Below are 57,671 nucleotides of genomic sequence, written 5' to 3'. Positions count from 1 at the left end.
AAACAAGGTCGCCGAAGGTCGCCAGATGCTCGCCGAAGCCAACCATCCACTCGTGACGCTGGAAAAAACAATGGACGGAGCTGCCGCACAAGCTGCGCAGCTCGCCGGAAAGTGAGACCCAATCATGGCAATCTTCCTCAATAAAGACTCCAAGATTATCGTCCAAGGTATGACCGGCTCCGAAGGCCAAAAGCACACCCGCCGCATGCTCGGAGCAGGCACCCAGATCGTCGCCGGAACCAACCCGCGTAAAGCCGGCACTAGCGTCGAGTTCGACGTCGAACCTATCGGTATCGATGCTGACAAACGCACCGCAGGCACAGTTTCTGTGCCTGTCTACGGCACAGTGGCAGAAGCCAAAGAAGCAACCGGTGCGAACGTCTCGGTGATCTTCGTTCCGCCAGCCTTCACCAAGGCAGCAGTTATCGAAGCAGTCGACGCAGATCTTGACCTCGTCGTCGTCATCACCGAAGGCGTACCAGTCAAAGACAGCGCCGAGTTCTTCGGCTACGCACAAGAAAAAGGCGTGCGGTTAATTGGACCAAACTGCCCAGGCATTATTACCCCAGGCCAGTCCAACGTCGGCATCACACCACCAGATATTACTGGCCCAGGCAGAATCGGACTGGTATCAAAGTCCGGTACTTTGACCTACCAGATGATGTTCGAACTCGCAGATATCGGCTTCACCACCTGTATCGGTATCGGTGGCGATCCGATCATCGGCACCACCCACATCGATGCGCTCAAAGCCTTCGAAGCTGATCCCGAAACTGAACTCATCGTCATGATTGGTGAAATCGGTGGCGACGCCGAAGAGCGCGCCGCTGCCTTCATCAAAGAACACGTTACGAAGCCAGTTGTCGGTTACGTTGCCGGATTCACCGCACCAGAAGGAAAGACGATGGGTCACGCCGGTGCAATCGTCTCCGGATCGGCCGGCACTGCGGCTGCGAAGAAAGAAGCTCTGGAAGCAGTTGGCGTCCGCGTCGGCAAGACTCCAACGGAAGCCGCCAACATTGCTCGCGAGATTCTCAAAGGCAAGCAGTAACAGCTAACTCAAGCGGACATCGTATTACCTAAGACACCCTTACTTTCCGCCATGCGGACCCGAGGTATAAGATACCTCGGGTCCGCACTTGATATGTCTGTTCATTGCAACAGTGTCACTGTGGGCGATAGTTGAACTGAAACATCGCGCACAATTAACATGCAGAAAAACATGACAGGAAGGAAGACCAGTGGCTCGGTTACGCAAATATTTTGCCGATACACGACCGCTCCAAAGCCCCGACTTTCGCAGGTTATGGATCGCTAACATTATTACTGTTATTGGTGCTCAACTCACCGTCGTCGCAGTTCCGGCACAAATCTATGATTTAACGACGTCCTCAGCCATGGTTGGGTTGACCGGTATTTTTGGGCTCGTGCCGTTGATAGTCTTCGGATTGTGGGGCGGCACGCTCGCCGATCATATGGACCGGCGAAAACTCCTTGAATTCACTACCTCCGGCCTTATTCTCACCTCGATACTATTCTGGCTCCAAGCAGCCCTAGCTATCAATAACGTCTGGCTCCTGCTCTCAATCTTCTCCCTCCAACAAGCATGCTTTGCCGTTAACCAACCAGCCCGCACCGCAATCTTGCCGAAGATTGTGCCAGCTGAGCATATTCCGGCAGCTTCAGCACTAAATATGACCGTTTTTGCTGGCGGTGCAATCGCGGGGCCGCTCATCGCCGGCGCACTCATCCCACTGCTTGGCTACAGCTATCTATATGCGATCGATGCACTGACACTGTTGGCCACCTATTATGCGGTCTACCGTTTGCCAGCACTCCCGGTAGATAAACCACAAGGCTCACCAGGTCTGCGCTCGGTAATCGACGGTTTGCAGTATCTCGCCGGGCACCCCATCGTACTCGGCAGCTTCGTGATCGATCTGATCGCCATGATTTTCGGAATGCCGCGTGCACTGTTCCCGGAAATAGCGCACATCAACTTCGGCGGTCCGACTCAAGGCGGATACGAGTTCGCGTTCTTGTACGCAGCAATGCCGGTGGGTGTGCTCATCGGAGGATTGTTTAGTGGCTGGATCGGCCGAGTGAAAAAATATGGATTGGCAGTCATCTGGTCGGTTCTTATTTGGGGATTATCAATTATGGCCTTGGGGATTGCCAGTAGTGTCGCCCACGGCTCGTCGCGTACGATGCTGTCAATCGCCTGCATGAGCCTCGCGATCGGAGGAATAGCAGATATGGCATCGTCGGCATTCCGGCAAGGAATACTCCTCGTTGCTGCCGACGATCATGTACGCGGTCGACTCCAAGGCGTCTTTGTTGTCGTCGTGGCTGGCGGTCCGCGCCTGGCTGACGTGGTGCATGGATTGGTGGCAGAGCCACTGGGAGCAGCAACAACGGTATGGGTTGGTGGTCTCGCCGTCGTCATAGCCTCGCTGATTTTCACGCTCGTTTCCCGCAAATTCCGCACCTATAGCGTAAATTCGTAAGCAACACACCAGCGCAATACCGTGCGTTCGGCGTCAATTCACGCAACGATGAGAAGTAATGAATACGCACATTGATCTTTCACGGTATTGGTACATCTTCCGAGGCGGAATCTCTGCACCATTTTTCACCTGGTTCGCGGTCTTCCTCACCGTCATGGTGTTCTATACGCTCAACGCGTCGGCACAAATGATGGGAGATATTGTTTGGCAAGATGCAGCGTTCTTTGCCACCGGCTGGTGGACCACAATTTTTGGTGGCTCCGTTACCCTCGGTGAAGCAGCGATAACGTTCATGCCAACGACGTTGACGGTCTTAGCCAGCTATGCTTCGTACCAGGTATGGCGCACTCGAGAAATCTCGACCTGGCTGGATGCGCTGGCCGCCGCATTAAGCTGGCCGGCAGTAGTGGCCGTCTTGGCTCTGGTTGGACGAGCACCAGGAGACTGGTGGTTTGCGCTGATCGGCGCAATTCTGATTGCTGGCGCAACTGCGTTGTGGGCCGGCCGGGAAAAGTTGCTTTACCCGCTACCGTGGTGGCGTTACGTGGCTGATTCGTCGCGCTATCTTACCTGGTTTGGTGTAGGAATAGTAGCGCTTGCTGTGACGACGACGTTGGTGATGCTCGGTACCGGCTTTCCGGCGATTATCGATGTGCACAGCTACTATCGCACAGGAATTATCGGCAGTATTGGTCTTGTCTTATTGCAGTTACTCTATCTGCCATCGTTTGTTGTTTGGTTCTATTCATGGCTTGTAGGCAGTGGCTTTGCAGTTGGTGAAGGAACGAATTTTTCCACCCTTGGGGTAGACGCCGGTCCGTTGCCTGCGATTCCAGTTTTTGGTGCGTTGCCTGCGCCCGGAAGCTCGCTGATATGGCTTTTTGTGGCGGTCATTGTTGTGGCACTCGGCTACGGGATAGTGCTTGGACGATTCATTTTCCGCGAGCAGGTTTCGTTGGGGGAGCACATGATGCATGCCGGAATTGCGATGGCTATCTGCTCCTTAGGCGTATCGATTATCTCGTTTACGGCAACCGGTGCACTCGGTCCGGGACGGATGGCAGTAGCTGGCCCAGTACCTGCGTTGACTGCCGGGTTCACGGTTCTGGTTATCGCTGTGCCAGTACTGGCGGGGCTACTTGTGATCCATCCACACACTATCGCTTGGGCGCGAGCTCAGATGAACCGTGAAACGCCGAAAACCACAAAGCTGGAGGGAACGGAAAGTAGTGCGGCTGTCGATCCGGAAACTGTGCCCGTACCTACGCCAGGATCTGCTTCCACTCGAGAACCAGCATCGAAAACTGCATCTGAACCCGAGCTGGAACCTGAACCGAAAGAGTCGCATCATGACTGAACATCGCGTACCTTCACTCGTTTTCTTCGCGCTCCTCGTCGGCTGGATCGGCGTCGTCATCGTGTTGTCCTTCACCTGGGGAGTTCAGCCGGCAATGTACACCTTCGCGGCAAGCCTCGGAGTTTTAGCTCTTGCTCGGCTGGTTTTGCCTGCCGGCATGGTTCCGCAAGTACGTTCGCGCTGGTTCGACGTCGTTACGCTACTAGGCTTAGCACTGATCTTGTCTTATTTTGCGAACTGGGGAGATACTCTCGCCGTCGTCTAAACATCTGTCGATATAGCTGTGGCCCGGAACGCAACTCGCTTTCCGGGCCATAGCTGTTGGTGTTACTGGACGATCGAGAGATCTTCTAAGGAACCGGTGTAAGTCGGGTCAGAAACCACGTACACCACGTGCTTCAACGGCAACCACCACGGATCGTTTTGTGTACGTGCATCCATATCCATCAAATCGTCGATATGTGTTAACGGCATAGCTTCTAAAACGCCGTTGACCATACCGACATGGAACGAACGCGTAGTCTTTGAATCCGTATGGAGTTCGTCGTCGAGAATATTGATCGCTGTGTTAACAATACGCGCCGCCAATGTTCGATCAAACGGGGACGGATTGCCGCCCTGTTGGGCATGACCGATCACTGAGGTGCGCACGTCGAACAGATTATGACCTTCTTCTTCAAAAATACGGCTCAAGAAATCAGTCGTGTAGTATTCCGAAGCATCTTCATTACGCACCACCAAATACAGGTGACGGCCCTGTTCGAAAGCGTTGACCATGCGCTGGGTATCTTGCGCCAACTGTGGCAACGTAATACCAGTTTCGGCCAGATAAACCTGCTCGGCACCGGAAGATAGCGCAGAGAACAACGCGAGATATCCCGTATTACGACCCATTGTTTCGGTCACAAAACAACGTTGTGAAGCCGACGCCGACGTGCGGATCTTGTCCAGCATTTCCACGTTGGTATTTAACGCAGTATCTGCCCCAATCGAGTGTTCCGAACCAGGCAGATTGTTGTCGATTGAGGCTGGAACACACACGATCGGAATATTGAAACCAGGGTAGCGGTCCTTGGCATGTGCCATATCGTATGCCATCTTGTATCCCTTGAAACCGCCAATGACGATTAACGCATCAAGTTCGGCGTTTTCGATGGAGCGCGAGAGTGCATAATACTGATCGACGTTGGGGATGGTCCGCCGGGTGCCAAGCTCTGCACCGCCGTCTTCGGCCCAGCCTTCGACGTCGCCCCATTCAAGGGTGCGGGTCTTGCCGTCGAGCAAACCAGGGAAACCGCCTTCGATACCGATCATGGTGTAGCCCCGATCAATACCCAGTTTCACGGCCGCACGCGCTGCCGGATTCATTCCAGGGGCGAGGCCACCGGCGTGAATGATGCCAACCCGTGGCGACTTATCAAAACGCTTGTCTGTTTTTGTAGTCGGTGAAGAAATAGACTCAAAAATATTGATCATTTCGCGGAAACCAGCACCACGAGAATCGATGGCGGCCTCCCAGTTACCTTCCTTCAGGTAAGCTTTGACCTTACGCGTATTGGCAACGGCTTCCATCATTGGCATGCGCACGATTCGGTTGCGTTGGGTGCCAATAATTGTTGGTTCAGTTTCCGGGCCGGCATTGACCATGTCCAGAGCTGCGGTGTAGCCGAGCAGGGTGGGCATCCACCGATCATAGGCGGTTGGTTGACCGCCGCGTTGGACGTGACCGAGGGAGGTGATACGTGCGTCTTCGCCTAAACGCTCGCTAATCACATCAGCAACCTGCGTTGCGGTGATGGGGTTTCCATTGCGATCGAGCGCGCCTTCAGCCAAGATAATCAACGAATCGCGGCGCCCACGCTCACGGCCGGTGCGGAGCTTATTCGTCATTTCTTCTTCCCAGCCTTCTGCTGGTGGCAGTTCTGGAATGAAAACGTAGTCGCAGCCACCAGCAATAGCTGACATCAGTGCGAGATAGCCACATGCACGTCCCATGACTTCAATGATGAAGGTGCGTTGATGTGAGGCTGCGGTTGCCGCAATAGCGTCGATAGCTTCAATGATGCGATGGAGGGCGGAGTCAGTTCCGATGGTCATATCCGAGCCCACAAGATCGTTATCGATCGATCCGACGACGCCGGCGATACGCAAGTGCTTATGGCGTTCGCCTGCTTCCGGGCTGACAGTTCCTTCAGCAACGAGCTCTTCAAGGAGTTCTGGCCACATTTCGCGCAGTTCGTCTGCACCGGTTAACGTACCGTCACCACCGACGGCGACGAGGCGGTCGATTCCGCGTTCGACGAGGTTGTGGACGACTTTTTTCAGGCCGGAACGTTCCCGGAATTCGGCGGACCGTGCAGTGCCGATAGCTGTGCCGCCCTTTGACAAAATATTTGATACTGACGACCAGGACAGTTCTTGGATGAGGTCGCCACCTTCAATCGCGCCTTTCCAGCCTTCGTGGAGGGCAAACGGGATTGCTCCGGCGTGTAGCGCAGTTCGAACAACGGCACGAACGACGGCGTTCATACCTTGAGCATCGCCACCCGATGTGAGGATGCCAATTTTTGGTCGTTCAGCACGCTCGGCTTCACTCAGTGGCTTGGACATGTCCAGCATGTTTTTCTCCTTAGCGCAGGATACGTATGTTCTGCTTCTCTCATTTTGCCACACTTGGGGCAAGAATCTTGAGGAATTTTTCTCGTACCCAGTTTTTCGTCGGTGCCTGCAAGTAGAATAAGAGAACAGAGGGGTGGAGGTTCAGGTGTTTCGACGTCGTCGCCATATGACGGTTGCCAGTAGCGTTAGTATTTTGCTGATTTTGGGTGGCTTAGTGGGCTGTTCGAATGGTCAGCCGGCAGGTTATGCACATTTTGATCCTGGCTCGCACACCATTATGATCAACGGATCCCACTATCCGCTCAAGCTACCAGGTCGAGCAGATCTAAAAGTCGACGGTAGTGCCGTGTTGCCCGCCGATTTGGGGGTAGACGCAGCAGTTCGTGGATCGGATGCATCGCGTGATGGCATTTATCGTTCTGAAGATGGAAACGAACAATTTTATTATGTGCTCACGGATCGGTTCGCTAATGGAGACGAGAAAAACGATACCGGTGGATACGGCGCGACTGCACAAGAATCGGGGTTTGATCCGACGAACGAGAATTTTTATCTCGGTGGCGATATTCCCGGGTTGATCGAGCAACTCGATTACATCAAAGGTTTAGGGACCACAGCGCTATGGATTAGTTCACCGTTGAAAAACAAGCCGGTTCAAGGGGAATCGGGTAGCGAATCTGGAGCTTATCTTGGCCGCTGGATTACTGATTTCACTGACATTGATCCACATTTGGGCACGAAGGACGATTTTCAAGAGCTCGTTGACCAAGCCCATGAACGCGGTATGAAAGTCTATATTGACGTCGTTGCGAACAATACAGCAGATGTTATTTCCTATGCCGAAAAAGACACTCCGTTTGTTCCATTGGCGGACAAACCGTATCGCGACTTAGACGGTAACCGTGTGAATCTGGGGAAAGTTGCTGGCAAAGAAGAGTTCCCGGAGATTGACCCGTCGTCGTTTCCGTATACGCCACAGGCTGGGAACCTCAAGAAGGTCCCGGCGTGGCTCAACGATACGTCGCTCTACCACAATCGTGGCGATTCAACCCTGGTTGGGCCATCGTTGACGCTCGGCGATATTGGTGGCCTCGACGATCTCATGACGGAAAATCCGGAAGTGGTTCGCGGTATGGAAGAGATTTACCAGAACCTTCTAGAAACCGGGATCGATGGTTTCGGGATATCGGACGTGACTCGAGTCAATCAAGAGTTCTGGACGCACTGGACTCAGGCCATCAAACGTAAAGCAGGCGATGACTTCTTTATGTTTGGGGAAGTAACTGACCCAGATGTTGGTATCTTGTCAAGTTACGTACACACCACTGATATGGATGCTGTGCTCGATTCCGGATTCCACAAAGCTGTTATTGACTACGTCAACGGCGGGTCAGCTCAAGGCTTAGCGGATTTGTTCTATCAAGATCCACGTTATGCGTCAGATAAAACAACTGTTCTCGATTTGCCGACGTATTTAGGAAATCCAGACATGGCTCGTATCGTAAGCGAACTATCGGGCGATAAAGTTTCCGGATCGATTTTTGCGCACGCGCTGATGTTTACCATGCGTGGGCAACCTGTTATTTATTACGGTGATGAGCAAGGTTTAGTTGGTCTAACAGGTAGCACCGCGCATCAACCACTGTTTGCCACACAGGTGCCAAGCTATCAGCAGCAGGCCTTAGCTGATGGAAGTACATTTGGTGCCGGAGCACACATGTCTCGCGATACTGTGCTCTATCAAGCGATCGCTGAATTAGCGAGACTACGTAAAAAATATCCAGGTCTGTCCAATGGTTCCCAGATCGAATTGTTCAACGAAGGAACGACCTACGCGTTCTCGCGAGTCGATCCTGAAGAGAACATCGAATACGTCGTCGTCGCCAATTCTGGTGAACAAAACACGCGCGCCACGATTCCGGTACTGGCTAGTACCCAAAACTGGTCGGCAATCATGAATGTGACAGATGGCAAAGTGATAGATGGCTCGGCTAGCTCCAAGCCACAAGCAACCACGACCAATGGTGTCACTGATCTCAGCGTCGATGTTCCTGCACGTAGCGTCACAGTCTTCCGAGCCGGTGAAAAGCTCGAACGAGGTAGCGGCACAACGGCGTTAACAGGCAAGAAAATCGGCGATTCCTTCCTTGAACTGACCGCCGACACTCAAGATCACCGTTATGCCAATACCGCCTTCTTCTATCGGGTAGTGGGCAGTGGAAAATGGTTCCCACTGGGTTCTATCGCCGGCCCCGATCCGCGGGTCTATCATGATCTGAGTGGAATCGAAGACGGCACCTTACTCGAATATCGTGCGATCACCGACGGCGGACGCGGGCAGTCCTACACCTATCTAGTGGGCGGCCCCGAAATACAAATGAAAAACCAGTCACAACAGTGACGGAAGTGTATAAAATCAGATAGAAAAGCTAAACTAAAAGATTGCTACAGCCGGTACCGATATCGGCTCATCATGAACGTCATGGCAATCATATTGGAGGAAACTCATGCCTACCCCTGTAGACGCAACCCAAACCACCGCGTGGGGTAAACTCGCGGACCTGAAGAACACACTTCACGTTGATTTCCGATCCTGGTTTGCCCAAGATCCCGAGCGCACCGAAAAATTCAGCTTCAGTGCTGGCGACCTCTTCGTCGACCTGTCCAAGTCGGTACTCACCGATGAGCTCAAGAAAGCTCTCGAAGAGCTAGCCGCGGAAGTCAATCTCGATGAGCGTCGCGATGCCATGTTCGACGGCGAACGCATCAACATCACCGAAAACCGTTCCGTTCTCCACAGTGCGCTACGCCGGCCACAGTCAGACTCACTTATCGTTGATGGTCGTGACGTCGTCGTCGACGTACATGAAGTCCTCGAACGCGTCTACGCTTTCGCAAACAAGGTTCGCTCGGGCGAATGGAAGGGCATTACCGGCAAGTCAATCGAAACAGTTGTCAACATTGGTATCGGCGGCTCTGATCTTGGCCCAGTCATGGCATACGAAGCACTCAAGCCATACAAGGCAGAAAACATTGAATGCCGGTTTATTTCCAATATTGACCCAACCGATGCGGGCGAGAAGCTCTCCGGTTTGGATCCAGAAACCACCCTGTTCATCGTGGCATCCAAGACGTTCACCACTCTCGAAACGCTGACGAATGCTCGCATCGCCCGTGCATGGTTACTACGCACTCTCGAAGAACAAGGGGCACCAACCGACGGTGCTGTAGCAAAGCACTTCGTTGCCGTCTCCACCGCACTCGATAAGGTTGCTGAATTCGGCATCGATCCGAACAACGCATTTGGTTTCTGGGATTGGGTAGGTGGCCGCTACTCGGTAGACTCCGCAGTCGGTACCTCCCTAGCCATTGCTATCGGGCCAGAGAACTTCGAACAGTTCCTCGCCGGATTCCACAAGATGGATGAGCACTTCCGCAACACTCCAGCATCCCGCAACGTGCCAGTGCTTATGGGTATGCTCAACGTCTTCTACGTCAACTTCATGGACGCAGCCACCCACGCTGTTTTGCCATACTCACAGTTCTTGCACCGCTTCCCAGCCTACTTGCAACAGCTCACCATGGAATCCAACGGTAAGCGCGTGCGCTGGGATGGCACCCCAGTCACCTCCAAGACCGGTGAAGTCTTCTGGGGCGAACCAGGAACCAACGGTCAGCACGCCTTCTACCAGCTGATCCACCAAGGAACCCAGCTCATTCCAGCTGATTTCATTGCCTTCGCAAACCCAACCTACGCATTTAAGGATGGGGACGCCGATCAGCACGAGCTCTTCCTCGGAAACTTCTTCGGACAAACCAAGGCGCTCGCATTCGGCAAGACCGCTGACGAAGTACGCGCTGAAGGAACACCAGAAGACATCGTGTCCGCACGCGTCTTCGAAGGCAACAAGCCAACCGCGTCGATCATGGCACCAGAGCTTAACCCATCAGTTCTCGGCCAGCTTATCGCCCTTTATGAACACATCACCTTCGTTCAAGGCATCGTGTGGGGCATCGACTCCTTCGACCAGTGGGGCGTAGAACTCGGCAAGCAGATGGCCAAGGCGCTGACCAACGCTGTCAGCGGCGACAAGGCTGCGCTAGCAAACGAAGACCAGTCCACCCGAGCATTGATCGAATACTACCGCGCACACCGCACGAAGTAAGCGATCGTCAGAGCGGGCCAGCATTGTGCTGGCCCGCTCTTTGGGTATCTGTCCTTTTTCGCAGTGGTCTTTACTTGCCCGCCGCATTTATTACTTGCTCGCCGCAGTATCTACTGGCCCCCGAGCCCACAGGCGCCGGGCATAATGTCGCGAACCCCAATAGGTCAGCACTCCCGTGGCCAGCACTGTTACACAGGTAGCAAGAATGAACAACAATGGGGTCTCTGACGAATACATGCTGACCGCCGCCATCGGCACCAGAATCGGAGCAACGCCAGCCGTGAAGATCAACATGTTCAACAAGGTAGCGCGCTCATCATCTTCCCAATGCGCATCGGTGAGAGTAGCCGAGACGAGCGGACGGCGAGCATAACGCTTAGCGGTAGTGATTGCGAAATTAGTATGCATATTTGCCAGTAGTAGGATCGCGAACCAGACCGTCTGCGAAGGCAACGCAAGAAACATCGTCGTCGCCCATAGCACTTGTATAACGAGTGGCAAACCGATATAGCAGATCAGTGCCCGCAAGGGAACGTAATCAGTTAAACTCCGGTGAACACGTCGCGCCGCAAGTTGGATTCCTCGACGCTGAAAGAATCGTCATTCGATACCGGAACGGTAGCAGGCTGAAAACCTATACGGATACGTAGATATGACTGGATGAGAACACCTGCTATCAAGCTGACAAAAAATGTCATCGCTAAAACTGATGATGAAACAGGTAAAAATGATGTTGCAATAGCAAGGAACGCTAACTGTGCCGCGCAAATAATCACAAAAGCGATTTTCAGTTTAGCCCGCACGTTTTGTTCACGGCGTTGAAGGACCTCAAGGAAAGTAGTGGAAAGCTTTGGCAACGGAATCGTGTCACTCGGGAAACAAGAACTCTCCCGCGTCTCAAGCTGATCGGCCACGCGAGGAAATGCGCAAATAGCGTAGGCAAGAGCCGAACCAATAATAATCAGCCCGATATTGAGAAACAATGTCGTCCACGAGTCCATGATTACTCCTTAGATTTAGTACACAACGCTAAACCGAGAAGCGTTTACTAAATCCATGCTATCGCTTAAGAAAGACACTCGTAATAAAAAAGTGAAAATCGTTGGCACAGCAGGAAAATGCAAACAATATTTACACAGGCGGGACTAAATGCCACCCAGAGTAACCCGCTGGCAAGGTACCCTTAGAGATGGTGTGAGAATTCATCTCGCTCAATGACAACCTGGCGTCATGTTCCGGGAAAAGGGACAGCGCCTCAGAATATAGGAGTTGACTACATGGCTGAGCTTCGTACTCCGGTTACCGTCACCGTTACTGGCGCTGCAGGAAATATCGGATATGCACTACTGTTCCGTATTGCATCAGGTGCACTACTTGGACCTAACGTTCCAGTTCGCTTGAACCTCCTCGAGATTCCACAGGGCCTCAAGGCGGCAGAAGGAACCGCAATGGAATTGAACGATTCCGCATTCCCATTGCTCGAGTCCGTGAACATCTTCGACGATGCCAACAAGGCTTTCGAAGGTACCAACGTCGGTCTCCTCGTTGGTGCACGTCCACGTACCAAGGGTATGGAGCGCGCTGACCTCCTTGCTGCAAACGGTGGTATCTTCGGTCCACAGGGTAAGGCAATCAACGACCACGCAGCTGACGATGTTCGCATCCTCGTCGTTGGAAACCCAGCCAACACCAACGCACTCATCGCTGCTCACAACGCACCAGATGTACCAAACGAGCGCTTCACCGCTATGATGCGCCTAGATCACAACCGTGCAATCTCCCAGCTTGCAGAGAAGACCGGCGCAAAGGTCTCCGACATCAAGAAGATGACCGTGTGGGGTAACCACTCCGCAGATCAGCACCCAGATGTCTCTTGGGCAACCGTTGCTGGTAAGCCAGCAACCGAGCTTGTTGACGAAGCATGGTTGGCTGACTACTTCGTACCAACCGTTGCAAAGCGCGGCGCAGCTATCATCGAAGCTCGCGGTGCTTCCTCGGCAGCTTCGGCAGCTTCGGCAGCAATCGACCACGTCTACAACTGGGTCAATGGAACCCCTGAAGGCGACTGGGTCACCCCAGGTATCTGGTCCGATGGCTCCCACTACGGTGTTCCAGAAGGCCTCATCTTCGGTTTCCCAGCAGTTTCCGAAGGCGGCGAATGGAAGGTTGTCGAAGGCCTCGAGCTTTCTGAGACCACCAAGGCTGGCATCGAGCGCAACGTCAAGGCTCTCCAAGAAGAAGCTGACGCAGTGCGCGAACTCGGCTTGATCTGAGTCTAGGTTTTTAGCAGAAGGCGGGGGCTGTGGCCTCCGCCTTTTGTGTGCCCGGCCTTTTGTGTGCTCGCCCTGTGGGTACCGCCTAATGCAACTTCATTCAACACTGCCACTTTTGTCGGGAATAGCAGTCCGGTATGGCCGCTTTTACCTGCTCTAGCTAACAACCACTGCCACTTTTGTCAGCGCCGGCTGGCTCGCTCATACCTATACCCGCGTTCATAGTCACTGAATGGGGGAATAGCGCAAACCTCGACATATATCGTTGAGGTTTGCGCTATTCCCCGTTTTGGTGCACACTCCATGGAGGAGACACGCGAGGAAACACGCGAAAGAACGCGAAAGTGCGCGAAAGAACGAGGAGAACCAATGAACTGCCCATGTGATTCCGGCAAAACGTATGCCGAATGTTGCGAACCGATCCATGACGGAGCTCGGTTAGCTGAATTTCCCGAAGAACTGATGCGAGCGCGATACAGTGCTTATGCGCTGGGGCGCTCTGATTTCGTCTTTGCCTCGTGGCACCCGAAAACCCGTCCACTGAATGTCTCTACAGAAGGTATCCGCTGGACTGGGCTAGAAATTATCGACGCAAAAGACGCCCAAGTCGAATTTGTCGCTTCATTTGTTGATGAAACAACGGCAGAACCGGGCAGTCTTCACGAACGCTCGGTTTTCGTACGCCGAGCTGGCTGGTGGTTCTATCTCGAAGCGTTGAGTTTAAACGAGTAGCTCGCGAGTAAATACCTCTGAATCTCATTGTGTATTGCTTTCAAGTTAGACTATCAACCATGACTCGCGACGAAGAACTCTATGCCCGCATGCTCAACGGCGAACTCTACAAGCCCGAAGGTGCAAAATTCCACGAGATTCACGATCGGGCGATGGCCTACCAGGACGAATTTAATTCGTTACCGTCCGCCGATTGGGATGCCCACTATCGCGTCTTGACTCGCTGGCTTGGCGAAGTCGGCGAGGGTGTTATTGTGCGAGCGCCGTTGCACGTAGATTACGGTATCCACACATCCATCGGCGCGCGAACCTTCGTCAACTACGACTGTATTTTTCTCGATGTCGCCCCGATCACGATCGGTGAAAACTGCCAGATTGCGCCGCGTGTTCAACTCTTAACCGCCTGGCATCCGCTCGAACCAACCTTGCGTAGTGAAGGCTGGGAGGGTGGTAGCCCTATCGTCGTCGGAAACAATGTTTGGCTGGGTGCCGGAGTGATGGTTTTGCCAGGTGTGAGGATCGGAGATAACTCTATTATTGGTGCCGGTTCAGTGGTCACCAAAGATATCCCTGCCAACACAATAGCGGTGGGTAGCCCGGCTCGGGTGGTTAAAGAACTTCCATCGGACGCGAGCGCGCGTGATGTTATTCCGCCACACTTGTTAGGCGAATAAGCACATCAGGGTGGGCGTATATCCTTACCCAAATACGACTGTGCGTAGCCCCTGATGGAGCACGCGGTGTTCGGCATGCCAGCGTACTGCTCGGGACAGAACCTGACGTTCGACTTCGGCTCCCATAGCTTGCAATTCTTGAACGTCGTGGGCATGCGAAACACGCACCACATCCTGTTCGATAATTGGTCCTTCATCGAGGTCGGCTGTCACGTAGTGAGCGGTGGCGCCGATGAGTTTGACACCGCGTGCGTGTGCTTGAGCATAGGGGCGTGCGCCCTTAAATGATGGCAAGAATGAGTGGTGGATGTTGATGATTCGGCCAGACAGTGTCTGGCAGATCTCGTCGGATAAGATTTGCATGTATCGTGCCAACACGACTAGTTCGGCGTCGTAATCGTCAACGAGTTTGAGTAGATGTGCTTCTGCTTCAGCTTTGGTGTCTTTGGTGACGGGGATGTGGATGAACGATACCCCGTAAAATTCGGCGAGTGGACGTAATGTTTCGTGATTGGAGACGACGGCGACGACGTCGATCGGGATCCGGCCTTCTCGTTGTTTGGCGAGCAAATCACTCAAGCAGTGCGGATCTTTGGAGCACATGATGATGGTCCGCATCGGGCTGGCATCAGCGATGGTGTAGTCCATGTCGAACCGGGATGCCAATGCGGCGAAGGTGGCGTCGATAGTGGCGCGGCCGCCAGGAACATCTGCTTGGAGTCGAATATAGAACCGGTTTTGGCTTGCGTCCCGGTATTGCTGGGATTGTGTGACATTGGCGCCGACTTGGGTTAACAGGCCAGTGACGGCGTACACGATGCCGGGTTGGTCTGGGCAAGATAGGGTAAAAACAAGTGGCTGTGAGGTCAGTGAGGATTTGTCCATGAGAACATTTTAATCGTTTTGACCACTAGTCGGGCATGCGGATCCCAGATGTTAGACGATTCGTAAAAGTGTGGGAGGGTGGGCTTAGAATAGTGTCGTATTGTTTTAAAAATCCTGGAGGAGGCGGATGTGGTAGATTCTTTTGATCTTTCACTCGCTGAGCTAGATCCTGAGATTGCTCAGGTGCTCGAAGATGAATTGGGACGCCAGCGTGCTACGTTGGAAATGATTGCGTCGGAGAATTTTGTGCCGCGGGCTGTTTTGCAAGCCCAGGGCTCAGTTTTAACGAATAAGTATGCTGAAGGTTATCCCGGCCGTCGCTATTACGGCGGTTGCGAGTTTGTTGACGTTGCGGAGAATCTTGCAATTAAGCGGGCTAAGTCCTTGTTCGGCGCGGCTTACGCCAACGTTCAACCCCATGCCGGAGCGCAGGCCAACGCAGCTATTTATCATGCGTTGTTGAACCATGGCGACACCATTATGGGATTGTCATTGGCACACGGGGGTCACTTGACTCATGGTATGAAGATTAACTTTTCTGGGAAGAACTTCAACGTTGTCTCTTATGGTGTAGATCCAGAAACATACCTGATTGATATGGATGAGGTTCGTCGGCTCGCCCGTGAACACAAGCCGAAGATGATTATTGCTGGTTGGTCGGCTTACTCACGCCATGTAGATTTTGCTGCATTCCGCGAGATTGCCGATGAGGTTGGCGCATACCTGTGGGTAGATATGGCGCATTTCGCCGGTTTGGTAGCGGCTGGATTGCATCCAAGCCCAGTTCCGTATGCTGACGTGGTGACGACGACGATCCACAAGACCATTGGTGGGCCGCGCTCAGGTATGATTCTTTCCCGTGATGAATCACTAGGCAAGAAACTTAATTCGGCGGTATTCCCTGGGCAACAGGGTGGTCCGCTGATGCACGTTATTGCGGCTAAGGCGATTGCGTTAAAGATTGCTAGTACGCCAGAGTTTAAGGACCGGCAAGAGCGTACGTTACGTGGCGCGAAGATCCTTGCTGAGCGTCTTGTAGCGTCAGATGTTGCGGATAAGGGTGTGTCGGTGCTTACTGGTGGTACTGATGTTCACCTTGTATTGGTAGATTTGCGCAACCATGAGCTCAATGGTCAAGAAGCTGAGGATTTGTTGCATGAGATTGGGATTACGGTTAACCGTAACGCCATTCCGTTCGATCCTCGTCCACCGGCTGTCACCTCTGGTTTGCGAATTGGTACGCCGGCGTTGGCTACTCGTGGTTTTGGTGATGAAGAATTCCGCGAAGTAGCCGATATTATCGCGGTAGCTTTACGCGACGGCAAGTCTGCCGATGTCGATGCGTTGCGTGCGCGAGTTAACGCGTTAACTGATCGATTCCCGCTATATTCCGGGCTTGATCAGACGCACTGAAAAGATTCGTTGAGAGGACAGATCTAGATGACTACCGCGGTCAAAATGGATGGGCGAGCTACGCTTGCTCAAATCAAGCTCGAAATCAAAGAGAAGATCGCCCAGCTCGGGCACACGCCAGGCCTAGCTACTGTGTTAGTTGGTGAAAACCCGGGTTCACAGATGTATGTCAATATGAAGCATCGTGATTGTGCTGAGGTGGGGATTAACTCTATTCGAGTAGATATGCCCGAGGGGTCAACTACTGAAGAAGTTCTTGTCCAGGTACGGAAGCTGAATGACGATCCGCAATGTTCTGGTTTCATCGTTCAGCTTCCGTTGCCGCGGCAGATAGATACTGACAAAGTCCTCGAAGCTATCGATCCTGCTAAAGACGTAGACGGCTTGCATCCAGTGAATATCGGTCGTCTCGCAAACGACATTCCGGCACCGGTTGCCTGCACTCCGATGGGTGTAGTCGAACTTGGCCGGCGCTATGGTGTTGAGTGGAATGGTGCCAACGTGTGTATCGTTGGCCGTGGTACGACGGTGGGTAAACCGTTAGCAATTTTGCTCACCTCGCGTAGCATTAACGCCACCGTCGACGCCTGCCATTCGGCGACGAAAAACCTCGCTGAGCACACGCTACGTGCCGATATTATTGTTGCGGCTGCGGGCGTGGCTCATATGATCACCCCGGATATGGTGCGCCCGGGTGCTGCCGTGTTCGACGTCGGCGTCTCTCGGGTTACCGATCCGGACACTGGTAAGGCGGTTATGCGCGGTGACGTGGACCCTGCAGTATTCGAGAAAGCTGGTTTCTATTCGCCAAATCCTGGTGGGGTGGGGCCGATGACTCGCGCTATGCTCTTGTCTAACGTCGTGAAGGCGAGCGAACAAAACTCCTAGAATTCCCCGTACAATTATTTATGAATATTTAATTGGAGGGGCACCCATGCTAGTAGCTACTTGTAACGTCAACGGAATTCGCGCCGCGGTGCGTAAAGGGATGCAAGATTGGATTGCGTCGGTGAGTCCCGATGTACTCCTGCTCCAAGAGGTGCGTGCACCCGAAGATCTTGTCCCAGATTTGGTGGGCGATCAATACCAGATCGTCCAGCAAGCTTGCGAGATTAAAGGCCGAGCAGGAGTTGCTATTGCAGTGAAGAATGGGTTGGATATCGGCCGCGTCAGTATCGGTTTAGGTGCGGATTTACCAGATTCAGATCCGGATGCTGATGCGAACACGGCATGGGAGCGCCCGGGTGAACCTCCGGTAGATACCGGCCGGTGGGTTGAGGTGGATATTCCGCAGTTACACACCACTTTTATTAGCGCATACTTGCATTCTGGTAACGCTAGTGATGAGCCGAAGATGGCTGCGAAGTATGCGCATTTGGATCGTGTTTCTACTCGGTTACAGCAGCTTCAGGTTGCTCGCCCGGTTGATATGCCGCATATCGTGATGGCGGGCGATTTCAATATTGTGCATACTGAGCGCGATATTACGAACTGGCGGTCGAACCACAATAAGACTTCTGGCGTCCTCGATCCGGAGATAGCATATCTCGATAAATGGATGGGGGAGTTGGGCTATGTTGATGTTCAGCGCTCGCTGATTGGCGACGAGCAGGCGGAATACACCTGGTGGTCTCAGCGCGGTAAGGCCTTCGATAATAATGTCGGTTGGCGTATCGACTACCAGTTAGCCTCGCCCGATTTAGCTATGCTTGCCCAGTCAGTGCGTATTGACCGTGCTACAAGCTATGATCAGCGGTGGTCAGACCATGCACCACTACTGGTTACGTACGATGTGGAGAACTAATGGGAGATGTAACAGTAGCGCCAAAGCCTACACTGATGGATCGGGTCAATGCGATCATTGAATGGGTGTTTCAGCTTCGCCCGGTTCGCGCATACGGCCGTTATGGCTGGGCGCGTGGATACTTACTTGCTGGAGGTATTGCCTACTCTGCTCTGTTCGCCATCGGTGGTGCGTTGACACTCGCGTTGACTGTTTTTTCTTATACTTTAGGCGGTAACGATGAGCTTCGGGATACCTTGTTCGAAACCGTGAATTCTTCGCTCCCAGGAATTTTGAAAACTGACGACAACCCGTCAGGAATTTTAGATCCCAATGCACTCATCATCGAAAACCCGATCAATATCACGTCGATTATTTCGATGATCGTCTTATTGTGGTCAGCGGCGTCATTGATGACTGCACTACGTATTGCGATTTTGGGAATGTTTGGCATCACCTACTTATCGCGTCCGTTTATTAAAGCGAAGCTACTTGATCTCTCCGGGTTCCTGATGATCGGCGTTGGTGGCCTAGCAACGGTCACGCTAGTAACTCTTTCTTCGCAATTTTCTGAAGTAATTCTCGACTGGTTGGGGATTCCCGGAGAGGTAGGATCATTCCTGATTAGTGTGGGCACCTTGCTGATTGCGTTGGTTGTTGACACGCTCATTTTCATGTTCCTGTTCAGCATTATGGCCGGCGCCCATCCACCGTTGAAGGATTTGGTTAAGGGAGCGCTTTTGGCGGGCGTGGCTTCATCAGTTTTGCGATTCTTAGGAACGACGGCGGTCTCATCTGTTTCTGGAAATCCGTTATTGGCACCGTTTGCCGCGATCGCTACGTTACTTATTTGGGTTAATCTTCTCGCTCAAGTAACGCTGGTGGCGGCTGCTTTTGTTGCTAATCCGCCAGCTCCAGGGCAGCCGACGAAATCACAGCTTGAACACGCTGACGAATATCCAAATTATGTCACTGAGACTGTTCAAGAAACCCTTGAATGGAATTTTGATCCGATGACTGGTGTAGTTGCGCCACATCCTGATCGTGACAACGAAACTGAGCTAGTTCCACCATGGTCAGGCATACGTGCTGCTTGGATGAAGAGCCGTATCTCCCGTGCTGAAACGAATCTTGATAAGGCGCGCCAACAACTCGATGAAGTACGCAAAGATTACGCGGATGCTGCGTGGGATGCGTATGAAAAGAAGACAGTTCCGACGACGTCGTCCCTACGTGCCCAGGCCGATCCACGAGTGACGGGGGAGAAGTTGGCTCGAGAGCTACAACAACAATCTGACAACGAAGCATAAGCTCTCGTATCGACAACCAGTTGAGGAAGTGACGATCACGTTGAATGAATTTCACGCAATTATTCCAGCAGGCGGAGCTGGAACTCGTCTATGGCCGATTTCTCGAGCAAGTTCGCCAAAGTTTTTAAAGGATCTCACTGGTGCAGGAGCGAGCCTCTTACAGCAGACGGTGTCACGTTTGGCTCCGCTCGCAGGGCAAAATATTATGGTAGTGACCGGCACTACCCACATTCCGAGCGTTGTTCGGCAGCTTCCACAACTTGGAGAAGAGCAGTTTATTGCAGAACCTTCTGCCCGGGATTCGATGGCGGCTATTGGTCTAGCGGCTGCTATTATCAACCAACGCTATGGTGATGTTGTGGTGGGCTCGTTCGCTGCGGATCACTTGATTTCTGATCCGCGAAAATTTGAAAAAGCAGTGTCAACCGCAATCGATGCGGCGAATGCTGGCTATGTGTCAACGATCGGTATTCAGCCACAGTCTCCGGCAACTGGGTTTGGTTACATTCAAGCTGACCATGAATTGAGTGCTGTTCCCGGATCTTATGCAGTCACTGAGTTTCTCGAGAAACCGGATATCCAAACTGCGCGGAGCTATGTCGCTAGCGGTAACTATTTCTGGAATGCCGGCATGTTTGTGGCTCGGGCGGATGTTTTGCTGACTGCTTTGGAGAAGTATGAGCCGAAACTACATGCGGGGATTATGTCGATAGCTACGGCATGGGATTCCGATGACCGCGAGCAGGTTTTGGATGCGCATTGGCCGGAACTGAAGAAGATAGCCATAGATCATGCGATCGCTGAACCGTTGGCTGACGACGGCGGAATAGCTGTTGTTCCAGCGGATATGGGATGGACTGATATCGGCGATTTTTCGGCGGTCAATGAGATTCTTCAGGATGCAAACTCGTCACCAAATGCACCTACTATTACGAAGCGTGTAGTAGAGGGCGGTACTCAGCAGTCAGTTCTGAGCGTCGAATCAACTAACTGCACGGTGTTCACTTACGATCGTCCGATTTCACTTGTGGGTGTAAATGATGTCGTCGTTGTTGATACCGGAGACGCGCTTCTTGTGACTTCAATTGCCCATGCTCAGAATGTCAAAGATGTTGTCGAGCAGGTGCGTGCAACGGGGCGGACTGATTTGGTTTAAGTTCACCGTTTTGGTATCTGAGACCTCGTGTTTCGCCTATTGAGAAAGCAGAATGTTAGATAGCTCATTATATGGATATTAAGTGGCTATTTTTTGACGGGAAACCGGTACTTTATCTCGGTTGAGTAACGAAACGTTGGAATATGCGTTGAGTGCGGCATATTGGGTGGCACTAGTTCCCAATCGCGCCTATTCTTAATAATTGAACGGTTTTGACATGTATCAATTGTCAAACTGGATAACTAGATCAGGAGAAACTAGTGAAGAAATTTAAGTCTTTCGTCGCAATCGCTGCGGCGTCCGCAATGGCTCTGTCAGCATGTTCTGGCACTGATGAGAAGAAGTCCTCGGACGCAATGTCATCCAAATCCAGCGATTTCAAGGCATGCCTTGTTTCCGATGCTGGTGGTTGGGACGACAAGTCCTTCAACGAGTCCGCATTTGACGGTCTGAAGGAAGCTGAGAAGGAATTTGGCGTTGCAGTCAACACCGCAGAGTCCAAGAGCGATTCCGATTTTGGTCCAAACACCCAGACGATGATCGATGATGGCTGCTCCCTGATTATTGGTGTCGGCTTCTTGCTTGCTCCAGGAATCAAGAAGGCAGCTGAAGAGAATACTGATCTCCACTTCGGTCTCGTCGATGCCGCCTTTGCCGATGACAAGGGTAACCCGGTTGAGTTGCCAAACGGTCGTGCGCTCCTCTTTAACACTCAAGAAGCCGCTTACCTTGCTGGTTACGTAGCCGCAGGTGCTACCAAGACCGGTACTGTTGCTACCTTCGGTGGTATCCAGATCCCATCCGTTACCATCTTCATGGACGGATTTGTTGATGGCGTTAAGGCCTACAACGAAGCAAAGGGAACAGATATCAAGGTTCTTGGCTGGGATAAGGAAACCCAGAACGGTTCCTTCACCAACTCGTTCGACGATCAGGCATTGGGCAAGTCCCAGGCGCAGCAGTTCATCGAGCAGGGTGCAGACATCATCATGCCAGTTGCTGGCCCAGTTGGTCTCGGTGCAGCCGCTGCCGCTAAGGAAGCTGGAAACGTCATGATTGTTGGTGTAGATAGTGACTGGTATGTCTCCTCACCAGACTACAAGGACATCGTTCTTACCTCTGTTATGAAGGGTATCGGCGAATCCGTTAAGGCGGCTATCAAGGAAGCAATGGGTGGCGATTTCACCTCAAAGCCATACGTTGGCACCATCGAGAACAAGGGCGTTTCGCTCGCTCCATTCCACGATTTCGATTCTAAGCTCTCTGATGAGCTGAAGACCGAAGTCAAGGACCTCGAAGCAAAGATTGCCTCTGGCGAACTCAAGGTCGAATCCCCAGCCGCAAACTGATTTCGTTAGCTCAACATAGCGAAAACTGAGTGTGGGGATCTTACGCATGCGTGCGTGAGATCCCCACACTTTTCTTTATGTAGAGAGAAAGTATGGTTTCAGCCACGTATATTGGCTAACAACGGGGTATGATTGTTCTACATAAATCTCAGGAAGATCCGGGACTGAGGAATGAAAGGGGTTCAGCGTGAAGCTGGAGCTAAGAGGCATAACAAAGAGGTTCGGGCCGCTTGTTGCTAATGATCATATTGACCTCGTCGTCGAAGAAGGGCATATTCATGCACTTCTCGGAGAAAACGGTGCGGGTAAATCAACACTAATGAACGTGCTGTATGGCCTGTATGATCCGGATGAGGGGGAAATTCTTCTCGACGGGAAAAAGGTATCATTTGCTGGTCCCGGTGATGCAGTAGCTGCTGGAATTGGAATGGTTCACCAGCATTTTATGCTCATTCCAGTTTTTACCGTAGCAGAGTCGGTAGCACTCGGATATGAGCCAACCGGTACCGTAGGTATCATTGATATTAAGAAAGCACGGCAAACGGTCATCGACGTCTCCAAGCGTTTCGGATTCGACCTTGATCCAGATGCTTATATTGAAGATCTACCTGTCGGTGCACAGCAGCGTGTTGAAATTGTTAAGGCACTGTCACGTGACGCGAAGATTTTGATTCTTGATGAGCCAACTGCAGTTCTCACTCCACAAGAAACTGATGAACTCATGGAGATCATGAAGCAACTTGCCGCTTCGGGTACATCTATTGTGTTCATTACTCACAAACTACGCGAAGTCCGTGCAGTTGCCGACGATATTACGGTCATTCGCCGTGGTGCAGTAGTTGGTACTGCTAATCCATCGTCGTCTGAAGCTGAACTGGCTACGAAGATGGTTGGACGTCCAGTCATGCTCCAGCTAGAAAAGAATCCGCCACAACTTGGCGAAGTTGGACTGGCTTTTAAAGATGTTACTGTTCTCAACGAAAGCGGCACAAAGGTCCTCGACCGCGTTTCGTTCGAGCTCCAGCGTGGCGAAGTCCTCGCTATCGCAGGTGTTCAAGGAAATGGACAAACCGAACTTGCGGAAGCCATCCTTGGCTTAGTCCAGCCAGATCATGGAACAATCACCCTCGATGGTCACGAACTCAACGGACAACAGGTACGCAAGAACATCGATGCTGGAATCGGTTTCATTCCAGAAGATCGCTCGAAAGATGGTGTCATTGCCGGATTCTCGATCGCGGAAAACCTTGTTCTTGACCAATACCTCAACAAGCCGTTCGCTAACGGACCAGCCATGCGCCCCGGTGCCGTGGCAAAGAATGCTGACGAGAAGGTAGCCGAATTCGATATTCGTATCACTCGAATCTCCGATCCGATCTCTACACTCTCTGGTGGAAACGCACAGAAGGTTGTTGTTGCTCGTGAATTGTCCCGCGATCTTCGGTTGCTGGTGGCCAGCCAGCCGACTCGTGGCGTGGACGTAGGCTCAATCGAGTTTATTCACAAGCGTATTGTAGAAGCCCGCGATGCTAGCACTCCGGTCCTTTTGGTTTCCTCGGAACTCGATGAAGTTGTTGCGCTCGCAGATCGCATTGCCGTGATGTATCGCGGCAAGATTGTAGGAATTGTCCCTGCCGATACGTCCCGCGATGTATTGGGCTTGATGATGGCCGGTGTGCCGCAAGACGAAGCATTTGCCCAAGCTGGCTATGCTACTCCAACGGAAGGGGTTAAGTAATGGCCGCAAAGAACAATAAGACCTCGATTGGCGCAAGCCAGTGGGCTAAAGCTATTATCCATTTAGCTCCACGATCAGGTTGGTTAGTGGGTATCATTGCGATTATTCTCGCCTTCCTTATTGGTGCCATTCTTATCGTCGTTACCGGAGCTTCGGTAACTGGTGCATACAGTGCAATGTTTAAGGGATCGATTTTTAATGCTGCAGCATTAAACCGCGGATTTTCATATGCAATACGTCCAGCGATGGATTCCCTCTTCTTCGCAACTCCGCTTATCTTGGCAGGCCTCGGTTTAGGATTCGGTTTCCGTGCAGGCTTATTCAATATCGGTGGCGCAGGTCAGATGATCTTTGGCGCGATTGCCGCTATTTGGGTATCGTTCAGCATAGACCTGCCATACGGTGTACACCTCATCGTCGCCCTCCTCGCTGCAGCGCTTGCCGGCGGTTTATACGCCGGTATTGCTGGATATTTAAAAGCAAAGACCGGCGCAAACGAAGTGATCGTAACAATCATGTTGAATTCGATCGCTGCTCTATTGCTCTCATACGTTCTATCGCTGGACTCGTGGCATTCACCAGGGCAAAACAACCCGGTGACACCAGTTGCTGCAGATACTGCTGCATTGCCTGCACTGTTGCCAGCGCCATTTAAGATTCATCTCGGATTTGTCTTGGCGCTCGTAGCTGTGTTTGTCTTCTGGTGGATCCTTGAACGCTCGACATTCGGCTTCGAAGTACGTGCAGTGGGGGCTAACTCACATGCGGCTCGTACAGCTGGAATGTCGATCGCGAAAGTAACTACCTTGACGATGGTGGCATCTGGTGTATTTCTGGGTTTCGCCGGTGCAAACGAAGCATTGGGAACCATGTACCAGGCAAATCAGGGCGTAACTTCCGGTGTCGCCGGCACTATCGGTTTCGATGCGATTACTGTTGCGTTGCTCGGCCGTAACCGACCACTCGGTATTTTCTTCTCTGGTCTGTTGTTCGGTGCGTTTAAGGCTGGCGGCTATGCGATGCAAGCCCAAGGTGTACCAGTCGATATGGTTCTCATTCTTGAATCAGTCATTGTGCTCTTCATCGCTGCGCCGGGCTTGATTCGTTGGATGTTCCATTTGCCTAAGCCGGATGGAAAGAGCTTGCGAGAATACGCTGCCAGGTTGTCTAGTTCGAACAACAAGAAAATGACGGGAACACGTGAAAAATCCGCTGACGAGGCAGTTGCCGCAGATGTGCAACCAACAACTGGAAAGGGGGAGTAGTCATGAGCACCACTCGTCAAATAATGAACACGATCACCTCAACATCCCCTAACTCACAGGGAGCAGTCATGGGAAAGCTGTCATGGAAGATGCCAGTAACCTACGGCTTGGCCACGGTTTTAGCTCTGTTCTTTGCTCTTAACGCTAGCGGTGATGCACGAATCCGACTCAATGATCGCGCCTCATCTATTGAAATTCCAGATTTCACAGTCCCATCAGTGGCGACCTTGTGGATTTTCTTTGCAGTGATCTTGCTTGCCACTATCTGGTCTGTCATTTCTACTATGGGACGCGGTAAGTACGCGCAACTCGGCCGAATCCTCGATAAGACTGCCGTCATTGTTGTTGCAATCTTGACGGTCTTCGGCTTCCTCGTTTTCGCGGGAGGTGGTTCGGCCGGTGCTATCACCTTAACCTCCACACTCGGTATTACCGTAGCAATCTCGACACCACTCATTTTTGGTGCATTGTCCGGTGTGGTCAGCGAGCACGTCGGTGTGGTCAATATTGCGATTGAAGGCCAGCTACTAGTCGGCGCGTTTTTCGGTGTTATGGCAGCATCATTCTTCAAGACCCCATACATGGGTTTGATTGCCGCGCCGATTGCCGGCGCATTGGTGGGATCTCTCCTTGCGTTATTCGCTGTCAAGTACGGAGTCGATCAAATTATTGTTGGTGTTGTACTCAATGTTTTGTGCCTAGGTTTGACCACGTTCTTCTATGGAACAGTCATGTCAGATAACGCCGAGTCATTCAACACCAATCAATACTCGCTTGCAACAATACGTATTCCTGGACTTGCTGATCTTCCAGTGATTGGGCCGATGCTCTTCGACCAAACAATCTTGGTATACATCATGTATATTGCGGTAGTACTATTGACGATCTTCCTCTACCGTTCCCGCTGGGGTTTGCGTATGCGTGCTTGTGGTGAACATCCGCGTGCTGCAGATACTGTTGGCATTAACGTCAACCGTACTCGTATTCGCAACACAATCTTCGGTTCTGCCATTGCAGGTCTCGGTGGTGCATTCTTCACTATTGGTCAGGGACTCGCATTTACCGATAATATGTCCGCCGGCAATGGCTATATTGCCTTGGCCGCAATGATCCTCGGTAAGTGGCATCCGCTAGGTGCTTTCGGAGCAGCTGGAATGTTTGGTTTTGCTAAGGCAGTAGCGTTGCTGATGCCTAATCTCCATGGCGGAATCCCGTCCCAGCTTGTGAACATGATTCCGTACATCATCACGATCATTGCAGTGGCTGGCTTTGTCGGCAAGTCTCGACCGCCAGCTGCAGAAAACATTCCGTACATCAAGTAAACAATTTGTGGATCGGTGGGCCGGCTATGCCGGCCCACCCGCATTAAAAATAAAAGAAGGGAATAGTTATGGTTGACATAAACTGGAATGAACTCCGCGAACTAGCTATTGATGCTATGAAAACCGCATATGCTCCATATTCGGGATATCCAGTAGGCGCTGCAGCACTGGTCGATGACGGCCGCCTAGTGTCTGGGTGTAATGTTGAAAACGCTTCTACAGGTTTAGGAACATGTGCTGAAAACGGACTTGTTTCTATACTTCACCGAACTGGCGGAGGACGCCTTGTTGCATTCTACTGTGTTAACGGTAACAGTGAGGTGATCGTTCCGTGTGGTCGATGCCGCCAACTTCTATTTGAACATGGCGGCCCAAACCTATTGTTGACAATGCCAACAGGAATTATGACGATGAAAGAAGTCCTTCCGCAAGGATTCGGCCCAGCAGATCTTGCCCGCGTTGAGACGAGCCAGATCACAATCGAAACTCCCTATGCACTCCGGGATACTGATCAAGAAACACAGAAGAAGGAAAAGTAATGGCAGAAAAATTCGATGTAGTTGATGTTATCCGGAACAAGCGCGACAACCTCAAGCTCACTCAAGCTGAAATTAATTGGACAATTGACGCTTATACCCGTGGCATTATCGGCGACGAACAAATGGCTGCACTTGCTATGGCAATTTTCCTCAACGGCATGGATAGAGAAGAAATTTCGCAGTGGACCAACGCCATGATTGCCTCTGGTGAGCGGATGGATTTCTCAAAACTTGGACGGGTAACCGCAGATAAGCACTCAACCGGTGGCGTAGGCGATAAAATCACGCTTCCACTTGCTCCTCTCGTAGCAGTGTATGGTGTTGCTGTTCCACAACTTTCGGGCCGCGGACTCGGACATACCGGCGGAACCCTCGATAAACTCGAAGCAATTCCAGGGTGGCGAGCAGCGCTTTCGAATGATGAAATCATGCAGCAACTCGGTCTCGAAGGTCCAGGAGCTGTCATTTGTGCCGCGGGTTCGGGACTCGCTCCAGCTGACAAAAAACTCTACGCACTTCGTGATGTGACCTCAACAGTCGATTGCATCCCACTAATAGCTTCCTCGATTATGTCGAAGAAGATCGCAGAAGGCACAGATTCGCTGGTTTTGGATGTCAAAGTCGGATCGGGCGCATTCATGAAAGATCTTACGAAGGCTCGAGAACTTGCTCGGACAATGGTTGATCTCGGAACAGATGCCGGAGTCAAAACCACCGCATTGCTGACCGATATGTCAACGCCACTTGGAATGAAGATCGGAAACGGACTTGAAGTTGAGGAATCAGTTGAGGTTCTTGCTGGTGGTGGTCCATCCGACGTCGTCGAACTTACTCTCGCATTGGCACGTGAAATGCTCACCGCTGCCGGACAACCTGAAGCCGACGTCGAAAAGGCCCTCAAAGATGGTCGCGCAATGGATGTTTGGCGCAAGATGATTGAAGCCCAAGGTGGAGATCCAGATGCGTCAATGCCAGCCTCGAAGTTCACCCACGACGTTATCGCCGAGTCTGATGGCGTGTTATCCACGCTCGACGCACTATCTGTTGGCGTTGCCTCTTGGCGGCTGGGAGCTGGTCGTGCATTTAAGGAAGAACCAGTACAGGCAGCGGCCGGTATTGAACTCTTTGCCAAGCCCGGCGATGAAGTAAAGAAGGGACAAAAGCTGATGACCTTGCATACCGACGACGAATCTCGTATCGAGCGTGCACTTGATTCGCTCGTTGGTGGCATCGAGATTGGTGGCGAATTCAAGGCATCACAGTCCGTTGTTTTGGACCGGATTTCTTAATGCCTTTCAATCTCGCATCACTTGCCGCTGTCTCAACGTCGATTGAGACAGCGGTGAGCTTCCCATACGCTGAACTATCCTCCAATGATCGTCACGTGCTCGAGGAGTATGCGGAACAGGGAACTGGAAGCGGGGACTTTCGTCAATCCACTCCCTACACGTGTGGAGCGATGGTTGCGTTAGCGATCTCGCGCGTGCGCACTGGGCAAGATCCGATTGAGCTGGTGACTTTGACGGACGATGCCGAGCATACTCGCCGTGAAGAATACGAGATTTTTGGACGGATGCATAATCAGAGCCGGTGGCCACACATGTGGGGAACGCTACCCGGAATGTTAGCCGCAGAATTGTCGACGCACGACGTGTCTTACCGCAGCTTTGCGCTAGACGATCGCACTGAGGACGCATGGAATGCATTCCAGTGGGCTTTCCATGCGGCATGTGCTGGTTACGCTTCCGCACTGTTTACCGGCGGAACACCAAGACACAACCGAAATCTTCGGAGTATCCGGCTGGTAGTAGGAGGCCTCGTCCCGCGCCACGTTGTTGGAGTTCTGCCCGGCGAAAACTATACGCCGAATGGATTACCTCAGCTCAACATTTACGATCCCGCATCCGGCAAGATATTCAGAGTTCCGCTCTATAGTCTGATGGAACGCACCAAGGGGTTCGCGCCATTCGGGCACTGGGCACGAGCGGTCTGGGCAGTTCTTCCCGAAAAGAAAATGTCGTAAAGCGATAGAATAGAAACGAAACATAAGCAGGGCAGTAGTACTTGCTTGAGAAAAGGAGACATCATGGCAACACCGCAAGAAGTTGCAGGAATTGTAGACCACACCTTATTGAAACCGGAGGCAACAATCGACGATGTGAAGGCGTTGATTGAAGATGCAAAGAAGCTCGGCACGTACTCAGTATGTGTATCGCCGTCAATGCTTCCGCTCCCCGAAGACATCGAACTTGGCGATATCAAGCTTGCTGTTGTGTGTGGCTTCCCGTCAGGTGCTGTCGCATCAGAGATTAAGGCTGCAGAAGCTGCTCGTGCAGTAGCCGCTGGCGCACAAGAAGTGGATATGGTCATTAACCTTGGACTAGCCAAGGAAGGTGCGTGGGAAGAGCTCGAATACGATATTGCTGTTGTGCGCGATGCAATCCCATACGCTGTGCTCAAGGTTATTATCGAATCTGCTGCGCTCACCGATGACGAAATCGCCAAGGCGTGTGAGGCATCGATGAATGCTGGCGCTGATTTCGTCAAGACTTCCACTGGTTTCCACCCGGCAGGTGGCGCATCAGTTCACGCTGTTGAAGTGATGAAAGCAACTGTCGGTGATGAGTTGGAGATCAAGGCGTCGGGCGGCATTCATGACGGCGCTTTTGCGTTGGAGCTCATGAAGGCGGGCGCTACTCGCTTAGGTCTATCTGGTACTCAGAAGGTTATTGATTCCCTTCCTGCATGAAATTCTAGGTAGGGTTTCGTAAATAAAAGTACGAGGTCCTGATTGCTATCGTTGTGGTAGCGGTTAGGACCTCTCTTTAACTTTTCAATACTGACAGGTAAGCTCGCCGGTAGCATGTGTCCGATCGGTTTACCGCAATAGATCTCTGGTTTTGCTAATAAGAATCCGCCGGCACACTGTTTTTCAGCGCCGCCGGCGGATCCGTGGCAGATTAAAAATCTGCGACTTTAGTCAAGCGAAAGTGCTTGTCCCATATCAGCCTTGAATTGTTCTAGTCGTTTGCTGGCATGCTGGCGTGCATCGTCAATGTTCATCCCCTCAAGTGGAACGACAACCTCCAGGTAGCACTTGACCTTAGGCTCGGTACCAGAAGGACGTACGATTGCGCGGTCACCTGCCGTAGTGCGCAGGATCATGGCGTTCGTTGGCGGGAGATCGGAAGTGCCGATCGAAAGATCGACGACGGAGGATACTTCTGACCCGATGAGTACTGTCGGTGGATTGTTGCGAACTTTATCCATGGTTGCGGGGATAATTGACAGGTCATCGACGCGGATTGTTACTGGCGCTGTAGCGTAGAGTGCCCCGACGTTGACAGCAATACGGTTGAGCTCATCACGTAGATTCTTACCCTCAGCCTTCAAACGAGCTGCGGTTTGAGCGATGAGTAGGCCAGCTGATAAGCCGTCTTTGTCTTTGACGCTTTGCGGATCTACACAGAAGCCGATGGCTTCTTCATATCCGAAGCTGATGTTATGGGCTCGCGAAATCCATTTGAAACCAGTGAGGGTTGCTTCGTAGTCTTGGCCGTGTACACGTGCGATTTGTTCGAGTAACTGGGAAGAAACAATGGAGTTTGCTAGAGTTGCAAGCTCACCTGATGCTTCTAGGCGGCTCGCAACTTGCTCGCCGAGGATTGATCCGATTTCATCGCCAGAAAGTTGTGTCCATACCCCGTTGATAGGAATTGCGGCAGAAGCACGATCAGCATCTGGATCTGAAGCAATAACTATATCGGCATTTGTATGCTTCGCATGTGCGATTGCTAGATCGAGTGCGCCGGCTTCTTCTGGATTCGGGAACGCGACAGTTGGGAAATCTGGATCAGGCGTGTTTTGTTCTGGGACCTCAACGACGTTGGTAAAGCCAGCACCGGAAAGTACGCGACGCATCGTTTCAGCTCCCACACCGTGCATTGCGGTGTAGACGATTTTCAGATCGCGTGGAGTAGTTGCGGGAATAGTTTTTATTGCTGTTTCTACATAAGTATCGATAACATCTTCCGAGATGATGTCCCAGCCAGATTCTGCAAGTGAGATTTCATCCGCGAGTGGTGCTTGAGCAATCTTTTCAGCAATTTGGGAATCGGTTGGTGGGACAATCTGTGCCCCACGGCCAGCTTCATCAGTTGCCCGGCTACCGGTGTAAACTTTATAGCCGTTGTCTTTTGCGGGATTGTGCGAAGCTGTAACCATAACACCGGCATCTGCGCCAAAGTAGCGTACTGAAAACGCGAGAACAGGTGTGGGGAGTGCACGCGGCATAATCTTGGCACGTAGCCCGGCCGCAGTGACGATAGCTGCGGTGTCTGCCGCGAAATCTGCTGAGTTATAACGTGCATCGTAGCCAATGACAACGAGTGCATCAGGACCAACTTTTTCTTTCAACCATGCGGTCAGGCCGTAGGCTGCACGACGTACGACAGCGCGGTTCATACGGTTCGGACCACCAGCCATCTCACCGCGCAGTCCAGCAGTGCCGAATTCTAAGGTACCTGAGAATCGGTCGGTGAGTTCAGCTTGAGACAAGGTGTCTCCAGCTTCTGCTTTTTCAAGAAGATCTGAAACTTCTTGAGCAGTTTTTTTATCTGGATCGTGTTCGATCCACTGCGCTACTTCGTCAACTTTGTATGACATAATATTCCTTTTTATAAGTTCGGTATGAGTAATATGGATTACAACGCGGAAGCAGACAAACGTTCAATGATGTCTGCTAGGAGACGCGAGATACGGGGGCCAGCCGCTACGCCAGCTTCGAGTACCTCTTTGTGGTCGAGCTTATCTGGACCAAAACCAGCCGCGTGGTTGGTTACTAAGGAGATTCCCAGAACCTCAACTCCAGCTTCCGCTGCTGCGATTGTTTCTAACGCAGTAGACATTCCTACGAGATCGCCGCCCATAATACGCGCCATCTTCACTTCAGCAGGAGTTTCATAGTGTGGACCGGGGAATTGGGTATAAACACCTTCAGGGAGTTCCGGATCAATCTCATGAGCGATTGTGCGTAGGCGACTGGAATAGGCATCGGATAGATCGACGAAATGTGCGCCTTCGATAGGTGAGGTAGCGGTAAGGTTGAGATGATCTTTGATCAGCACAGCTGTTCCCGGACCCCATTCTGGAACGGTTGAACCACAGCCATTGGTGAGAATACAGATCTTTGCTCCAGCAGCTGCCGCAGTGCGAACACCATGAGCTACTGCACGCACACCTTTTCCTTCATAAAAGTGCGTGCGTGCGCCCAATACGAGCGCGTGATGTCCTGATTTTAGTTTGATGGAAGTAATTTTCCCGCCGTGACCAACGACGGCGGAGGCGTGGAACCCGGGGATTTCTGCGGCATCGATTTCGGCAACAACCTCGCCAATAAGCTCCGCGGCGCCGCCCCAACCAGAACCAAGCGTTAGTGCGATATCGTGTTGTGCCACACCGGTGCGTTCAGCGATAACACGTGCGGCTTCGGTGGCAAGTTCCTGAGGTGAAAATTCAGTAGTATTCATAAGTAAATACTACCAAAACACCACTCGCATAGGGTGGTTGAATGCCGTAGCCTGTGGATATTTGCCTTAATAATGACAGGTTAACAATTAAAGGAGCTCTTCATGCGACCATCTGACCGGGAAGCTGATGCACAATTTCTTGCACCAGTCCAAGATCTGTCATTTTTACATTCTGACCCTTGGCGAATCATGCGAATCCAAGGCGAACTTGTCGAAGGCTTTAGCGTTATGGCTCCGATTGGTCCGGCTATCGCATTATTCGGGTCAGCTCGCACCACACCTGATAGCCCATATTATGCGCTCGCGGAAGAGGTGGGGCATAAGCTTGCCGAACAAAATTTTGCTGTGATTACTGGTGGTGGTCCCGGCATCATGGAAGCTGGTAACAAAGGAGCAGCCCATGCCGGTGGTGCGTCAGTTGGATTAGGGATCGAGCTACCGTTTGAAAAAACAATCAATGACTATGTCAATGTTCCAGTGACGTTCGACTACTTTTTTGCCCGAAAAGTTGTATGCGTGAAGTATTCTATGGGGTTCGTAGTATTCCCTGGTGGATTCGGCACTCTTGATGAGCTTTTCGAGGCATTGACCTTGGTTCAAACAGGCAAAGTTAAAGATTTCCCAATCGTTTTGGTTGGGCGTGACTATTGGGCCGGCTTGGTGGACTGGATGTGTCAAAAGCTACTCGGTGAGGGGATGGTTTCTGAGGGTTACGATGACTTGTTCACCGTCGTCGATACTGCAGAAGAAACAGTCGAAGCGATTTCGCGCGGTATTGAGAAAGTCGCTAAAGAGATGACAGCAGACCAAACGAAAAACTAGTTTTTCGACTCAAAGCTCGAAAATAGATTAGAATTGAGTTATTAGCCAAAGTTGGCTTATGAGAGGAGGGTTCATGGCTGCGATGAAACCCCGCACTGGTGATGGCCCGCTTGAAACAGAGCGATCAATCCACGGAACCGTGTTACGTATCCCGCTAGAAGGTGGGGGACGCATGGTTTTAGAGCTACGTGATGAAGAGTTGGAAACGTTGTTCGACGTCGTCCAACAAGCCGTTGCTGAGCGTGAAGCTCGGTAGTGTTTTCGCGTAGCTATATCACTCATAACGTTCTGTTGGCGTCAACTTAGTTAAGGTGACGCCGACTTGTTATCGCGTGTTGTGCGACTAAGGTTTGAACACGTTTGATGTCAGCGTGGTGGTCAATATCTGCGGAAAAATTAGCTAAGTCGTCCACCGTTGCTAAATCTATGTCCGCAAAAGCTACCCTCGCTGACATCCCGTGTGGGTTAGATGGTAAACAGGACACCAATGCCGAATACTGATAAATACCAACGAGATAGTTCTTCTTCCCTTCCCAGGAAGCGATAGCTCCCTGGTGGCCCCTGGCGGCATTGAACAGCGCTGGAAGTAGTAGTGGAGCAAGCGGGGCATCCGCTGAGAATATGGCCACAAAATCATAATTTGGTGGGGGGTCGTTGTCTGGTTTAGTCACTCTGTCCAACGCAGCTAAACCCGCAGAAATACCTGCAACTGGTCCTCCATACGGTGGGTCTTCTAGCGTTTGAATGATCTTTGCGGGTATTCGTCTATCAGGTGGAGAAACAAGAACACAGGGGATATTGCCGGTAAATTGTTCTAGACATGCAATTGCATGTGTTAGGAGAGATCTATCACCGATTTGCAAATGGGGTTTTGCCTGTCCGTGTAGGCGTTTAGCTCGTCCGCCGCCGAGAAAAATGGTTCCTCTCATAACTCACTCAGAAAAAGAAAAATTCGCCGCCAGATCTTCGAGCTTTGATGCAAGTTTTGCTGGATCCTCGTTTGACTGAGCAGATGCATATCCAAGCAAGAAAGCTGTCAGTGGAGCTCCTGGTCGGGATGGTCCATGTGCAATTGTGGAAATGAGTTCAAGGAGTGGTTTTTGGTAGGTTGCAATGAGAGTCGGCTCGAGGCCCAGCAGGGAGTTAACTTCATTGAGCCATGCGTCCATCTTCTTCATTGCGAGCGGGTCATCTTTGCGAGTCATCTGAACTCTCTTTCGTAGATATTGTGTTGATGTCAGCGATACGGGATTCTTTAAGCCATAGTTGCATTTCTTCAGCTACAGCTTCACGGATCATTGAACGTGGGTCCAACTGGGAAGGTGTAAGTCCAGAGATAGAGGTTGCGATATCTGAAGAGCTTGATTCTTGCATCGATCTTAGCTCAGCTGAGTACTGCCGCATTTGTCCGGACCATTCACGCAGTTTCAGAATTCCTTGTTGGAGCCAGATTATTGCGTGCGCAGCGCGTGAAGGACCAAGAACAACCACACCCACGATAAGCACGACGATGAATTCGGCACTATTGATTCCGAACATGTGATTGTTCCTTTCTTACTTGGCCTCTGTGGAAGACGATAGCATAGAGTGCAGGGTGCGTGTCCTGCGCAAGTAAATGCGGCCGTCTTCGCTGAGTTTGGCAAGTTGCCAGGGTGGAACGAGGCTCATGAAGGTATTCATTGCTCGCTCTGGTGACGTTTGCATGTCCGTTTCCAACCAAGAAGTGATGATGACGATGGTGTTATGGACCTGTTGTTCGGTTGCCATAGTCAACCATAGGGGCGTTGGTGGCTCTTCGTTGTGCGCCGCGAATCCTAAAACGTATTCTTGAATGACCGTACGGAAGTATGTGGTGAGATATCCAAGAGCGATTGATTCCGGTTTATCGATGAATATGTGTTTATAGATCGAACGGTGATTGTGGACGTGTATAAGTAAGTCAATGTAAATGTCGCGCCAGCGCAGCAGGTAGGTATTTGTAGAGTCGTGAACTAAAGAAGAGATGCGAGAAAAGCGTGGCGATAATTCCTCTATGAGAACATTTGCGAGAAGTTCTGCTGGCGTGGAAGCGTGTGAATAGAATGTGCCGCGTGAAATGCCGGCTACTTTTGTTAGCTCTGCGATCGAGATGTCGTCGGGGCGGTGATGCTTTGATAGTTCAAGGATTGCGTTGCGCAGAAGTTCGCTTGAGCGTATATAGCGCGGGTCTGTCCTATTTGTCGACGTCGATGACACTTTCATCCTCGCTTCAGCAAAAAATTTGTCGAAAGAAATTATATGCAATTTCTGACGAAAGAATACCGTCAATAGTAATATTTTCAAGATTTTTGACAGGAGTTTAGTGAGATTTTAGTTGCGTAAATACCTCACGATACTATTAGGGACTTTCTTCCTATTGAACAAGTGTGCATTAGTCATACTATCTCAATGAATGGAAGAGAATTTTACTTTTGGTACTTGTCATTAATAGGGGGGTTCTCATGGTAGAAACAACCGAGAATCGCGAAGGGGCTCTCGATATTTCGCGGCGTTCTTTCTTGAAATGGTCCGGTGTTGCGGCAGGTAGTGCCACATTGGTCGGCGCTGGCGGTTCGGCATTTTTTAGTGATTCGGCTAAGGCTGCTGAACAGAACTCGTCAGAGATGATTTGGTCTGCTTGTACGGTAAACTGTGGCTCACGCTGCCCAGTGCGACTAGAGGTAAAAGACGGAACTGTTATTCGTGTTTTACCAGACGATACCGGGAGTGATGAACTTGGCGGTCAATCAGTACGTGCATGTGTGCGTGGGCGATCAATTCGGCATCGTATCTATAATCCGGATCGCTTGAAAAAGCCATTGAAGCGCAAACCCGGAACAAAGCGGGGCGAAGGTCAATGGGTGGAAATCTCATGGGAGCAAGCTCTCGATGAGATCGCAGACAAAATGAAGGAAATCAAGGCCAAATATGGTAACGAAGCCTTCTACGTCAATTACGGTACCGGTACCCTGGGAGCAGTCGTTTCTACCTCATGGCCACCGGATAAGACAGCTTTTGCTCGCTTGTTGAATTGCTGGGGAGGGTATCTAGACCACTACTCCGATTATTCCACTACGGAAATCACATCTGCTTATCCGTACTTTTACGGAAGCTGGTTTGGTTCAAATTCTCTTGACGACGCAGAAAATGCCAAGTTGCAGGTCATGTTTGGCAACAACCCACTTGAAACCCGCATGTCCGGGGGAGGGTTGACTTTCGTCTCTCAGCAGACGAAGAAGAAGTCTAGTGTACGCACAATTGTGATTGACCCAAGGTATTCGGAGACTGCATTAGACCTCGCAGATCAATGGGTGGCACTGCGACCAGGTACGGATGCGGCACTTATTGCAGGAATGATTTGGGTCATGTTAGAAGAGGATCTACATGACCAAGCATTCCTCGACCAGTACTGTGTTGGCTTCGATGAAGAGCATATGCCGGAGGGTGCACCTGCTAACGCTTCGTATCGAGCATATCTTGAAGGTAAGAAAGACGGTGTAGAAAAGACGCCGGAGTGGGCGGCAGATATTACGGGTGTGCCAGCTGATGTTATCCGTCGTCTTGCGCGTGAAATTGCAGGCGCTAAACCTTGTGCTATCACCCAAGGATGGGGACCTCAGCGTCATGCCAACGGTGAGAATACTGCTCGAGCTATCTTCTTATTAGCGTGTGTTACTGGAAACATCGGTATTTCGGGTGGCGGTAATGGAGCACGTGAATCTTCTCCGGGGCTACCTATCCCGAAATTACTCACATCAAGTAAGCCGAACCCGTCAATGAAGATCATCCCGGTGTTCGGCTGGCTAGATGCAATTGACCACGGCGAAAAAATGGATACGTTTAATTCTGGTGTTATGGAAAAACCGGAAGAAGGCGTTCGTGATTTTAAGGTTCCGGTTGATGAAAATGGTCAACCCACGAACACGAAACTTGATGTTCCGATCAAGATGGTTTGGCAATACGGTGGAAATTCGATCGTGAACCAAACTGGTGACAATAACCAGTCGATTGCCATCCTTGAAGATGAGTCTAAGTGCGAATTGATCGTTAATTGCGATATTCAGATGACTGTTTCATGTCGATACTCTGACTACCTCCTGCCGGGAACATCAGCTGCTGAAGAGTTTGATCTGCATCCTGGCGAGAATGCTAGTCCGATGGCGTACGGCATTCTCTCTTCTCAAGCAATCCAACCGCTCTATGAGTGCAAAGACGTTTACACAATCTGTTCTGAACTTGCAGAACGTCTTGGTGTGAAAGAGTCTTTCACAGAAGGAAAAGATCGTGAAGGGTGGCTTCGTGAGGCTGTGGGAATCGCGCGAGAAAAGGATGAAGACCTTCCCACCTATGAAGAGTGGAAAGAGATGGGACTCTTTAGAAAGCGAAAGGGCGCTATAGTTTCCATGAAAGATTTCCGTGAGGATCCGGAAAACAACCCACTCGAGACACCATCAGGAAAGATCGAAATATACTCTCAGCGACTTGAACAGATGGCACAAAAGTGGACATTTGATGAGTTCCGGGATGCAAGAGAAGGAGATCGACTCTCTCCATTGCCTGAGTATGTAGCGACCTGGGAAGGTGCTCTAGAAGTGCGTGAAAGTGAATTCCCTATTCAGCTGATTGGGCATCACTTCAAAGCACGTACGCATTCAACGTATGGAAATGTTGATTGGCTGCGCGAAGCCCATATCCAGACTATCTGGATCAATCCTATTGATGCGGCAGCTCGTGGTATTGAAAATGGTGATCAAGTTTTCGCCTTTAATGATCGTGGGACAGTGAAAATCGAAGCGAAAGTCACCGATCGCATCGCTCCGGGTGTTGCTTCTTTACCTCAAGGTGCTTGGTTTACACCGGTTCCAACATCCGAAGTTGAACCACCAAAAGAAGCTAACCAAGACCACCCAGTAGATATTGGTGGAAATACGAACACATTGTCGGCATTGCATCCGTCACCGTTAGCGCGCGGCAACGCCGTCCACACTATCGCGGTAGAAATTAAGAAGGCTTAGGAGGGGTAATCGTGGCTGAAGATTATACAAAGGAAGGCGCGCAGTACGGCTTCCATTTTGATCAATCACTATGTAATGGATGTAAGGCTTGTCAAATAGCGTGTAAAGATAAGCACGATCTTCCTGTCGGTGTCACTTGGCGTCGAGTTGTAGAATACTCCGGCGGATCATGGCAGGTTCAGGGAAATACTTTTGAGCCAAATGTATTTGCATACTACACCTCTGTGTCCTGTAACCATTGCGAAAATGCGGTATGCATGGAAGTTTGTCCAACCACCGCGATGAGTCGACGCCCCGATGGCACTGTTTATGTCGATGAATCAAAGTGTGTGGGCTGTCGCTATTGCCAGTGGGCTTGTCCTTATGGCGCTCCGCAACTGAATGCTGAGACCGGACATATGTCCAAATGCGATCTCTGTTATGACTACCGTTCTGAAGGTAAAGATCCAGCCTGTGTGTCTGCCTGTCCTTCTCGTGCTTTGGACTGGGGTCCTATTGATGAGTTGCGTGAAAAATACGGAGAGACTAACTCGGTAGCGCCGCTTCCGGATCCTTCAATCACCAAACCACATTTGGTTATTTCGCCTCATCGCGATGCCCAAGCCTGGGATTCAGGTACTGGTCAGATTACAAATCCTAAGGAGATCTGATGAATATTCATGAATTGCCCATGATCATTTTTACTGTTGTTGCGCAGATGTCCATTGGAGCTTTCTGGGCTCTGGGTGCTATCCAAGTCTTCGGTCGCTATCGCAAACTAACAGTGAGTACTATCGATCGTATTACCGATGTTGGAATGTATGCAGTGGGTCCACTTTTGGTTGCTGGATTTATCGCGGCTTTCTTCCATCTCAACGACCCGTTCCACGCTATTTACACAATGAATAATTTAGGCTCCTCCTGGTTGAGCAGGGAACTTCTGGCAGGAGTATTGTTTGGCGGATTCGGTGCAGCTTTCGCTATATCTCAATGGTTTGGCTGGTTGACTCGTGGTATTCGGGAGATTATCGCCATCTTGACTGCTGTTGCAGGACTGTTCTTGTTAATTGCGATGAGTGGCGTATATTATTCGACCTCGACAATTCCAGCATGGAATAACGTATCTGTACCGTTATTCTTCTTTGAATCTGCATTGCTTACGGGGCCGTTAGCTGTAGCAGTCGCCTTACTCATCGTATGGACGAGCAATCCACTGGCGAAGATACGTAAACAAGCCAAAGAGCCGTTAAACGCTGAACTGGTTGCTTTCCTACGAGCATCTCTGAGGGGATTGTCAGTAGTCGCAACAGTTGCCGGTATCGCTATTTTCGTAACGTATCCAATATATCTGCTCGCCCTTTCGCACGGTGGCGATGCTGCGGAATATGTGGCATCTGAGATATCGACAAGCTTCCTCTTGTGGCGACTATTGTTGTTAGGAATTGCAGTCGTTATTGCGGGAGTTTTTGCATTTAGCAAGGTACAGACGGCAAATCAGCCTCAGAAAGTTCTGATCGTGCTTATCGTTCTCGCACTTGTTTTGGCTTTAACTTCAGAGCTAATGGGACGTTCAATCCATTACGATGGATTGTGGCGTGAAGGACTTAATACCTGGCAAACGATAGCTGGTTGATCTCGTGAGCGAAGGCGTGAAGTGAAAGTATTTCACCTCACGCCTTCGCTGTATTTGTGGCAGACTTTTATTTATTGTTCATCTCGGTTGCGGGATTTACTTTCACTACAAGGAGGATGTGTGCTTAGCGCTATAGAGCTCGATGCATTTGCAGCGACATTCGGTGTTTTGGGGAGACTGCATATTCAACCAGCCGATAGTTCTACTCGTGATGCTGTTCTATCGTTGATAGATGAATGGCCGTTGCTTCCTGCAGAGTCGGAGTATACGTCTAGAGGGTGCGAACTGTTGAAAGAATCCTTAAAACGGAAAGAGACTGACGCTGCGATCCGAACAGACCAAGATACGTTATATGGAATATCGGCCCGTGCGAAAGTTCCACCATTTGAGTCAGTGCATCGTGGCGATGATCGTCTAGTCTTTGACAAGCAAACTCTCGAAGTTCGATCAGAGTATTCCAAGCTATCGTTGCGAGCACCTAACTATAATGCTGAGCCCGATGATCATATCGGGTTAGAGCTTGATTTTTTGGCGCAGTGTTGCCTTATTACGGTAGATGGAGAAGAGCGTGCCTACGAACTTGCTGTTTCTTTCACTAACGACCATATCAATCAATGGGCACCGCACATGCTCCGAGAAGCATACTCATATGCTGAAACTGCATGGTTAAAAGGAATTTTGGCATTGACCTTAGGTGCGATTGAAACGTGGAGTGAAAAACTTCAAGCTGGTGGAGCGAATGCTTGATTCTGTTGGATTGCTATTGCGCTGGTTGGCCGCGCAAGATTCACCAGAGCTAGTGGTGATATCGTGTGCAAAAGCACCAGCTATTTCAACGCCACCCGGAGCTATTAACGCGATCTTGACCGGATGCATAGCACAGGAATCTGATGGCGTAGCAGCGCAGATTCTGGCTGTTGGCGCACGTCAAGTTTCGATACATACTTGCGGTATACATAAAGATGCCGAAACGAAAAAGGCTTCTATATGGAAGAATGCTACGCCGGGGTTGGTTACGGATTTTCATCCGACCCGAAAACGGTTGTTCCGGCAGGGGAAAACTATCTCCCTTCCACATGTTCCGCTCCCGCGGCGAGCCGTTTTAGGTTTTAAAATAACATCGCCTATCGACTTTCATGCGGACGATCAAGAGCGTACTGCCCAAGCGATAGAAGCGTTAAGTATATCCGACCCAGACCAGGTTTTTTCTGCTCCAAAAGGAGTACAACTCGATGCGAACGGATGTACTTTATGCGGTGTCTGCGTCAAAGCGTGTAAAAACGATGCGTTGCAGATACAAACGGATACAAACAATGGGCGTGAGAGAGTCGAAAAGTTAGTTCTTTCTCAACGCCTTTGCCGGGGATGTCATTCCTGTATCGACTTATGTCCAGTAGGTGCGCTCGAAGCAACTCAGCCACAAACATGGCGTACACTTCAGGATCCAGAGGCGCAGCTACTCTTTCAAAGCGAAACTCGTAAATGTAAGAATTGTGGGGCGCGGATCAAATCGATAGATAGAGAGCTGTGTGCTCTATGCGTTCATCGTCAAGAAAATCCGTTCCAATCCGTTCCATTAGATAGTGTCCGAAAGCTATTGAGAGCACGGGAATAGCTTACCGTTAAAAGAGGTCTTTCGATTTGGATAGAGCAGAACGATGCGGGTATTCTCGGTTATCTATGCAAGAATACGGAGGTAATGTGAAAAGCCAGCACGAACGGTCGCTGTCATCGTTAAGTGTTACCAATGAAAAACAGCTTGGGCTTGTCGATAAGTTTGGACGGCGAGCTACTGATCTGCGAGTATCGTTAACCGATCGGTGCAACCTCCGGTGCCTTTATTGCATGCCAGAAGAAGGACTACCTGTCCTTCCGCTGTCGAAAATTTTAACTGACGAAGAAGTTGTGCGGTTGGTTCGGATTGGCGTTAACTACCTAGGCATTACAAAAGTTCGTTTCACTGGAGGCGAGCCGTTACTGCGTAAAGGGCTCGAGACGATCGTGTCTGAGTGTGCACAGTTGCGTACTACAGATGGAGAAAAACTGGACCTCGCTCTGACAACTAATGGTCTGGGACTTTCGCATCGCGCACGAGCCTTACATGACGCCGGTCTCAAGAGGGTAAATATTTCTTTAGATTCATCTTCGCGTGAAGAATATTTAGAATTGACTCGCCGCGACCGTTTTGCTCATGTTATGGAAGGTATTAGTGCTGCTACAGCAGCGGGACTCTCTCCAGCGAAAATCAATGCAGTCGTGATACCAGGTGTCAACGATGACTCATCAGAGAAGCTATTGTGTTTAGCGTTGAATATCGGGGCGGAACTACGATTTATCGAACACATGCCGATCGGTCCGAAAGGGCAATGGAATAAAGCTGAAATTATTACGTCACCTTCGTTGATCGAACGATTACAACGTAGTTTCAAGCTCGAAGAGTTTCCGAAGTCAATGCGGGGCAGTTCGCCGGCATCGTTGTGGGGTGTTGCGGCAGGCACTTTAGGAACCCAAGAGTATCCGGCAGGTACTGTAGGTTTCATCAGCTCAGTTTCACAGCCGTTTTGTGCTGAATGCGATCGTACCCGGTTAACAGCTGAAGGAAGAATACGTTCGTGTTTGTTTAACGACGATGAATATGATCTTCGAGCACTACTTCGCTCAGGTGCTTCTGATGGTGAGATCGCTTCACAATGGCAAGAGGCGATGTGGAACAAGCCCGCACGACACGGCATCAACGATGACGGATTCACTCAACCTGATCGCACTATGAGTGCGATCGGTGGCTAGCTCAAAGACAACCTTTAGTTTCAGTGGAAGGCTAAAAATGGATATTATAGTTACCGTGAAATACTTTGCAGGAATCGCTGATAGTGCAGGAAAGACTGCAGAAACAATTTCATTACCTGCACAAGCAACACTCGCTGATCTCATTGATGTCCTAGCGGCTGAGCATGGAGAAAAGTTTCGTTTAGATCTTTCTGTCTGTGCATTTTTAAGCGGCGGGCGCCGACTAGAAGTTGCAGATCGTATAAGCGATGTTGCCGAGCTGGATGTCCTTCCGCCATTTGCTGGTGGGTGATTACCGCTGTTATGCCATACCGGACCATTGAGATGAGCCGTCGGTAAACTCTTGTTTTTTCCATATTGGTAGTTCGAGTTTTACGCGTTCGACGAGATCTTCAACTGCTTGGAACGATTCTTTGCGATGGTCAGAGCTTACTGCAACTCCGAGAGCAACGTCGCCTACCGTTAATTGGCCGATTCTGTGGATGACGGCGATCTTGTGTAAGCCTCGTTCGCGTGCCACTTTTTCGGCTATGGAACGGATAATTTCGTTCGAGCTCGGGTGTGCCGAGTAGCTAATGCCGGTAACGCCCCTCTTATGGTCATGATTGCGTACTTGACCGCAAAAACTAGTAATCGCTCCGGCCATATCTGAAGAAACAGCAGCCTGGAGGGCATCCATAGAAATAGGAGAATCTTGAATTTGTGCAATGACCACTTCTCCGATTCCTGTGGAGGGCTCAGCGTGGTGTGCAAGCTTATACGTATGTTCAAAATGGCCCGAGTGAGGGTGCGAAGTAGGTGGTTGTTCTGAAGAAAGGTGGGTGTCGTGGTCACCGTTTTTTAGTTGTTCAGCTAAGTGTGAGAAAAGTTCAGAAATAGCGGATATGCCTTCAGCTACTGCATTTGGTGAACCAGGCAAAGTAACAACCGCAGCTCGATATGTTCCGTCGTCTACAACTCCAGCTATAGAACGGCTAAGAACAGCAGTTGCCACTTTCGATTTTTCTCGAATCAATGCAGCAATTCCAGGGATGTCAAACGAAAGCAACGAAGAAACTGCCTGTGGCGTCTGATCGCGTTGGGTGATCCCAGTGCCACCTGTGGTCAAAATGATATTGCTTCCTGCCTGCATAGCTGCATGAATTGCGCCTTGGACGGGTTCAATGCCATCAGGAACAACATCATAAAAAACAATCTCGCCGAATTGAGATAATATCTCTTTGGCAAGGGGTCCGGATCCGTCTTCGCGAATTCCGCGAGAAACACGATCAGATACTGTAATGACGGCAAATTTTACTACGCTTAGGCTCATGCCATAAGTTTAGGGGATAACTGCCTATACGCAAACGGAGGAAATAGGTGCGGTATACAAGGCATCTTCGACTGCCAGGATTTGGCGAAGTCGCGCAGCAAAGAGTCGAGAATGCTCGGGTTTTAGTGGTTGGTGCAGGAGGACTTGGGTCGCCTGTTCTTCTTTATTTAACAGCAGCCGGAGTGGGCACTATCGGTATTGTCGATAACGACGTCGTCGACGAATCAAATCTTCAACGCCAAGTGATACACAGTTCTGTGAAAGAAGGAATGAGAAAGACGACGAGTGCCGCGCAGGTAATGAACGACTTGAATCCGCACACTGGCACTGAACTTCACTCGGTTAAGCTAACTACAGATAATGCTCAGCAAATTGTAGGATCATACGATTTGGTTATTGATTGTTCAGATAATTTCCAAACACGGTATCTGGTTAATGATGTGTGTGAAGAGCTAGGCTTACCGCATGTCTGGGGAGCAGTTATTTCTTACTACGGCCAAGTCAGTGTTTTCATGCATGATGGGTCTGTAGATAGTGTCACTCTTGACGATGTCTACCCGCGTTCAGAAAAATATGATGCTTTGCCAACTCCACAAGAAAAAGGAACATTTGGGCCAATATGTGGTGTGATTGGATCGTATATGGCTTCAGAGGCTTTGAAGATTATTGGCGGTATGGGAACTAAGACATACGGGAAGATCGCATTAATTGATGTACTCAATGGAGAGATGCGAACTGTACCTGTTGCCACTACGAGAGCATAATGAAATGAGAGTAATGAAAACCGTTGAACAACACTATGACGATATCTTAAGTTTGGCCAATACTAGTCCAGTTATAGATGTACCCATAGAGAAAGCCTTGAATAGAGTTCTTGCTGAAGACATCATAGCGCATTACCCTATTCCACCTTTTACGAATTCTGCGATGGACGGGTTTGCTGTGCGAGCACAGGATGTGATTCCGGGACAAGAACTCCGTGTTGTCGAAGATATTCCAGCGGGATGTGCTCCACAAGTGAAAATATTCCCCGGGCAAGCCAGTCGAATAATGACTGGTGCACCACTGCCCGAAGGTGCAAATAGTGTTATCCGCGTCGAAGATACTATCGGCGGTATGGAGAACATGGCTACTCAGGCACCCGACTGTGTGGTTCCCAAGATATCCCTCCAAAAAAATGCGAATGTACGCCATGCGGGCGAAGACGTGGCTGTCGGGGAGAAAATTTTCACAGCTGGAACGAGGGTTACTCCGTCCCATATCGCAGCGTTTTCGGCTGTCGGTTTTGCGACAGTCAAGGTTCATCGTCAGTTAAATGTCGGGGTAGTAGCTACTGGAAATGAATTGCGTTCGCCCGGTGAAGAGTTAGACTTCGGCACTATCCCGGATTCGAATTCATTCCTCGTTAGTGGGTTGCTATTTGAGCGAGGAGCTAATGTGACTGTGCGCTCTTTGCATTCTGATGATTCTGCCCACTTTGTTGAGACGATCGAAAAATTGGTGAGTGAATGCGATCTAGTGCTCACTACGGGGGGAGTGAGTGCGGGGGCATTCGATGTCGTCAAATCGAGTCTGCGTTCGCACGGGGTAAATTTTACTAAAGTCATGATGCAACCAGGAAAGCCTCAAGGTTTTGGAGAGATCTCTGGTGTTCCTGTCATATGTTTACCAGGAAACCCGGTAAGTGTATATGTTTCCATGTATCTATTTGTTTTGCCGTTACTCAACGTCATGGAAGGCGGGAAACGGATTGAATATGCTGATTTATTTACCACTTCTGTAGCTGGTACCTCATGGAAGCATAAACTAGGCCGTGACCAGTTTGTACCTGTAGTGGAAAGTGAGAGGGGAGTAGTTCCTGCATCTGCTGGTGGTTCGGCGTCTCACTTTGTCGGGTCCTTACCTAAGGCCACTGCTCTTGCTTTGGTACCTGCAACTGAAAAATGGGTTCAGCCAGGTCAGAACATTTCTATTCTCCGTCTACGTTAAGGAAAACAATATGTCAAACTCTCAGACCTCGTTTACACACCTGGATAATACTGGACATGCGTACATGGTAGACGTAACTGAAAAACAACCGACTAACCGTGTTGCGACTGCTACAGCAAAAGTAAAGTGCTCCACGAAAGTTATGCGCGCTCTGCGCGAAGGTACTGTGCCGAAAGGTGATGTTTTAGCGGTAGCTAGAATTAGTGGTATTCAAGCAGCAAAAAAAGTTCCGGATCTTCTACCGCTCGCGCACATCATCGGTATTCATGGAGCTAGCGTAGATATGAGTTTAGAAGAAGATCATATTGCGATTTCAGCTACGATACGAACTGCCGATCGTACTGGCGTAGAAATGGAGGCTTTAACCGCGGCCACGGTTAGCGCTTTAGCAATAGTTGATATGGTCAAGGGTGTGGACCGAAGTGTTGAGATCACTGATTGCAAAATTACATATAAAGCTGGTGGTCGTTCCGGTCAGTGGCATCGAGAAGATAGTTAACTAGTTGTCAATTACTCATGGCTGATTATTTTTCCATGTTGGAGTTGGAGAAGCGAATGAGCAAAGTATTCGGTGTCTTGTCGGTCGTGAGAGACGATCAGAGCAGTGACAGATTCTGCTTGAAGTCGTTTGCGCAGCGTAACTCTAAGCTTACGTGCAGTAGTTTCATCGAGCGCAGTGAATGGTTCGTCTAGAAGGACGACGTTGGGTTCGGTTGCCATTGCTCTGGCGATAGCAACTCGTTGAGCTTCTCCGCCAGACAATTGCCTGACGTCCTGTAGTGCATGAGTTTCTATGCCGACGAACGATAATTCTTCCATGGCGCGAGCGCGGGCTTGAGTGCGAGAAAAACCACGGCAGCGAAAGCTGAATTCAACATTCTGCACGACATTCAGATGAGGGAACAAATATGGATTTTGCTGTAGGAGTGACACTCGCGGATGCGGCGGGGTGAACGTAACTCCACCGTGTGTTGCCACGATATTTCCAGCGATCAGGTTAAGGAGAGTTGATTTTCCAGAGCCGTTTGGGCCATTGATTACTGTTATTGTGTTGGCTTTAAACGTTGTTGACACGTTAAAGTCTCGATCCTTGATACTTGCTTGAACAGTAATCTCAGGGGCGGAAGTCGCTTGGGAATTACGCTGCTCGTGACTATAATCCTGAGGATTTTTTAAAGGCAAGGAACGGATACGAGAGATTCTAAAGAGGGGGAGCCGAACACTACCAATGACAAGCATGACGAGTGCGATGCTGATCAGTATAACGGCTAAAGCCAGCGCTTGGTCAGTGTCGAGTTCGCGTTGTAAATAAATCTGGATGGGCATTGTGCGGGTGATGCCTTGTAAAGATCCGGCAAACGTAATTGTGGCTCCAAATTCGCCGAGGGCTCTCGAGAAAGCCAAGGCCATAGAAGATATTAATGCTGGGGCTAGTAAAGGGAGCGAGACTGTGAAAAATGTGCGAGTTCTTGAGGCGCCAAGCGCCACCGCAGTATCTTCGTATGCAGTCCCATGTGTCCGTATGGCTGCTTCAAAGGTAATCACTAAAAAAGGGAGCGAGACGAAGATCTGGGAAAAAATAACAGCTATGGTCGAGAAGCTGATGGAATATCCGGCTATATCAAGATAATATCCCAACATTCCTCGCCGTCCCCAGACCAGCATGAGTGCAAGACCAGAGACGACTGGGGGAAGTGTTAACGGAAGTAGCACGAGAATACGCAGAAGCTTCCCTTGCCACTGTTTGCTACGCGCGATAGCGAATGCGAGGGGAACACCAAAGACAGTGGTCAAAAGCGTGGCGATGCTAGCAGATTTTACGGATAGCCATAATGCATCTGTTGCTTCGGGGCTGTGCAACAGATCGATAATAGAAACCCAAGGCGTGCTTAGTAGCAACGCAAATATTGGGAAGATGAGGAATAATAGACCGACTATGGCCGGCACCAGTAACCACGGGGCGTAGGCAAGCTGTTGAGAGTGGGATAACGGATGTTGAGAATTCTGCATTGTTATTTCGTTAGAACTGTGAAACCAAACTGAGCAAGCTTCCGTTGCCCATCTGCACTGAGAATAAGATCTTGGAACCGTTGTGCCAAAGCTGAATGCTGAGTGCCGTGAGTTACTCCGATCATATAGTTATTGACTATTTGTTCCGCATTTTCGATATCGATTGAAGATACTTTTTCCTGTGCAAAAATAGCATCTGTTTTATAGACTATTCCCGCGTCAGCTTCTCCACTAATAACTTTACCGAGCACACTTGTGACAGATTGTTCCTCAGATACGGGAGTGAGCTTTACATTAGTCTCCGAAGCTAGCTTTTGTGTTGCTGTTCCACACGGGACTTGTTGGGCACAGATCACGAGGCGTTTTCCTTGAAGTGACTGTTGATCAAAGCGTGAAATGTTGCCCGGATTATCGTTGGGAACTACGAGCACTAACGTGTTAGAGGCGAATGATTCAGTATTGTCTACCAATCCGTTCGCTAGCGCTTTCTGCATATTATTTTCATCGGCAGTGATGAGTAAGTCGGCTGGGGCGCCCTGGGAAAGCTGATCTACTAAGGAAGAAGAGCCATCAAAATTGAAGCTAACATTTATATCCGGAGCTAATTCTGAAACGATCTCTGGAAGCGCTTGGTGCAAAGAAGAAGCTGCAAAAATTGTGATCTTGTTTGTGTCATTTGGCAGATCAGCCGATCCAAGACATCCAGAAAGAACTAATGTGACGCATAGACTAACCAGCCAGCGTTGTTTTTTCATGTCACACACTCCTTTGAAATAGTGCTTTGCATATGCGAACCAAGGATACCGAGTACTTTTGATGATTGCCAAAGTTGTGGAAATACGTAAATTAACAGTGTTATAAATAGTAGGGGCTGACGTTCGCATGCAGTACAAGTTAATATATGTACTCTAGGCATTATCGTTCTTTTTATTAGGGGAGTATATGAAGCCGTCTCATATTATTGTTGTCATCATTGTTCTTATCGTGATTTTTGGTGCTTCGAAGCTTCCAACAATTGCCAAGTCGATTGGGCAAAGCGCCAAGGTGTTAAAGAAAGAATTGAAAGAACTCCAAGATGATGTTCCACCAGAAGATGGCGCAATTACTGATGAAAAAGAAGGACATAACGAGTAGGTCGTTGCGTGAAGAATAATCCGGAAGCACGAATGGGAATTTTTGCCCATCTGCGAGAGCTTCGGAAAAGACTGCTGCTGTCCATTGCTGGAATAGTTCTCGGTACAGTCCCCGGATGGTATCTCTATGATCCGGTCATGCAGTTCATTCAAGGACCGGTTAAAGCGACACATAATGGTGCGGTTAGTTTAAATTTTCAGACGATTGGCGCTGCATTCGATCTCAAGCTGACAGTGGCAATATGGACCGCAATTTTATTGACGAGTCCATGGTGGATCTGCCAAATAGGAATTTTTGTTGCTCCAGCATTGAAGAGAAAAGAAAAAATCTATCTCGCAGTTTTTGGGCTTGTTGGAGTTGTGCTTTTTTCTGCAGGAGCTCTCAGCGGCATTTGGCTTGCTCCGCGGGCAGTAGAAATACTCCAATCATTTGTGCCAGAAGGCGCGGTTTCCTTACTACAAGCGAACACTTATGTACTTTTTTATATGCGCCTAGTTATTGCATTCGGGATATCTTTCTTGATTCCAGAACTGTTAGTCGTCCTGAATTTCCTGGGTGTCATGTCAGCTCGGACAATGCTCAGCGGATGGCGTTGGGCAACTGTTAGTGCGTTTGTTTTTGCTGCGATCGCCAACCCTTTGCCAAGTCCCTGGCCGATGACTATACAGGCGCTATTATTACTCACTTTATATTTAGTAGCAGTTGGTATTTCTTGGCTTAGAGATCGTTACGTTCATAAAAAGCAATCGTCAACACATGCAAGTTAATGAAAATAAGCTCCGGCGACAATACACGTATTGTCGCCGGAGCTTATTTGAAGCGTTTCTAAAGCTTCTTAGCCACGAGCAGACCATCGCCTAACGGCAGAAGCGATGTAGTTACCTGATCGCTGTCGTGGAGCATACGGCCAATATTTCGCATTGCTACTGTGTTGTCGTCCCGACGCGCTGGATCAGCAACACGATCATGGTAGAGAGCATGTGCGACAATCAGTATTCCACTGGTACGAAGCATCCGCAATGCCTCCAGAACGTCACCTTCTGCTTCTAAAATATCGCCGTCGATAAAGACGATATCGTAGGAGTTAGGAGCGAGACGTGGCAGGATATCAGCACTGCGACCATTGATAAGCCGGTAGCGTCCCGCACGGATCCCCGTTGCTGCAAAGTTTTGCCGGGCAAGATTTTGCGCCTCGGAATCAATATCGATACTAGTAAGCTGGGACTCTTTCGAGCCACTGAGCAAATACAGGCCAGATACACCAGTGCCTGTTCCAATATCGGCAATTGTTTTGATCTGACTACCTGTTGCTAGGAACGAGAGGAATTGCCCAGTTGCTGGGCTGACACTTTCGATACCGAGTTCAGCCGCCTGATAACGTGCCTGTTCGACAGCATCGCCGTCGGTGACAAACGATTCTGCATACAACCACGATTGCGCTTTTTCTGTGCTCATGCTCTGCTTCCTATGCTTTTAGAGTGGTGAGACACCAAGAGACTTACCCGATAGTCCACGAGCACGACGGCCCAGCGTAGCTGCGATCTCATCAATCGCGTCATGTGCAGGTGAAGAACCGTCTTGGCTAGCTAGTGGAACACCGGCGTCGCCACCTTCGCGCAGTGGCTGCTCGAGCGGAACTTGGCCAAGTAGTGGGACGTCGTAGCCAAGGATGTAGGATAGTTCGTCAGCAACTTTCTTGCCGCCACCGGCGCCAAAGATTTCCATCTTCGAACCATCTGGCATTGCCAGGAAGGACATGTTCTCGATAACGCCAACTACACGTTGTTCCGTTTGCTTTGCCATCATCCCTGCACGTTCAGCTACATCAGCAGCTGCAACTTGTGGAGTTGTCACAAGAACAACTTCTGATTGCGGGATAAGCTGTGCAACGGAGAGTGCAATATCGCCGGTACCTGGTGGCAAGTCAATCAAGAGGACATCGAGATCGCCCCAGTACACATCGGAGAAGAATTGTTCTAGCGCACGATGAAGCATCGGACCGCGCCAGACTACCGGGATGTTTTCTTCCATAAACATACCGATGGAAATAGTTTTCACATCGTGTGCTACTGGTGGAATGATCATTTTGTCCACAACTTGCGGTGGAGAATCAACGCCCATCATGTGGGGGATAGAAAATCCATAGATATCGGCATCAACGATACCAACCTTCAAGCCTTGGCGTTGCATAGCAGTTGCGAGGTTGACGGTCATTGAGGATTTGCCAACGCCACCTTTACCAGAAGAGATAGCGTAGACGCGGGTCAGCGATCCTGGCTCCTGGAATGGGTTGTGACGTTCTGGCGCGCCACCACGCAAGGTTTTACGCAGTTCTTCTTTTTCTTCGTCGTTCATCACTCCCATGACAACCTCGACGCCGGTAACGCCTTCAACCGCGGATACTGCGGAGGTGGCGTCTTCGGTGAGTTTGTTGCGCAATGGGCATCCAGCGGTAGTGAGGTTGATACCGACTGTGACGTGGCCTTCGTCTGTCACGTCTACGGAACGAACCATGCCAATTTCGGTGATTGGTCGCTTAATTTCCGGATCGTAGACGGTGGCTAATGCTTCGTTGATTTTTTCAAGGGAAATAGTCATGAGGGTTAGTCTACCTTCTTTTCAGTATCATCTTCATGCGCCTTTAGTCGGAGAATTTCGCGCTCGAGTTCAGCGATTCTTTCGTTCTTTTCGGAAAGTTCGGCTTGCAATTCGCCATGCGTCTCCCGGTAGATCTCAAGTTGGTCGCGAATCTCTGATCGCACGAAGTCACGAGTTGCGATTTCGTTCATTGCCAGACGCAACGACGCGATTTCGCGAGTGATGTATTCAGTGTCGGCAAGGTTACGTTCGGCTGTGAAGCGATCTTGCTGAGCCGTAACGCGGTCACGATCGTCTTGCCGGTTCTGCGCGAGCAAAATGAGTGGAGCTGCATAGGAAGCTTGGAGCGAGAGCATCAAAGTCAACGCAGTAAATCCCAGTTCAGCGGAATCAAACCGCAACGAATCGGGACCCCACGTGTTCCAGATCAGCCACAGCGCAACGAAAATTGTCAAATAGACAAGGAATTGTGGGGTGCCGGAAAACCTCGCGATACGTTCTGAAACAACGCCCACAGCATCAGAATCCCATCGGGTTTTCCGCATCCGGCGTGAACGCTTATCCGATGGTTGATCAAAATCAGCCATTATTCATCTCCTTCCTCATCATGTTTGTGGCGTGCGTCGACAGCTTCATCGAGTTCTTCTTCGTCGGCTTCACGCCAATCATCAGGCAACAAGTGGTCGAGAACGTCGTCAACTGAAACAGCACCGACGAGCATTTCGTCAGCTACAACCGGCAACACGGTTAAGTTGTAAGTTGCCAGCAGACGAGTGATAGTACCGATGCCGTCATCTGGAGCCACCGTTTCGACTTGTTCAACAATTCCGCCAATCATATTCGACGGTGGTTCACGCAGAGCACGCTGCAAATGGACGACGCCGATATAGCGGCCGGTAGGGGATTCGTGCGGGGGACGAGTGACGAAAACCATCGATGCCAACGCCGGAGGTAATTCTGGACGACGTGCTTGGGCTAGTGCCATCGCTACCGAAGCGTCGGGTGCCAAAATAATCGGATCGGTTGTCATCAAACCACCAGCAGAACGTTCAGAATAACTCATCAAGCGTCGAACGTCGCGAGCTTCTTCAGGTTCCATGCGGTCGAGCAAGACTTCAGCTTGAGCCTCTGGAAGCTCGTTGACCAAGTCGGCTGCATCGTCTGGTTGCATGACTTCCAAAACATCAGCTGCACGATCGACGTCGAGAGATTCCATAATCGCTACTCGATCGTCGTCACCCAATTCTTCCAAAACGTCTGCCAAACGCTCATCCGATAATTCACGAGCGACGGCGAGCAGACGTTCTTCGGGCAAGTCACGTAGCACGTCGGCGACGTCGGGAGCCTTCAAACCCGAAATCTGGGCGAGTAGCGCTGTTGCACCTTGAGAGGTCTCCTTGATGCCAAGTCCACGGACCGCCGACGTGGGAACAAGTAAGGTGTTACCGGCGTCTTTCGCATTCTGTCCCATGCGTACATAAAGCGTGGTCACACGCCATTCACGTGCACGGGTTTGTTCGATAGCTAGATCTTCAACTTCAGCTCGTTCGCCAGAATCAATGATCGTCACTTGCCGATCGAGAAGCTCTCCTACAGCCATGGCTTCAACCGGACGCTGATTAAACCGGCGCATATTGAGTACACCGGTAGTAATGACTTGCCCGTTGGCCATCGACGTAACACGAGTCAGTGGTAAAAATACTCGGCGTTTTCCGGCTACGTCAACGGTTAACCCCACTGCCAGTGGGGCGCCACGTAATCGGAAAACCACGACGACATCGTTCACCTTGCCAACGCGATCACCAATTGGATCGAAAACATCAGCTCCGGCTAAGCGTCCGACAAAGACGCGAGATGGACCGCGAGAGCTCATAACTCACCTTCCTGTTCGTCGTGGCGGGATAACCCGTGCACATATTTTTACATTGCTGGCTTAGCGATCACTTGAGCATTACTGCGCTAGGCGAGCCATCCAGTTTTCGATTTCTTCAACAGTGCGAGGAATATTTTCTGAGATCCGTACCGCGCCATTTTTAGTGATGACGATGTCGTCTTCGATACGCACACCAATACCACGGAATTCTTCTGGCACCTTCAAGTCATCTTCACGGAAATACAAGCCAGGTTCGATAGTGAACACCATACCTTCTTCAAGCAACGCATCTTGGTAAAGTTCGCGTTTGGCTTGGGCGCAATCGTGAACGTCTAGTCCGAGATGATGGGAGGTGCCGTGTGGCATCCAGCGGCGGTGCTGCTGATTTTCTGGGAGGAGCGATTCTTCTGGCGAAACCGGTAAGATTCCCCACTCGTGAAGATGACGAGCGATAACCGTCATTGCTGCTGCATGTATGTCTCGGAAGCGAACTCCTGGTTGGGAAGCAACATCCAGAGCGTAGTCACAGGCTTCGAGGACAGCTTCGTAGACGAGCCGCTGGGTATCGCTGAACTTTCCAGATACTGGCAGAGTACGAGTGATATCGGCGGTGTAGAGGGAATCTACTTCAGCGCCGGCATCAATCAGCATCAAGGTGCCGTCTTGAAGTGGGCCATCATTCTTGATCCAGTGCAACGTATTGGCGTGGTTGCCAGCGGCTGCGATGGTGTCATAGCCTAGGCCGTTTCCTTCTTCACGAGCTTTGGCAAAGAAAGCGCCTTCGATAACGCGTTCTCCGCGCCAGTGTGTGCGTGCACGTGGGAAGGAGGCAACGATTTCATCGAAGCCAGAAGCAGTGACGTCAACAGCCTTTTGCATTTCAGCGATCTCGTATTCGTCTTTGATAAGGCGTAGTTCGGACGCAGCTTCAGCAAGTTGGGCATTGATCTCGCTTGCGTCGGTAGTTAACCCATTTTCTTGACGGAGCTCTTCAACCAGGGATTCGATCTGGGCGTCAGCTTCGGGAATCACTCGGATCTGAACTTCGCCAAGGTCTTTCGCTAGAGCATCGCGCAACGTATCGATATGTGCCACGTTTAGACCGGTGAGAGTGGACATCTCGTGAGCCGAGAGGCGAGCTCCAACCCAGAATTCGCCGTGGCGGGAATCTGCATAGAATTCTTCGGATGAACGTGAAGCGCGTGGATGGAAGTACAGCACGGCTTCGTGTGTGACTTCTGGCGTTTCGTTGCCTGCCGGTAGTGGTTCAAGGACAAGCACAGCACCAGGTTCATCTTCGCCACCCAAACCGGTGAGATGCGCAAACGCTGAGTGTGCACGGAAACGGTAGTCAGTATCGTTAGAGCGCACTTGCAGATCGCCGGCTGGAAACACTAAGCGTTCGCCGCGGAACTGTGAGCCGAGTTTGAAATGACGAGCCGGAAGATAGTCAGCTGCAGCTGAGCGCTGCGGGCCTGCTGGGCGAGCACCCCAATCTTCACCAATGAAGGAACGGAAAGCATCGCTTTGTGGACGTTGCGTACGGTTGTGTGCGCGTTCTTCGAGGGATTGTTTTTCTTCAGTCATACATCTATTATCCCACTATTTTCCGCCGATTCTAAAAGATAATTGAAGGTGTGAGTAGGTCGTGGTGGAGGCGGTGAGTACTATGAAGATATGAAGATTGATCTGCATACTCATTCATCGTGTTCGGATGGCACCGACCATCCCTACGCGCTTATTACCCAGGCACACCAGGCAGGGCTAGATGTTGTCGGGTTAACCGATCACGATACAGTTGAGGGCTGGGTAGACGCAGCAATAGCGGCCCAGGAAACGGGGATAAAGCTCGTACGTGGAATGGAAATTACTGCGCGTTGTCATGGTACGCATGTGCACATTCTGGGGTATTTGTTTAACCCAGGACACCCGAAAATCATCGATCATATAGCAAAGCTACAAGCTTCTCGCCACGGGCGCGCTCGTGAGATTACCCAGCGACTTGCTGAGGATTACCCGATATCGTTTGACGACGTCGTTGCCCACGCTGCTCCAGGTGCGGTTCTCGGCCGTCCCCATATTGCAGATGCTTTAGTAACATTGGGCTTGGTAGAGTCTCGGTCTCACGCGTTCGAACGCTTGCTAGCTCCGTCGTCGCCCTATTACGTCAGTCAATATGCGCCTGAAGCTAGCGACGTCGTGAAGTTTGTTGGTCAAGCTGGCGGCAAGACGGTCTGGGCGCATCCGCATGCAAGCTCCCGAGGGAATATTGCACCGGACCGGGCGTTTGAAGAATTGGCGGATGCTGGACTGTTTGGAGTTGAAGTAGATCACCGTGACAATCCTGCCGATACACGGCCGGCGTTGGCTGATATTGTTAAGGCGTATGGTCTTGCGCGGTTCGGATCTTCGGATTTTCATGGAACCGGTAAACCGAATCAGCTCGGCGAACACACAACGTCGGCCGATGTTTATTTTTCTTTAATTGACGGGACTTTCGCGGAGGTTATTTAGTGTCTTTTGATACAGCATTGTTTGTCTCGGCATTCGCAACTCTATTTGTGATTATCGACCCTCCAGGAAATTTGCCGATTTTCCTCGCGCTGACGGCTAAAGCTTCTGAGCGTAACCGTCGCCGTATCGCATTCCAAGCAAACTTCATTGCCGGTATCTTGCTAATGCTTTTCGGATTCTTCGGTTTCACAGTGTTCAATTCATTGGGAATTTCCGCGCCAGCATTACAAATCTCGGGCGGTTTGTTGTTACTTCTTATTGCGTTGCAATTATTGACGGGGCAGGAAGAAGATCCGGGTGAATCTGACGGTGATTTACACGTAGCTATGGTTCCGCTGGGTATGCCTTTGCTCGCTGGCCCTGGCTCGATCGTGGCATTCATGCTTCTCATTGATGATGCCGGACATGACTGGGCTCGGATCCTCACAACGGTTTTTGGCCTAGTGACGGTCTTGACTATTTCTTGGCTGACGATGCGGTTTGCTAACCCGATTTTCAAACTGCTTGGCGAGTCGGGCATTATGCTTCTGACTCGGTTATCTGGCATGTTGCTCGCCGCAATCGCAGCGCAGCTGATCATCAACGGAATTATTACGGTTGTTAATACTGCGTTCTTAGGCAGGTAAGTCTGGGGGCGGTTTGGTATTGGATAGGTCCTGTCTGCCACTTAAAGCGATAAATATTGGGTCACACTAGAGAGTGTGACCCAATATTTATCGCTAGTAGGTTAGCGTTTTTGACCGACTAGAGTTTAGGACTCGGTATCAGTTTTGCGAATACGACGACGTTGGCGTGGCTTACGCACACGGCTTGACTCAGAATCGCGAGATTCGCGCGGCGAGCGGTCACTGTCCCGATGGGGCTTATTCCCAGAACGGGAACCGTTACCAGAGCGTGAACCGGAACCGGAACGCTGGGCTGGACGACGGCCACGGCCGGCGCTCTTTCCTGTTTCGCCCAGATCTTCGAGCTTTTCTGCAGTGAGACCTTCGCGAGTGCGCTGAGACTTTGGCAGATAGCCAGTGACGTCGGTAGGGATGTCGAGATCCGTATAAAGATGATCTGAGGTGTGGTAAGTTTCCACCGGCTCTGGCATTCCGAGGGAGAGCATTTTGTTAATCACTGCCCATCGCGGGGTGTCTTCCCAATCGACGAAAGTAATAGCAGTACCTGAATGGCCTGCGCGACCGGTACGACCGATGCGGTGAATATAGGTCTTTTCGTCTTCTGGAGCCTGGTAGTTGATCACCTGGGTGACGTTATCGACGTCGATACCACGGGCAGCGACATCGGTTGCGACAAGCACATCGATTTTGCCATTGCGGAACGCGCGCAAAGCTTGTTCGCGAGCACCTTGGCCCAAATCGCCAT

General features: G+C 50.6%; 58 protein-coding genes (2 of these 58 cut by a window edge). 39 read left to right on the top strand and 19 right to left on the bottom strand.

Features of this window, described 5'->3' with window-relative positions:
- The 5 genes from sucC to JTE88_RS06500 all read left to right on the top strand — a co-directional run.
- Nucleotides 1–115, top strand: partial view of an ADP-forming succinate--CoA ligase subunit beta gene (sucC, locus tag JTE88_RS06520; protein ID WP_204423738.1) — the final stretch only. The gene continues 1,058 nt to the left of window position 1, outside the view; only the last 115 of its 1,173 coding nucleotides appear in the window; the start codon falls outside the window, past its left edge; it ends in the stop codon at nt 113–115.
- Nucleotides 116–124: 9 nt separating this feature from the next.
- Complete coding sequence (gene sucD, locus JTE88_RS06515) at nt 125–1,051, top strand: succinate--CoA ligase subunit alpha (protein WP_204423737.1); 927 nt, start codon at nt 125–127, stop codon at nt 1,049–1,051.
- Nucleotides 1,052–1,241: 190 nt separating this feature from the next.
- Nucleotides 1,242–2,507 carry an MFS transporter gene (locus JTE88_RS06510; RefSeq protein WP_204423735.1) on the top strand — a complete coding sequence of 422 codons (1,266 nt, stop codon included), beginning with the start codon at nt 1,242–1,244 and terminating at the stop codon, nt 2,505–2,507.
- A gap of 58 nt (nt 2,508–2,565) precedes the next feature.
- On the top strand, nt 2,566–3,864 hold the full coding sequence (locus JTE88_RS06505) for a cell division protein PerM (RefSeq protein WP_204423733.1): 1,299 nt from the start codon (nt 2,566–2,568) through the stop codon (nt 3,862–3,864).
- A complete protein-coding gene (locus JTE88_RS06500) occupies nt 3,857–4,129 on the top strand; it encodes a DUF3017 domain-containing protein (protein WP_204423731.1) in 273 nt (90 codons plus the stop codon). Before JTE88_RS06505 ends, JTE88_RS06500 begins: the two co-directional genes overlap by 8 nt.
- Nucleotides 4,130–4,191: 62 nt before the next feature.
- Here JTE88_RS06500 and JTE88_RS06495 read toward each other — a convergent pair whose 3' ends face one another.
- Nucleotides 4,192–6,483: a 6-phosphofructokinase gene (locus JTE88_RS06495; protein ID WP_204423729.1), complete on the bottom strand. Its 2,292-nt coding sequence runs from the start codon at nt 6,481–6,483 to the stop codon at nt 4,192–4,194.
- Between the two features lie 145 nt (nt 6,484–6,628).
- Between JTE88_RS06495 and JTE88_RS06490 the strand changes: the two genes are divergently transcribed.
- The gene (locus JTE88_RS06490; protein WP_204423727.1) at nt 6,629–8,884 is read left to right on the top strand and encodes an alpha-amylase family glycosyl hydrolase; all 2,256 of its coding nucleotides are present in this window, start codon (nt 6,629–6,631) and stop codon (nt 8,882–8,884) included.
- Nucleotides 8,885–8,990: 106 nt separating this feature from the next.
- Entirely contained in the window at nt 8,991–10,649 is a 1,659-nt protein-coding gene (pgi, locus tag JTE88_RS06485) for a glucose-6-phosphate isomerase (protein ID WP_204423726.1), read from the top strand.
- A gap of 90 nt (nt 10,650–10,739) precedes the next feature.
- Here pgi and JTE88_RS06480 read toward each other — a convergent pair whose 3' ends face one another.
- Both JTE88_RS06480 and JTE88_RS06475 read right to left on the bottom strand, forming a co-directional pair.
- Nucleotides 10,740–11,057 carry a hypothetical protein gene (locus tag JTE88_RS06480; protein WP_204423724.1) on the bottom strand — a complete coding sequence of 106 codons (318 nt, stop codon included), beginning with the start codon at nt 11,055–11,057 and terminating at the stop codon, nt 10,740–10,742.
- 134 nt (nt 11,058–11,191) lie between these two features.
- Nucleotides 11,192–11,650, bottom strand: a complete 459-nt coding sequence (locus JTE88_RS06475) for a hypothetical protein (protein WP_204423723.1) — start codon at nt 11,648–11,650, stop codon at nt 11,192–11,194.
- A 276-nt stretch (nt 11,651–11,926) separates the two neighbouring features.
- Between JTE88_RS06475 and JTE88_RS06470 the strand changes: the two genes are divergently transcribed.
- The 3 genes from JTE88_RS06470 (at nt 11,927) to JTE88_RS09165 (ending at nt 14,328) form a co-directional block, all read left to right on the top strand.
- A complete protein-coding gene (locus JTE88_RS06470) occupies nt 11,927–12,922 on the top strand; it encodes a malate dehydrogenase (protein WP_091280476.1) in 996 nt (331 codons plus the stop codon).
- 369 nt (nt 12,923–13,291) lie between these two features.
- Nucleotides 13,292–13,654, top strand: a complete 363-nt coding sequence (locus JTE88_RS06465) for a YchJ family protein (protein WP_204423721.1) — start codon at nt 13,292–13,294, stop codon at nt 13,652–13,654.
- Nucleotides 13,655–13,713: 59 nt separating this feature from the next.
- Entirely contained in the window at nt 13,714–14,328 is a 615-nt protein-coding gene (locus JTE88_RS09165) for a sugar O-acetyltransferase (protein WP_204423719.1), read from the top strand.
- 24 nt (nt 14,329–14,352) lie between these two features.
- Here JTE88_RS09165 and purU read toward each other — a convergent pair whose 3' ends face one another.
- Nucleotides 14,353–15,213, bottom strand: coding sequence for a formyltetrahydrofolate deformylase (purU, locus tag JTE88_RS06455; protein ID WP_204423718.1), 861 nt, complete (start codon nt 15,211–15,213; stop codon nt 14,353–14,355).
- Between the two features lie 129 nt (nt 15,214–15,342).
- On the opposite strand from purU, the gene glyA reads away from it, so the two are divergent.
- From glyA to deoC, 13 genes are all read left to right on the top strand, one after another.
- Complete coding sequence (glyA, locus tag JTE88_RS06450; RefSeq protein WP_204423716.1) at nt 15,343–16,626, top strand: serine hydroxymethyltransferase; 1,284 nt, start codon at nt 15,343–15,345, stop codon at nt 16,624–16,626.
- A gap of 27 nt (nt 16,627–16,653) precedes the next feature.
- Nucleotides 16,654–17,514 (top strand): bifunctional methylenetetrahydrofolate dehydrogenase/methenyltetrahydrofolate cyclohydrolase, encoded by an 861-nt coding sequence (locus JTE88_RS06445; RefSeq protein WP_204423714.1) that lies wholly within the window; start codon nt 16,654–16,656, stop codon nt 17,512–17,514.
- Nucleotides 17,515–17,560: 46 nt separating this feature from the next.
- Nucleotides 17,561–18,430, top strand: a complete 870-nt coding sequence (locus tag JTE88_RS06440) for an exodeoxyribonuclease III (protein WP_204423712.1) — start codon at nt 17,561–17,563, stop codon at nt 18,428–18,430.
- The gene (locus tag JTE88_RS06435; RefSeq protein ID WP_204423710.1) at nt 18,430–19,719 is read left to right on the top strand and encodes a YihY/virulence factor BrkB family protein; all 1,290 of its coding nucleotides are present in this window, start codon (nt 18,430–18,432) and stop codon (nt 19,717–19,719) included. The genes JTE88_RS06440 and JTE88_RS06435 overlap by 1 nt, the downstream gene beginning before the upstream one ends.
- A 28-nt stretch (nt 19,720–19,747) precedes the next feature.
- Nucleotides 19,748–20,875: a mannose-1-phosphate guanylyltransferase gene (locus tag JTE88_RS06430; protein WP_239519502.1), complete on the top strand. Its 1,128-nt coding sequence runs from the start codon at nt 19,748–19,750 to the stop codon at nt 20,873–20,875.
- Nucleotides 20,876–21,135: 260 nt separating this feature from the next.
- Nucleotides 21,136–22,224, top strand: a complete 1,089-nt coding sequence (locus tag JTE88_RS06425; protein ID WP_420826929.1) for a BMP family lipoprotein — start codon at nt 21,136–21,138, stop codon at nt 22,222–22,224.
- 187 nt (nt 22,225–22,411) lie between these two features.
- The gene (locus tag JTE88_RS06420; protein ID WP_204423709.1) at nt 22,412–23,962 is read left to right on the top strand and encodes an ABC transporter ATP-binding protein; all 1,551 of its coding nucleotides are present in this window, start codon (nt 22,412–22,414) and stop codon (nt 23,960–23,962) included.
- A complete protein-coding gene (locus tag JTE88_RS06415; RefSeq protein WP_204423707.1) occupies nt 23,962–25,227 on the top strand; it encodes an ABC transporter permease in 1,266 nt (421 codons plus the stop codon). The genes JTE88_RS06420 and JTE88_RS06415 overlap by 1 nt, the downstream gene beginning before the upstream one ends.
- Before the next feature lie 23 nt (nt 25,228–25,250).
- Nucleotides 25,251–26,549: an ABC transporter permease gene (locus JTE88_RS06410; RefSeq protein WP_239519589.1), complete on the top strand. Its 1,299-nt coding sequence runs from the start codon at nt 25,251–25,253 to the stop codon at nt 26,547–26,549.
- Nucleotides 26,550–26,617: 68 nt separating this feature from the next.
- Nucleotides 26,618–27,088, top strand: coding sequence for a cytidine deaminase (locus JTE88_RS06405; protein ID WP_204423706.1), 471 nt, complete (start codon nt 26,618–26,620; stop codon nt 27,086–27,088).
- Entirely contained in the window at nt 27,088–28,377 is a 1,290-nt protein-coding gene (locus JTE88_RS06400; protein ID WP_204423704.1) for a thymidine phosphorylase, read from the top strand. Before JTE88_RS06405 ends, JTE88_RS06400 begins: the two co-directional genes overlap by 1 nt.
- A complete protein-coding gene (locus JTE88_RS06395; protein WP_204423702.1) occupies nt 28,377–29,111 on the top strand; it encodes a hypothetical protein in 735 nt (244 codons plus the stop codon). Before JTE88_RS06400 ends, JTE88_RS06395 begins: the two co-directional genes overlap by 1 nt.
- A gap of 63 nt (nt 29,112–29,174) precedes the next feature.
- Nucleotides 29,175–29,837: a deoxyribose-phosphate aldolase gene (gene deoC / locus JTE88_RS06390; protein ID WP_204423701.1), complete on the top strand. Its 663-nt coding sequence runs from the start codon at nt 29,175–29,177 to the stop codon at nt 29,835–29,837.
- Nucleotides 29,838–30,064: 227 nt separating this feature from the next.
- On the opposite strand, the gene JTE88_RS06385 is transcribed toward deoC, so the two are convergent.
- Both JTE88_RS06385 and JTE88_RS06380 read right to left on the bottom strand, forming a co-directional pair.
- Complete coding sequence (locus JTE88_RS06385; protein ID WP_204423700.1) at nt 30,065–31,753, bottom strand: phospho-sugar mutase; 1,689 nt, start codon at nt 31,751–31,753, stop codon at nt 30,065–30,067.
- Between the two features lie 38 nt (nt 31,754–31,791).
- Complete coding sequence (locus JTE88_RS06380; RefSeq protein ID WP_204423698.1) at nt 31,792–32,616, bottom strand: purine-nucleoside phosphorylase; 825 nt, start codon at nt 32,614–32,616, stop codon at nt 31,792–31,794.
- 102 nt (nt 32,617–32,718) lie between these two features.
- On the opposite strand from JTE88_RS06380, the gene JTE88_RS06375 reads away from it, so the two are divergent.
- Both JTE88_RS06375 and JTE88_RS06370 read left to right on the top strand, forming a co-directional pair.
- Complete coding sequence (locus tag JTE88_RS06375; RefSeq protein WP_204423697.1) at nt 32,719–33,438, top strand: LOG family protein; 720 nt, start codon at nt 32,719–32,721, stop codon at nt 33,436–33,438.
- 73 nt (nt 33,439–33,511) lie between these two features.
- On the top strand, nt 33,512–33,694 hold the full coding sequence (locus JTE88_RS06370) for a DUF3117 domain-containing protein (RefSeq protein WP_204423695.1): 183 nt from the start codon (nt 33,512–33,514) through the stop codon (nt 33,692–33,694).
- A 46-nt stretch (nt 33,695–33,740) separates the two neighbouring features.
- Here JTE88_RS06370 and mobA read toward each other — a convergent pair whose 3' ends face one another.
- The 4 genes from mobA to JTE88_RS06350 are packed head-to-tail and all read right to left on the bottom strand — an operon-like array spanning nt 33,741 to nt 35,673.
- On the bottom strand, nt 33,741–34,367 hold the full coding sequence (mobA, locus tag JTE88_RS06365; RefSeq protein WP_204423694.1) for a molybdenum cofactor guanylyltransferase: 627 nt from the start codon (nt 34,365–34,367) through the stop codon (nt 33,741–33,743).
- A gap of 3 nt (nt 34,368–34,370) precedes the next feature.
- Complete coding sequence (locus tag JTE88_RS06360; RefSeq protein ID WP_204423693.1) at nt 34,371–34,643, bottom strand: DUF6457 domain-containing protein; 273 nt, start codon at nt 34,641–34,643, stop codon at nt 34,371–34,373.
- Nucleotides 34,627–34,977, bottom strand: a complete 351-nt coding sequence (locus tag JTE88_RS06355; RefSeq protein WP_204423691.1) for a twin-arginine translocase TatA/TatE family subunit — start codon at nt 34,975–34,977, stop codon at nt 34,627–34,629. Before JTE88_RS06355 ends, JTE88_RS06360 begins: the two co-directional genes overlap by 17 nt.
- Before the next feature lie 15 nt (nt 34,978–34,992).
- Nucleotides 34,993–35,673, bottom strand: coding sequence for a TetR/AcrR family transcriptional regulator (locus JTE88_RS06350; protein WP_204423689.1), 681 nt, complete (start codon nt 35,671–35,673; stop codon nt 34,993–34,995).
- A 245-nt stretch (nt 35,674–35,918) separates the two neighbouring features.
- On the opposite strand from JTE88_RS06350, the gene JTE88_RS06345 reads away from it, so the two are divergent.
- The 7 genes from JTE88_RS06345 (at nt 35,919) to JTE88_RS06315 (ending at nt 43,162) form a co-directional block, all read left to right on the top strand.
- Entirely contained in the window at nt 35,919–38,471 is a 2,553-nt protein-coding gene (locus tag JTE88_RS06345; protein WP_204423688.1) for a DMSO/selenate family reductase complex A subunit, read from the top strand.
- Nucleotides 38,472–38,482: 11 nt separating this feature from the next.
- Entirely contained in the window at nt 38,483–39,121 is a 639-nt protein-coding gene (locus JTE88_RS06340; protein ID WP_338021080.1) for a DMSO/selenate family reductase complex B subunit, read from the top strand.
- Nucleotides 39,121–40,083 carry a dimethyl sulfoxide reductase anchor subunit family protein gene (locus JTE88_RS06335; RefSeq protein ID WP_204423686.1) on the top strand — a complete coding sequence of 321 codons (963 nt, stop codon included), beginning with the start codon at nt 39,121–39,123 and terminating at the stop codon, nt 40,081–40,083. The genes JTE88_RS06340 and JTE88_RS06335 overlap by 1 nt, the downstream gene beginning before the upstream one ends.
- A 120-nt stretch (nt 40,084–40,203) precedes the next feature.
- Nucleotides 40,204–40,830, top strand: coding sequence for a TorD/DmsD family molecular chaperone (locus JTE88_RS06330; protein WP_204423680.1), 627 nt, complete (start codon nt 40,204–40,206; stop codon nt 40,828–40,830).
- Entirely contained in the window at nt 40,823–41,698 is an 876-nt protein-coding gene (locus tag JTE88_RS06325; RefSeq protein ID WP_204423679.1) for a 4Fe-4S dicluster domain-containing protein, read from the top strand. The genes JTE88_RS06330 and JTE88_RS06325 overlap by 8 nt, the downstream gene beginning before the upstream one ends.
- 86 nt (nt 41,699–41,784) lie before the next feature.
- Nucleotides 41,785–42,870, top strand: a complete 1,086-nt coding sequence (gene moaA / locus JTE88_RS06320) for a GTP 3',8-cyclase MoaA (RefSeq protein WP_420826928.1) — start codon at nt 41,785–41,787, stop codon at nt 42,868–42,870.
- Between the two features lie 37 nt (nt 42,871–42,907).
- Nucleotides 42,908–43,162 (top strand): MoaD/ThiS family protein, encoded by a 255-nt coding sequence (locus JTE88_RS06315; RefSeq protein ID WP_204423675.1) that lies wholly within the window; start codon nt 42,908–42,910, stop codon nt 43,160–43,162.
- A 9-nt stretch (nt 43,163–43,171) separates the two neighbouring features.
- On the opposite strand, the gene JTE88_RS06310 is transcribed toward JTE88_RS06315, so the two are convergent.
- Nucleotides 43,172–44,182, bottom strand: a complete 1,011-nt coding sequence (locus JTE88_RS06310) for a molybdenum cofactor biosynthesis protein MoaE (protein WP_204423674.1) — start codon at nt 44,180–44,182, stop codon at nt 43,172–43,174.
- Between the two features lie 47 nt (nt 44,183–44,229).
- Here JTE88_RS06310 and JTE88_RS06305 point away from each other — a divergent pair, with 47 nt between their 5' ends.
- The 3 genes from JTE88_RS06305 to moaC are packed head-to-tail and all read left to right on the top strand — an operon-like array spanning nt 44,230 to nt 46,670.
- Nucleotides 44,230–44,946, top strand: coding sequence for a HesA/MoeB/ThiF family protein (locus tag JTE88_RS06305; RefSeq protein WP_204423672.1), 717 nt, complete (start codon nt 44,230–44,232; stop codon nt 44,944–44,946).
- Nucleotides 44,903–46,171, top strand: coding sequence for a molybdopterin molybdotransferase MoeA (locus JTE88_RS06300; protein ID WP_338021079.1), 1,269 nt, complete (start codon nt 44,903–44,905; stop codon nt 46,169–46,171). Before JTE88_RS06305 ends, JTE88_RS06300 begins: the two co-directional genes overlap by 44 nt.
- Before the next feature lie 10 nt (nt 46,172–46,181).
- Nucleotides 46,182–46,670 (top strand): cyclic pyranopterin monophosphate synthase MoaC, encoded by a 489-nt coding sequence (gene moaC, locus JTE88_RS06295; protein WP_204423669.1) that lies wholly within the window; start codon nt 46,182–46,184, stop codon nt 46,668–46,670.
- An 11-nt stretch (nt 46,671–46,681) separates the two neighbouring features.
- Here moaC and JTE88_RS06290 read toward each other — a convergent pair whose 3' ends face one another.
- Nucleotides 46,682–48,181, bottom strand: a complete 1,500-nt coding sequence (locus JTE88_RS06290; protein ID WP_204423667.1) for an ABC transporter permease — start codon at nt 48,179–48,181, stop codon at nt 46,682–46,684.
- A gap of 2 nt (nt 48,182–48,183) precedes the next feature.
- On the bottom strand, nt 48,184–48,936 hold the full coding sequence (modA, locus tag JTE88_RS06285) for a molybdate ABC transporter substrate-binding protein (protein ID WP_204423660.1): 753 nt from the start codon (nt 48,934–48,936) through the stop codon (nt 48,184–48,186).
- Nucleotides 48,937–49,123: 187 nt separating this feature from the next.
- Between modA and tatA the strand changes: the two genes are divergently transcribed.
- Nucleotides 49,124–49,315: a twin-arginine translocase TatA/TatE family subunit gene (gene tatA / locus JTE88_RS06280; protein WP_204423658.1), complete on the top strand. Its 192-nt coding sequence runs from the start codon at nt 49,124–49,126 to the stop codon at nt 49,313–49,315.
- An 8-nt stretch (nt 49,316–49,323) separates the two neighbouring features.
- Nucleotides 49,324–50,082, top strand: coding sequence for a twin-arginine translocase subunit TatC (tatC, locus tag JTE88_RS06275; protein WP_338021078.1), 759 nt, complete (start codon nt 49,324–49,326; stop codon nt 50,080–50,082).
- Nucleotides 50,083–50,140: 58 nt separating this feature from the next.
- Here tatC and JTE88_RS06270 read toward each other — a convergent pair whose 3' ends face one another.
- The 5 genes from JTE88_RS06270 to JTE88_RS06250 form a co-directional block, all read right to left on the bottom strand.
- The gene (locus JTE88_RS06270) at nt 50,141–50,770 is read right to left on the bottom strand and encodes an O-methyltransferase (protein ID WP_204423656.1); all 630 of its coding nucleotides are present in this window, start codon (nt 50,768–50,770) and stop codon (nt 50,141–50,143) included.
- Nucleotides 50,771–50,788: 18 nt separating this feature from the next.
- Complete coding sequence (locus JTE88_RS06265) at nt 50,789–51,913, bottom strand: Mrp/NBP35 family ATP-binding protein (protein ID WP_204423654.1); 1,125 nt, start codon at nt 51,911–51,913, stop codon at nt 50,789–50,791.
- 5 nt (nt 51,914–51,918) lie between these two features.
- Complete coding sequence (locus JTE88_RS06260; protein WP_204423653.1) at nt 51,919–52,500, bottom strand: DUF1003 domain-containing protein; 582 nt, start codon at nt 52,498–52,500, stop codon at nt 51,919–51,921.
- Nucleotides 52,500–53,786, bottom strand: a complete 1,287-nt coding sequence (locus JTE88_RS06255) for a magnesium transporter MgtE N-terminal domain-containing protein (RefSeq protein WP_204423652.1) — start codon at nt 53,784–53,786, stop codon at nt 52,500–52,502. The genes JTE88_RS06260 and JTE88_RS06255 overlap by 1 nt, the downstream gene beginning before the upstream one ends.
- Nucleotides 53,787–53,864: 78 nt before the next feature.
- Entirely contained in the window at nt 53,865–55,373 is a 1,509-nt protein-coding gene (locus JTE88_RS06250) for an aminopeptidase P N-terminal domain-containing protein (protein ID WP_204423650.1), read from the bottom strand.
- A gap of 90 nt (nt 55,374–55,463) precedes the next feature.
- Between JTE88_RS06250 and JTE88_RS06245 the strand changes: the two genes are divergently transcribed.
- Both JTE88_RS06245 and JTE88_RS06240 read left to right on the top strand, forming a co-directional pair.
- The gene (locus JTE88_RS06245) at nt 55,464–56,300 is read left to right on the top strand and encodes a PHP domain-containing protein (protein WP_204423648.1); all 837 of its coding nucleotides are present in this window, start codon (nt 55,464–55,466) and stop codon (nt 56,298–56,300) included.
- Complete coding sequence (locus JTE88_RS06240) at nt 56,300–56,926, top strand: MarC family protein (RefSeq protein ID WP_204423647.1); 627 nt, start codon at nt 56,300–56,302, stop codon at nt 56,924–56,926. The genes JTE88_RS06245 and JTE88_RS06240 overlap by 1 nt, the downstream gene beginning before the upstream one ends.
- A 125-nt stretch (nt 56,927–57,051) precedes the next feature.
- Here the strand turns inward: JTE88_RS06240 and JTE88_RS06235 are convergent, their stop codons facing one another.
- Nucleotides 57,052–57,671, bottom strand: partial view of a DEAD/DEAH box helicase gene (locus JTE88_RS06235; protein WP_204423645.1) — the 3' end only. 955 nt of this gene lie beyond the right edge of the window; the window shows 620 of its 1,575 coding nt (coding positions 956–1,575); its start codon lies off the right edge, out of view; it ends in the stop codon at nt 57,052–57,054.

The organism is Arcanobacterium phocisimile, assembly GCF_016904675.1.
GTDB classification, from domain to species: domain Bacteria; phylum Actinomycetota; class Actinomycetes; order Actinomycetales; family Actinomycetaceae; genus Arcanobacterium; species Arcanobacterium phocisimile.
Note: the sequence above shows the minus strand (reverse complement) of the source record. Positions and strands in the feature narration are given on the sequence as shown.

Coding starts and splice junctions, on each gene's coding strand:
- sucD (WP_204423737.1), top strand. CDS start 125: ATGGCAATCTTCCTCAATAAAGACTCCAAGATTATCGTCCAAGGTATG.
- JTE88_RS06505 (WP_204423733.1), top strand. CDS start 2,566: ATGAATACGCACATTGATCTTTCACGGTATTGGTACATCTTCCGAGGC.
- JTE88_RS06500 (WP_204423731.1), top strand. CDS start 3,857: ATGACTGAACATCGCGTACCTTCACTCGTTTTCTTCGCGCTCCTCGTC.
- JTE88_RS06495 (WP_204423729.1), bottom strand. CDS start 6,483: ATGCTGGACATGTCCAAGCCACTGAGTGAAGCCGAGCGTGCTGAACGA.
- pgi (WP_204423726.1), top strand. CDS start 8,991: ATGCCTACCCCTGTAGACGCAACCCAAACCACCGCGTGGGGTAAACTC.
- JTE88_RS06480 (WP_204423724.1), bottom strand. CDS start 11,057: ATGCATACTAATTTCGCAATCACTACCGCTAAGCGTTATGCTCGCCGT.
- JTE88_RS06475 (WP_204423723.1), bottom strand. CDS start 11,650: ATGGACTCGTGGACGACATTGTTTCTCAATATCGGGCTGATTATTATT.
- JTE88_RS06470 (WP_091280476.1), top strand. CDS start 11,927: ATGGCTGAGCTTCGTACTCCGGTTACCGTCACCGTTACTGGCGCTGCA.
- JTE88_RS06465 (WP_204423721.1), top strand. CDS start 13,292: ATGAACTGCCCATGTGATTCCGGCAAAACGTATGCCGAATGTTGCGAA.
- JTE88_RS09165 (WP_204423719.1), top strand. CDS start 13,714: ATGACTCGCGACGAAGAACTCTATGCCCGCATGCTCAACGGCGAACTC.
- purU (WP_204423718.1), bottom strand. CDS start 15,213: ATGGACAAATCCTCACTGACCTCACAGCCACTTGTTTTTACCCTATCT.
- JTE88_RS06445 (WP_204423714.1), top strand. CDS start 16,654: ATGACTACCGCGGTCAAAATGGATGGGCGAGCTACGCTTGCTCAAATC.
- JTE88_RS06440 (WP_204423712.1), top strand. CDS start 17,561: ATGCTAGTAGCTACTTGTAACGTCAACGGAATTCGCGCCGCGGTGCGT.
- JTE88_RS06435 (WP_204423710.1), top strand. CDS start 18,430: ATGGGAGATGTAACAGTAGCGCCAAAGCCTACACTGATGGATCGGGTC.
- JTE88_RS06415 (WP_204423707.1), top strand. CDS start 23,962: ATGGCCGCAAAGAACAATAAGACCTCGATTGGCGCAAGCCAGTGGGCT.
- JTE88_RS06410 (WP_239519589.1), top strand. CDS start 25,251: ATGAACACGATCACCTCAACATCCCCTAACTCACAGGGAGCAGTCATG.
- JTE88_RS06405 (WP_204423706.1), top strand. CDS start 26,618: ATGGTTGACATAAACTGGAATGAACTCCGCGAACTAGCTATTGATGCT.
- JTE88_RS06400 (WP_204423704.1), top strand. CDS start 27,088: ATGGCAGAAAAATTCGATGTAGTTGATGTTATCCGGAACAAGCGCGAC.
- JTE88_RS06395 (WP_204423702.1), top strand. CDS start 28,377: ATGCCTTTCAATCTCGCATCACTTGCCGCTGTCTCAACGTCGATTGAG.
- deoC (WP_204423701.1), top strand. CDS start 29,175: ATGGCAACACCGCAAGAAGTTGCAGGAATTGTAGACCACACCTTATTG.
- JTE88_RS06385 (WP_204423700.1), bottom strand. CDS start 31,753: ATGTCATACAAAGTTGACGAAGTAGCGCAGTGGATCGAACACGATCCA.
- JTE88_RS06380 (WP_204423698.1), bottom strand. CDS start 32,616: ATGAATACTACTGAATTTTCACCTCAGGAACTTGCCACCGAAGCCGCA.
- JTE88_RS06375 (WP_204423697.1), top strand. CDS start 32,719: ATGCGACCATCTGACCGGGAAGCTGATGCACAATTTCTTGCACCAGTC.
- JTE88_RS06370 (WP_204423695.1), top strand. CDS start 33,512: ATGGCTGCGATGAAACCCCGCACTGGTGATGGCCCGCTTGAAACAGAG.
- mobA (WP_204423694.1), bottom strand. CDS start 34,367: ATGAGAGGAACCATTTTTCTCGGCGGCGGACGAGCTAAACGCCTACAC.
- JTE88_RS06360 (WP_204423693.1), bottom strand. CDS start 34,643: ATGACTCGCAAAGATGACCCGCTCGCAATGAAGAAGATGGACGCATGG.
- JTE88_RS06355 (WP_204423691.1), bottom strand. CDS start 34,977: ATGTTCGGAATCAATAGTGCCGAATTCATCGTCGTGCTTATCGTGGGT.
- JTE88_RS06345 (WP_204423688.1), top strand. CDS start 35,919: ATGGTAGAAACAACCGAGAATCGCGAAGGGGCTCTCGATATTTCGCGG.
- JTE88_RS06335 (WP_204423686.1), top strand. CDS start 39,121: ATGAATATTCATGAATTGCCCATGATCATTTTTACTGTTGTTGCGCAG.
- JTE88_RS06325 (WP_204423679.1), top strand. CDS start 40,823: ATGCTTGATTCTGTTGGATTGCTATTGCGCTGGTTGGCCGCGCAAGAT.
- JTE88_RS06315 (WP_204423675.1), top strand. CDS start 42,908: ATGGATATTATAGTTACCGTGAAATACTTTGCAGGAATCGCTGATAGT.
- JTE88_RS06310 (WP_204423674.1), bottom strand. CDS start 44,182: ATGAGCCTAAGCGTAGTAAAATTTGCCGTCATTACAGTATCTGATCGT.
- JTE88_RS06300 (WP_338021079.1), top strand. CDS start 44,903: ATGGAGAGATGCGAACTGTACCTGTTGCCACTACGAGAGCATAATGAA.
- moaC (WP_204423669.1), top strand. CDS start 46,182: ATGTCAAACTCTCAGACCTCGTTTACACACCTGGATAATACTGGACAT.
- JTE88_RS06290 (WP_204423667.1), bottom strand. CDS start 48,181: ATGCAGAATTCTCAACATCCGTTATCCCACTCTCAACAGCTTGCCTAC.
- modA (WP_204423660.1), bottom strand. CDS start 48,936: ATGAAAAAACAACGCTGGCTGGTTAGTCTATGCGTCACATTAGTTCTT.
- tatA (WP_204423658.1), top strand. CDS start 49,124: ATGAAGCCGTCTCATATTATTGTTGTCATCATTGTTCTTATCGTGATT.
- JTE88_RS06270 (WP_204423656.1), bottom strand. CDS start 50,770: ATGAGCACAGAAAAAGCGCAATCGTGGTTGTATGCAGAATCGTTTGTC.
- JTE88_RS06265 (WP_204423654.1), bottom strand. CDS start 51,913: ATGACTATTTCCCTTGAAAAAATCAACGAAGCATTAGCCACCGTCTAC.
- JTE88_RS06260 (WP_204423653.1), bottom strand. CDS start 52,500: ATGGCTGATTTTGATCAACCATCGGATAAGCGTTCACGCCGGATGCGG.
- JTE88_RS06255 (WP_204423652.1), bottom strand. CDS start 53,786: ATGAGCTCTCGCGGTCCATCTCGCGTCTTTGTCGGACGCTTAGCCGGA.
- JTE88_RS06250 (WP_204423650.1), bottom strand. CDS start 55,373: ATGACTGAAGAAAAACAATCCCTCGAAGAACGCGCACACAACCGTACG.
- JTE88_RS06245 (WP_204423648.1), top strand. CDS start 55,464: ATGAAGATTGATCTGCATACTCATTCATCGTGTTCGGATGGCACCGAC.